Below are 55,309 nucleotides of genomic sequence, written 5' to 3' on the forward strand. Positions count from 1 at the left end.
TTTGTCTGTATAAGCGCGGTTTTAATCTGACTATAGCCAGATTTCGCTAGGATTATACTCTAAGGAATTTGATTTTAAAGGTATCAATATCCAGCAAATTGTTATTTATGTTACAAAAGTATAGAAAAAATTTATCTAAATAACTAGTAAATCAAATTTTACCCAGTAAAGCCTCATATAAGCTCTCATGATACTTCTAATAATTGGTTAAAACTGAGTTGAATTTTAATTAAAGTTTCAGGCTAAAAGTTAAATTACAGGCTCAACATCATATTAGATGTTTAGTACGAGCTAAACAATAAAAGTAAGTTGCAGAAAATAGCACAATTCTCTTCTTCTATGCAATAGATATTTTCACAAATTAATTCTGCATTCTCAGAAGTTATTTGTAGGAACTGGAGACAGATGGGTAGGTAAGGGCACGGCACCAGTAAGATAATTGGATGTACCACAAGATTGTAGATGCCGTGCCCCTACAAAGAATTTATTTTTATTTGTCTATTGCAATATCAAGCATATTTATAGCTACAAGCGCGCATAATCAATCGAGCATAGGGTATTTGTCGCTTTGCACCCTCTGCCCAATTTCTTCTAAATACGGTTCGGTTAAGAATTTTTCGTCAGGATTTTGGGTTTGTGGAGACGCGATAAATCGCGTCTCTACAGGATTTAAACGTCAATTGATTGATATTAACCGAACTGTATTGTGCTGACTCTGCTAAGAACTAGAGCAATCTTAAGTAGTTGGTTGGAATTAAATATAAGATGGACGTAGGTTGGGTTGAGGCACGTAGACGCGCAGCGGCTTCCCGTAGGGTAACCCAACACCCGCATGGGTTACGCTATCGCTAACCCATCCTACAAATAATTATGCCTCCCTACTTATAAATAATTGAAAAATTCCGTCGGTACTAGTGTTAATTCGCCTGATTTGAACCGTTCAATATTAATCCAAAGTGCCCGATGTTTATGGTTTGGGGACTCAGAAAAGAAGAGGCTCTCTAATTGATAAAATTTAGAATCGGCAAAATCACATTGATAAAGTTGAATAATTTCGTGTCCTTGCCTGCCATTAAATATAAATAGGTTCTCTATACAGCCTAAATAGCGAATATTGGTTAATTCTGCTTGAATTTCTTCTTGAAATTCCCTTTTTAGGGCTATGAGGCTGGTTTCACCAAAATCTACTCCACCGCCTAACGCTCGGTAAAATGTAGACTGCTTGGCGGGATCGTAGCCTTCGGAAACAAATATCCGTTCACCATCGCGAATTAATCCCAAGGCTAGTACCCGAATTTCTCCTGCTTTGCTCATTTTTGTAACTTAAGTCACTAATTATCGTACATAGAGTAAGAGTTGTTTTCGTTCTCCTCTATGGGCCAATCTTCGTTTTCGCCACCGATATATAATTCCTCAATAGTGACATATTCCTCACTAAGCTGAGTGAGAGCGTTAATTAAGATATCTAAGGCGATCGCATCACTGGTTCCCAAATCAAACCAACAGCGTCCCCACTCCCCTTCATACTCAAATTCACCCATGTTATGCATCAGCGCCAGCAAGCTTTTGTCATAACCTTGCTCGTCGTAATTCATGTAACTAATATCCAGTCCTGTGTCTTGCACCTGAAGATTTTCGGCGTTAAAAGCACCCAATTTACCTAAATAAAACCAAGAATTGAAAACCTCTTCTATATATTGCCTTTCACGCGCCGAAGGAATCGTGCTAAACCTCAGCCAAATCCATACATCAAAAGGATTAAACTCACGAAACTGGATATACATTGCTGTTATATTTCTCCGTTACAGTTTTCTGAAAATAAGCATATCAGGATTGGGGATTGGGGACTGGGAAAAAGCAAGGGGGCAGGGTGCAGGGGGCAAGGGGGAAAAAGAACAAATTAAACAACATTCCTCTTACCGATTACCCATTACCGATTACCCATTACTGATTACCCATTACCGATTACCCATTACCCAATGCCCCATGCCCATTTCCTAACTAAAACTCTTCAACCGATTATTCGCATTATTGCGTTCGGATTCGATTTGTTGGACTAAGCTGGTTGGGAGTTGGGATTTTTTGCTTAAGGCGGTGTCGAAGTTAGCGATCGCTTCTTTAATTAATTCACGGTTGTTGTCTCTTTTTCCTTGGGCGTGGAGGATTTGGGCTTTGAGATAATATAACTCTGGGTTGTCAGATGTGCCTTTTAAGGCACGGTTGGCGTACTCTAGGGCTTGAGAGTAATTTTTTAAATCTCGGTAGCCAAGGGCAATCCCCCGATCGGCAAGATATTTAGGCGCAGCATTGTTTTCTAGGCGTTGAATCGCTTCGTCTGGGTTAGAAAAAGGCAGATTAACAGCGAGTAGCAAATCCATATAGCCTCTAATGAGGTTTACTTCTGGATCGTTGGCTGAAACTGCTTCTGCTTTGTCTAAATATTGGTAAACTTGCCGCAAGCGACTTAAGGCTTGTGCTGCACCACCTGCGCCTTCACGGGTGATCATCGTTGCTCCCTCTAGGAAATTCCCTACTGCTGTGTATAAATTACCGCGCAGGGGGTCTTTCTCTATCAACTTTTGTCCGGTTTCGAGGGTTTTTTTACTGTATGTGTCTAAGGAAGTTAAATCTTTGTTGGCATAGGCTAGAGATGCCTTCATAGCATAGGCTAAAGGTTCATTCGGTTCGCTGGATATTGCTTGATTTAAGTAACGTTCTGCTTCTTGATAGTTACCTTTTTGAAAAACCGCTTTAAAAGCCGCTTCTGTTTTATCCCCAATTTCATGAGGTGCATTACGACGGAAAGGATCGCCAGCCAGCGTGGGGTTCATTCCCAAATTGAATGCGATCGCAGCAGCAAAAGTTGTCTGAGCAAGCTTAGTGACTCTCGCAAACACAATTGCTTGAGGAGCAGAAAACCATTTTGTCATTGTAACCCTCAGAATAATTGCGGTTGAAATAGTTGTTTATGTTACCTAAAATGCAAAAAAATGATTAATCTGTACTTAGGTTGATTTTTGCCAGCATTGTCTACATAGTTCGACCTCTCTAATTTTTGCAGGTTCCCATCAAGCTTGTAGCCATTCTTCAGGGGGAAGTTTGCCACAATAGAGAAAAGTAGAAGGTTGGCTTTTGTTTTAGTGTTAAAACTTGAGCTAGATAGGCTTGTGACTCCTAGTTATAAGTACATGACTCTAGCCGTGAGATTAGGTTTTTAGGCAGGTTATGCGTTATGAATGTTTTGGGAAATTTTTAATTGCTCTGCGTGTAGTTAAGCGTCATCGATTCAGTTATTCGCCAACTTTTTGGTAATCTTAACAAATGCTCTATCTTAGAAATCTGGTTTATCATCCAACAGCCAGCCCCACAGCGATTCTCAAAGGAATAAACTTGGAATTAGCACCGCAACAGCTGGGTTTGATTATTGGCCCTAGCGGTTCTGGTAAAAGTACCTTATTAGAAATTTTATCTGGACTAGCTGAACCTACATCCGGCGCAGTGTTCTGGCGCGAACAAGAACTGATTTCCGAACAGCTACAACAATTAGCTGGGTTAGTATTTCAGTTCCCAGAACGGCACTTTTGCGGCGGTACAATATTAGAAGAATTACGCTTAGGGCATCCAGAACTAGGGTCAGAGCGAGTTAGGCAAGCATTAAGCGAAGTCGGATTAGAGCATTTATCACTGTCAGCATCACCCCATGCATTAAGTGGTGGACAACAGCGACGTTTAGCTTTGGCGGTACAGTTAATTCGCCAACCAAATTTATTATTATTAGACGAACCAACAGCCGGGTTAGACTGGTCAATGCGTCGGCAGTTAGTCAGTTTATTGGCAAAGCTAAAAAAAGATTGGACATTGTTTGTCGTTACACACGACGCTGGAGATATGTTAGCGATCGCAGATTCTTGTTGGACACTTAACCACGGTGAACTTAAATCTGTCGATCCAGAGGTATTGAAAGCTAAAGTTCAAGAACCCCAGCCGGCGGTGTGATTGGGGATTGGGGACTGGGGATTGGGGACTGGGGACTGGGAAAAGCAAGGGGGCAGGGAGCAGGGAGCAGGGAGCAGGGGAGAAAAAACAAACACCAAACCCCAAACACCAATTACCCATTACCAATTACCAATTACCTAATGACAAATGACAAACTTATTGCCCGAAATGGCAGAAATCTGGCAAAAAACTCTCAATTGGCAACCAAATACTCAACAGCAGTTACAATTTCAGCAGCTTTATGAATTAATTCTGGAAGGAAATAGCCAGTTCAATTTAACTCGCATTACTGAAGCTGAAGAGTTTTGGGAGAAACATCTTTGGGATTCGCTGCGGGGAATTGCGCCACAGATGCAATTTATTGATTCTCTAGCAGCAGGTGCATCTGTGATTGATATTGGTACGGGTGCGGGTTTTCCGGGGATTCCTATTGCGATCGCATCTGCTAATTCTCAAATTACGCTGCTCGATTCTACTCGCAAAAAAGTTACTTTTATTGAAAAAATCTTGACTACACTGGGTTTGAGTAATGGCAAAACTCTTGTAGGTAGAGTTGAAGAAATCGGCCAGCAACGCCAGCACCGACAAAATTATGATGTAGCGACAATCCGCGCTGTTGGGCCTGCTTCTGTCTGTGCGGAATATGCTTTACCATTGCTGAAAGTTGGGGGTTTAGCAGTTATTTACCGAGGTAATTGGACACAAGAGGAAACTACAGCTTTGCACAATGCTGTCGATCAGTTGGGTGGGGTAATTGCAGTGATAGAACAATTTACTACTCCTCTGAGTGATAGTATTCGTCACTGTTTATACCTGCGTAAGGTAGCAGCTACACCAGCCAACTTTCCCCGTGCTGTGGGTGTACCAACTCAAAAGCCACTTTAGCCAGTATGTGAGGTAGTCAGCCTTGATGAGGGTTTTAATCCCCATCACAGGCAGTTTCTTTTTCCTTTTCCTCGTTGAAAATCAAATATAATACCAATTCAAATAATGTTTGCGACAGATAAATTCTTTATAAGGGCACGGCATCCTCAATCTTTTGGCATATCAAATATCTTACTGGTGCCGTGCCCCTACTCATCTGTCGCATTCTTTTTTCAAAATGGTATAAGTCCTATATTTTCTATTTCTTGTTTTAATTAAAACAAGGGTATTTCTATGATAAATTCTGTGCCTTCTCCTACAACTGAGTGACATTTCAACTTACCACTATGGCTTTCCTCAACAATTTGTTTAGCTATAGCCAACCCTAAACCCGTACCTTTACCCACTGCTTTAGTAGTAAATAAATGGTCAAAGATTTTTTGTTGAATTTCTTCACTCATCCCTTTACCGTTATCTGCAATGATAATTTTAACTAAATTATTTTCGACTAAAGTTGTCACAATAATGCGGTTAGGATGAGCTTTGATTTCCTCAAGATTACGTCCGTGATTCGATTCATCTAGTGCATCAATTGCATTAGCTAAAATATTCATAAATACCTGATTTAATTGCCCCGGAAAACATTCAACTTGGGGTAAATTAGCGTAGTTAGTGATTACTTCAATCGCGGGACGTTGTTCGTGAGCTTTCAGACGGTGTTTGAGAATTAAAATTGTGCTATCAATGCCTTCATGAATATTAAATGGTACTTTGTAATCTTTGTCAGCACGGGAGAAAGTGCGTAGGGAAGTACTGATATTTTTTAGCCTATCGCAAGCCATTGTCATAGAATCGAGCATTTGGGGTAGGTCTTCTATGCTATATTCCAAGTCAATTTCTACCTCATGGTCGAGGATTTCTTCAGTCTTATCACTTAAAGTTTCTTGATAGAGTTTCAAGTGTTCAATAATATCGGCAAAGGTGGGTTTAGCTTGTTTAAGACTGGCAGAAATAAAACCTAAAGGATTATTCATTTCGTGGGCGACACCAGCGACTAAGTTACCCAAGGCGGACATTTTTTCACTTTGGACGATTTGTAATTGGGCTTGTTGTAAGTCTTGTAATGCTTGTTCTAATTCTTGGGATTTTTGCTGTATGGCAAGTTCTGCTTGTTTGCGATCGCTAATATCTCGCATCACAACAACCGCACCAACTTTGTTACCCCAAGAATCAAAGATTGCTTGTCCGCTGGCTAACAAACTCCTGCGATCACCCTGCTTTGGTGCAATCACCATTTCGGCATTTTCGACGATTTCCCCTTGTAAGGCTCGCAACAATGGTATTTTTGTTGTTGATAAAAGTGTCTGTCCATCCCCTTGATAGAGTGAGAAATGTTCTGCCCATTGTTCTGGTGGTAATGATTTCACTGGTAAGCCATGAAATTCTTCAGTTGCTTTGTTGAATAAAATCAGTTTGCCACTCGCATCACAAACAACAATCCCATCGGTAATATTTTCAATAATCGCCTTCAAAAACTCTCGTTCTTTGGCTAGAGAGGCTTCGGTGTGTTGTAATTGTTCTAGTGATGCTTGTAATGACTGAGATTTCTCCTGTTCTCGTTCATAAAGTTGGGCATTTTCTAAGGAAATGGCGGCTTGGGTGCAAAGTAAATTGAATAGTTCTACGCGATCGCTCGTAAACGCCCCTGTCACTAAATTATTTTCTAGATATAAAATCCCTAACAACTTACCTTGATGTAAAATCGGGCTACACAAAATACTCTTAGGTTGCTGACGGATAATATAAGGGTCATTGGCTAAGGTGGTATCTGCGGTTGCATCCAATAAGACAACAGTCTGTTGACTATGCTTGACTTTATAAATCAGCTTGTGGGGGATATCTTGGCTATCTGCAATGGAAAGACTTTGCAGCACAACGGGTTTTGTCCCCTGGGTAATTGCACCTTGAATGAGTAAATGATTGTCTTGTTGCAGCATTAACACGCATTTATCAGCCCCAGCATTTTCAATCACGATTCTCAGTAACGATGAAAGTAGTTTGGACAGTTCGATTTCACCAGAAATAGTTTGAGATGCTGTGAGAATTGTTTTTAAATCTAGAGTATCTGAGACACTGCTGCTAGAACTGGAAGATGTGACAGTCCCCAAGGCGAAGATAGTTTCATTAGTTGAAACAACAGAACGGCTTTGCTGTAATATCGGGGTGAGTAATTGGGGATAGCGTTTTTCTAAGTGGGCGACTTTGGCTTTTGCTCCCCAGCGCGCATAGGCATAGTAAGCTTCAATCATATATTCTTGAGCTAAACGCTGTTTGCCCCAAGCTAGGTAGAATTTAGCGGCGAGTTCGTTAGCTAGTGCTTCTTCTTGGATGTATTCATTGGCTTTAGCTAGAGATATTGCTTGGTCATAGAGTTCACTAGCTTCGGCTTTATGTCCGAAAAAGCGACTTTTTTCTGCCTCTACCAAATCAAACTTATGCTGGTGATTCATGGGTGCATAGTGCGCCCATAGCTGTAATTGAGTTTGATTTTTTTCCACCCTCTCTAATAGGCTTGATTCTTCACCGGAGAATTGATTTAATTGTGCTAAAGCAATCAATGAATCATAAAAATAAAAAGCAGGTTCACTAATTTTCCCCGCGCCTCCCATGAAATAGTTTCTACACTCAAGGGCATAATTGTTAGCTTGCTCAATTTCCTCAAACAAAAAGCAAAGGGTCAATTTAGATGAATGGAAAACAAATAATCCATAGAAATCATTTGCAGACAGCAGCAAGGGGAGTAATTCTGTTTCTTGGAGAGCGGAACCAGATAAAATAGTAGGATGCTCTACAAAGCCTAGTAAGTTTAAAATTACTTGCCAATAAATCAAACAATAATTAGCTGTTCCCAACTGCTTCAATTGCACTAAAGCATTGTAGTAAGTCTGGGTTTCTCGTTCTAAGGTGGCGAGGGGTTGACCACACCAAAAAGAATATCTGCAGAAAGTATGACCACTATATCCAGCGTATTCGAGGTTGCCAACGTCTAACCCCAGTGTGTAACTTTCACTCAACAGGGGTAATGTTTCTTTGAGGTGAGATTTACGATGGAAAATATAACTGCTCAACAGAAATAATACTTCAGGTTTGGTGGTTTTATCATCAAAATTTGATGTTAAATTCAATGATAATTGCCCAAATTGTACCGCCAAATCTATATTTTGCTGTATATTACAAACAACCAAACTATAGCAAGCATAGTTAGTTGCAGAAATAGATATATTGCCATACTGGAGGAATAATTTGACTAATAAGGTAGCTAGTAATGGATACAAAGGAGATCCACAGGTGTAAGCTGCTGACATGATGCTGCTAGCAATCTGGGCAATGGCAATTTTGTTTGCATCTGTCATCACCGGGAGGTTAACAAAATCTGTAACTTTCCGATCGCCAATCAGGTCACTAATTTCTTGAATTGACTGTTGAATATCTTCTGGTGTGGGTGATTCGTTGATTGTTTCGCCCAACTTGTGCAGCAGATCAATACCAATTTCTAGCACTTCAAGGAGTTGACGGTGGGAAATTTTGGCTTGAATTCTAAAACGATAAACATTGACCTTCTCTAGTAAAGAATGTGTCTGTTGGATGACAGTATCAATCAACTGTTCCATCACCTCAAAATCACCACTCAGCATGGCGACTTCCGCCGCTAATTCATGCAAAGCGAGACTCATTTCATACTGCTGTTGCCAAGCATTTTCTCCTAACAAAGACAATCCCACTGTGGCATATTCACGGGCTGCTTTATAGGCGGTGGAATTTTTGGCTTTGCGACAGGCCGTGAGGTTAAGTTGGGCTAGTTCTATGAGTTGTGTTTGTTCACGAATTAAAGAAGTTCCATAATTTAATTGATTGACGATTTCAAAAATCCGTTCAACTCTTGCGTCTGGAGAAATTTGTTGCAGAAGTAGTTGACCAATTTGATAGTGAGTTGCTTGTTTCTGGTCATTAGGAATTAGAGAATAAGCCGCTTGCTGTACTCTGTCATGTATAAATTTATAGGCAACAGTTTGTTGATTGACTGATATGTCTACAAGATTTTCTTGACCAACATAAAACTTATAAACATCACCAATTGGGACAATTAACCCTTCTTGTAATGCTTTCCATAAACAACCGGCTGTTTCAATTTGCGATTCTTCTACAACAACTGCTAAAGTCGCTAAATCAAAAGAGTTACCAATACAAGCTGCTAACTGCAATACTTCTTGTGTGGATGACGACAGTTTACGTAATTGCAGACTCATAAAATCTACAACATCATCTGTAACCGCTTGCATTGTCACTTGGGAGATATCACATTGCCAACAGCCCAATCCAAAATCAAATTGAATTAGTCCATCTTGATATAACGTTTTAATAAATTGGGTAGCAAAAAATGGATTACCTTCTGTTTTCTGATAGATTAATACAGAAAAATTCCATGCTAATTCTTCTGGACATTTAAGTGTGTCAGCCACTAATTTATTTACTTGTACATTACTTAATGGTTCTAAAGTAATGGTGTTAATTGTGGCTGGTGTCTTTTGGATTTCACTCAAAGTCATCAATAATGGATGTCCGGAATTGACCTCATTATCACGATATGCACCAATGATAAAAAGATGACCAGTATCAGCCATTAATAGCTGCATTAACTTGAGTGATGCAGAATCAGCCCATTGCAAATCGTCTAAAAACATCACTAAGGGATGTTCTTTGCTGGTAAAGACTTGAGTAAATTTTTGAAATAATAAATTAAAGCGATTTTGTGCGGCTGTTCCTGATAGTTCTGTAGCTGGTGGTTGTGTACCAATAATGTTTTCTAATTCGGGAATAACTTCAATAATTACTTGTCCATTGTCCCCAACAGCATCTAATATTTTATTTCTCCATTGCTGAATTTGCACATCACTTTCGGTCAATAATTGCCCCATTAAATCGCGGAATGCTTGTACAAAAGCACTGAAGGGAATATTCCGTTGAAATTGGTCATATTTACCTTTAATAAAATAACCGCGTTGTCTGACAATTGGTTTATGCACTTCGTTGACAACGGCAGTTTTCCCAATTCCAGAGAAACCAGCTACTAGCATCATTTCTGTTGCACCCTGACTGACTCTTTCAAATGCTTCTAGTAGAGCTTGAACTTCCTTGTCTCGTCCATAGAGTTTATCGGGAATAATGAAGCGATCGCACAAATCCTTAGTAGCAATTTCAAAGTCTCTAATCTCACCAGTTGCTCTTAGCTGAATTAAACATTTTTCTAAATCAAATTTCAAGCCTAATGCACTTTGATATCTATCTTCAGCGTTTTTCGCCATCAACTTGCTGACGATTTTTGAGAGAACAGTGGGGATTAGTGAATTAATTTCATGTATTAATGGCGGAATTTTCGCCAGATGAGAATGTACCAATTCCATTGGATCGTTTGATGCAAATGGTAATTCTCCTGCCAGCAATTCGTAGAAAGTTACTCCCAGGGAATAAAAATCTGTGCGATAATCAATCCCCCGATTCATTCTCCCGGTTTGTTCGGGAGATATATAAGCTAGTGTTCCCTCTAATACATTGGGGTTAACGAGGGTTTGGGTTTCTCTGGGTAATAATGATGCAATACTAAAGTCGATTAATTTAACTTGTTTAGTTTCGGGATTAATTAAGATATTGCCGGGTTTAATATCTTTATGAATAATTCTCTCATGGTAGAGTAAGTCTAGGATGTCACAGAGTGCGATCGCTAAAACTAAAAACTCTTCTAAAGATGTGACACGCTGATTTTTCGTAAAATAATCCTTGAGGGAAATTCCCCCAAAGTCTTCCATGACTAACATATAGCCATTTTGCAAGGTTTCAAGGCTATAGGTTTGGATAATTAGAGGTGAGTTGAGATTTTTCCCGATGGTGTACTGATTGCGAAATAACAACAGTTCGCTAAAACTGGGATAAGGATTTCTCAGTAGTTTTATAACTACTGGTACTGAGTCACTTTCTCGAACTGCGCGATAAACTATTGTTCTCGAACCATTGTAGATTTCTTCACTAATGCGATATCCGGGAATACTGATAAGAGTGCTAACCATATTGCGCTCATCTGATATTTTCTCAATCTAGTATTCCCAGATAGATAAGTAGAGTTACAATTAATACGGTATTTCAATTATAAATTCAGTACCTTTACTTAAAATAGATTGGCAAGATAATTTTCCACCGTGGCTTTCTTCAACAATTTGTTTGGCTATAGCCAAACCTAAACCTGTGCCTTTACCGACAGCTTTAGTAGTAAATAAATGGTCAAATATTTTGTGTTTTACTTCTTCGCTCATACCCTTACCATTATCAGCAATGGAGACTTTCACATATTTATCTGTTATTGATGTAGTAATTGTAATAGAGTTAAGATGAGCTTGAATTGCCTCAAGATTACGTCCGTGATTTGATTCTTCTAATGCGTCAATGGCATTCGCCAAAATATTCATAAATACCTGATTTAATTGCCCAGGAAAACATTCCACTTGAGGTAAATCACCGTATTTAGTGACTACTTCAATCGCGGGACGTTGTTCGTTGGCTTTGAGACGATGTTTGAGAATTAAGATGGTGCTATCAATGCCTTCATGAAGATTAAATGGCACTTTGTAATCTCTATCAGCACGGGAGAAAGTGCGTAAAGAAGTACTGATGTTTTTTAACCTATCGCAGGCCATGACCATTGCATTCATCATCTTCGGCAAGTCTTCTAAGCTATAATCTAATTCAATTTCTGACTCGTGGTCTTGAATTTTATCACTCTTGTCTGGGAAAGTTTCCTGATACAATTTGATGTGTTCACTCAAATCGGCGATTGTTGGTTGAGCTTGTTTGAGAGTTGCTGCAATAAACCCAAGAGGATTATTCATTTCGTGAGCGACACCAGCGACTAAGTTACCCAAGGCGGACATCTTTTCACTTTGGACTATTTGTAATTGAGCGTTTTGTAAGTTGTCTAATGCTTGTTCTAGCTGTTGGCTGTACTCCTGAGAAGATTCATAAAGTCGGGAATTTTCTAGAGAAATGGCGGCTTGTGTGCAGATAAGGTTGAGTAATTCGATGCGATCGCTTGTAAACGCCCCCTTTGTTAAGTTATTTTCTAGGTATAAAATCCCCAGTAATTTACCTTGATGTAAGATTGGGTTGCACAAAATACTCTTTGGCTGTTGACGGATAATATAAGGATCATTAGCTAAAGTGATATCTGCGGTTGCATCCAGTAGCACTAGAGTCTGTTGATTGTTTTTGACTTTGTAAATCAGCTTGTGGGCGATATCTTGGCTGTCTGCAATGGGAAGACTTTGCAGCACTATGGGTTGTGTTCCTTGGGTAATTGCGCCTTGAATTAATAGATGATTGTCTTGCAACAGCATTAACACACATTTATCAGCCCCAGCATTTTCAATCACAATGGAAAGTAATGATGAAAGTAGTTTTTCTAGTTCAATTTCACCAGAGATAGTTTGAGATGCTTTGAGAATTGCTGTTAAATCTAGGGTATTTGAAAGACTGGTGCTGTTGGATGTGGCAGCACTGGTAGATGTCACAGTTCCCAAGGCAAAGATAGTTTCGTTAGTGGAAACCACAGAACGGCTTTGCTGTAATATGGGGGTGAGTAATTGGGAATAGCGGGTTTCTAAGTCGGCGACTTTGGCTTTTGCTCCCCAACGGGCATAACAATAATATGCTTCCTGCATATACAAAATGGCAAATTTTTCTCTACCCCAATCGAGATAAAATTTAGCAGCCAGTTCGTTAGCTAAAGCTTCATCTTGAATGAATTTGTTTTCTTTGGCTAGGGAAATGGCGTTGTCATAACATTCAATCGCTTCAACTTTGTTACCCAATACTCGATGATGTTCGGCTGCGACTAATTCCCAGCGATGAAGATGATTACAAGGTGCAAAAGTCGCCCAATGCTGTAATTTATCTTGATGCTGTTGTACTGTGAGCAAGATTTTCTGACGCTCTTGTGTGGATGCTGCTGCATACTGGGTTAATTGAATTAGGGCATCATAAAAACGGTAAAGGGGAACCATAAATTGCCCCACGCAACCATCCAGATATTGTCCAGTTTGAGCAGATGCTTGAAATGCTTCACTATTTTGTCCAAAGAGATAATAGAGAAAGGCTTGGTTGAGATGCCACATACACAACGCCGACCTTTGATTGGCAGCTTGTAGTTTAGGGAGAGACAATTCTTGGTTAAAAATATTTCCACTCAGGCGATGTGGTACTTCTGTTTTACCCAATAAATTCAATACAGTTTGTTGATAAACTTCTTGACAATCTAGAACGATTTCTTGTTTGTATCGATGAATAATTTGACGATAAACATCCATTGTCTGTGCAAGTTCTGTTAGTTCTATACCTGTATGGTAAGCGTAATAACAGTATGAAGAAGCACCTCGGCAGCCCATTTCAATATCTCCGGTTTCTAGCCCACTGTGGTAGGTTTCTTCTAATCCAGAAAGCACTTGAGAAAGAGGAATTTTCCAATGTTTAATGCAGAGATAAACTATATACAAGTTACGGGTTTTTAATGATGTAAATTGGAATTTTTCTCGCAGATTTAATGCTAATTCTCCAAACTGATAACCGGTTTCTATATCGCCAATAACGCCACATAAAATCAATCCATAATCACCGTAAGCAAATACAGAAACAGGACAGTTACCAAATTTGATAGATAATTCTACCTGCTTGAAAATTAGCAATGGCATGAGATTGGGAGCAGCCATATAGGCAGGAGGTATCAAGGCCGTCAAGATTTCCATTGCTGCTACCAGATGGGGATCTGTCATAGTTGGTAGAGATAAGAAACTGCTGGGATCTTTGTCTGCCCAGAGTAACCGCGTTATGCCAAATGCCTGTCCAATATCTGCTTCGGTCGGTTGTTCGGGAAATTCAATTCCCAAGGAATTTAAACAATTTAACCCAATTTGCAACGAATTTAGGAGTTTTCCTTGGGCGTTAGCTCCTAAAATTCGAGTTTGTTGAATTTTGATAGTATCAAGTAAGGTTTTTGCTTGTTGCAATACCACACTTGCCCAGCATTCCATCTGCTCAAAATTGGTGTTGAGATAGCTGGCTTCGGCGATTTCTTCATGGAGTGCTAAAGTCAGGGGATAATGACTTTCCCAAGCAGTTACAGGCAACAATTCTATACCTGTGCCTAAATAGTTAATGGCTGCACTATAAGCGGTGGAAAGTTTCGCTTTACGTCCAGCAGCAAGATTTAATTCAGCTAAATGTTCTCGCTCTTGGGGTGTTGTAATTAGGGCAAGACCAACATTGTAATGATTGACGATATCAAATAATCTTTCTTCCCTTTCACTGGGGTGAGAATTGTCTAATAATAGCCGACCGATTTGCAAGTGAGTGCTTTGTTTTTGCTCTTCAGGAATCAGCGAATAAGCTGCTTGTTGTACTCGGTCGTGTAAAAATTTGTAGGTAACAGTTTCTTGATTTTCTAATGTCTGTAATTGAATTTCTTGTCCGACATAAAACTTATAAACTTCATTAATTGGTAAAATCAAACCTTCTTGTAATGCTTTCCACAAAGCGGTAGCTGTTTCTGTTTGAGATTGTTGGGAAACAATGGACAAAGTATTTAAATCAAAGGAGTTGCCAATACAAGCCGCTAACTGCAATACATCTTGAGTTGATTGTGATAGTTTTTGCAGTTGCAAACTCATAAAAGCGACAACATCATCTGTAACTGCTTGAGTTTTTATTTGAGCGATGTCACATTGCCAACAGCCTAAATCAAAGTTAAATTGAATTAACCCATCTTCATGTAATGCCTTAATAAACTGTGTGGCAAAAAATGGATTTCCTTGAGTTTTTTGATAGATTAATGTTGAAAGATTCCATGCTACTTCTTCTGAAGATTTTAGGGTATCAGTTATTAACTGATTGACTGTATTTTGAGTTAGTGGTTTTAAAGTAATTGTATTAATCTTGGCTTGTTTTTTTTGGAGATCGCCCAAGGTCAATATTAATGGATGTCCTGGTAGGACTTCGTTATCACGATACGCACCAATTAATAACAGATGACTGGTATTAACCATTAACAACTGCATTAACTTTAATGATGCCGAATCTGCCCATTGCAAATCATCTAAAAACATCACTAGGGGATGTTCTGCACTAGTAAAGACTTGGGTAAATTTTTGAAATAATAAGTTAAAGCGATTTTCTGCGGCTGTTCCTGATAATTCTACGGCTGGAGGTTGTTCGCCAATAATTTTGGCTAGTTCGGGGATGACTTCAATGATTACTTGACCATTGTCACCCACAGCTTCTAAGATTTTTTGTTTCCATTGCTGAATTTGGACATCATTTTCGGTTAATAATTGCCCCATTAAATCTCGGAAGGCTTGGACAAATGCACTCAAAGGTATGTTGCGATTAAATTGGTCGTATTTACCTTTGATGAAATAGCCGCGTTGTCTAACAATTGGTTTATGTACTTCGTTAACAACAGCAGTTTTCCCAATTCCAGAGAAGCCAGCTACTAGCATCATTTCTGTAGCACCCTGACTGACACGTTCAAAGGCTTGTAATAGTGTTGATACTTCGGTTTCTCTGCCATAGAGTTTATCAGGGATAATGAAGCGATCGCACAAATCCCTACTCGCAATTTTAAAGTCTCTAATCTCACAAGTTTCTTTTAGCTGATTTAGACATTTTTCTAAATCAAATTTCAATCCTAATGCACTTTGATACCTATCTTCAGCATTTTTCGCCATCAATTTGCTGACGATTTCTGAGATAACATTGGGGATATCTGGATTAATTTCATGTACTAGTGGCGGAACTTTCGCAATATGAGAATGTACCAATTCCATCGCCTCATTAGATGCAAATGGTAATTCTCCTGTCAGCAATTCATAGAATGTCGCACCCAGAGAATAAAAATCTGTGCGATAATCTATCCCCCGATTCATTCTCCCTGTTTGTTCGGGAGATATATAAGCGAGTGTTCCTTCTAATACGTTGGGATTGACTAGGGTTTGGGTTTCTCTGGGTAATAAAGATGCAATACTAAAGTCGATTAATTTAACTTGCTTAGTTTCGGGATTAATTAAGATATTGCTGGGTTTGATATCTTTATGAATGATGCGCTCATGGTAGAGTAAGTCTAGGATGGCGCACAGTGCGATCGCTAAAACTAAAAACTCTTCTAAAGATGCGACACGCTGATTTTTCGTAAAATAATCCTTGAGAGAAATTCCCCCAAAGTCTTCCATAACTAACATATAGCCATTTTGCAGAGGTTCAAGGCTATAGGTTTGGATAATCAGGGGTGATGTGAGATTTTTGCCGATGGTGTACTGGTTGCGAAATAACAACATTTCGCTAAAGCTGGGATAAGGATTTTTCAGTAGTTTGATCACTACTGATAGTGAATCACTGTCTCTGACTGCGCGATAAACTATTGTTCTCGAACCATTATATAGCTCTTCACGAATGCGATATCCGGGAATACTGACAAGATTGCTTACCATATTGTGATTCTGATATTTTCTCAATCTAGTATTCCCAGATAGATAAGTAGAGCTACAATTTACAAGGGAACCTCAATGATAAATTCAGTACCTTCACCCAGAATAGATTGGCAATCCAACTTACCACCGTGAGTTTCTTCGACAATTTGTTTAGCTATAGCCAAACCTAAACCTGTACCTTTCCCGACAGCTTTAGTAGTAAATAAATGGTCAAATATTTTGTGTTTTACTTCTTCGCTCATCCCTTTACCATTATCAGCAATAGAGATTTTCACGTATTTATCTGCTATTGATGTGGTAATTGTAATGGAGTGAGGATGAGCTTGAATTTCTGCAAAAGTCCGTCCGTGATTCGATTCATCTAATGCATCAATGGCATTAGCTAAAATATTCATAAATACCTGATTTAATTGCCCAGGAAAACATTCAACTTGGGGTAAATCACAGTATTTAGTTGTTACTTCAATCGCGGGACGTTGTTCGTTAGCTTTGAGACGATGTTTGAGAATTAAAATTGTGCTATCAATGCCTTCATGAAGATTAAATGGCACTTTGTAATCTCTATCAGCACGGGAGAATGTGCGTAGGGAAGTGCTGATATTTTTTAACCTATCACAAGCCATTGTCATAGAATCGAGCATTTTAGGCAAGTCTTCTATGCTATATTCCAAATCAATTTCTGACTCGTGGTCGAGGATTTCTTCAGTTTTATCGGGTAAAGTTTCTTGATAGATTTTCAAATGTTCAATAATATCAGCAAAGGTGGGTTTAGTTTGTTCGAGAGTAGCATAAATAAAACCAAGAGGATTATTCATTTCATGAGCCACACCAGCGACTAAGTTACCCAAGGCGGACATTTTTTCACTTTGGACGATTTGTAGTTGAGCATTTTGCAAGTTGTCTAAAGCTTGTTCTAATTCTTGGGCATATTCCTGAGAACGTTCATACAATCGCGCATTTTCTAGAGAAATGGCGGCTTGGGTGCAGAGTAGGTTGAGTAGTTCGATGCGATCGCTGGTAAACGCCCCCTTTGTTAAATTATTTTCCAGATATAAAATCCCCAGCAATTTACCTTGATTCAAAATTGGGCTACACAAAATACTCTTGGGCTGTTGACGGGTAATATAGGGATCGTTAGCAAAGGTGATATCTGCGGTTGCATCCAATAAGACAACAGTCTGTTGATTGTTTTTGACTTTGTAAATCAGCTTGTGGGGAATTTCTTGACTGTCTTCAACGGGAAGACTTTGCAGGACAATGGGTTGTGTTCCTTGGGTAATTGCGCCTTGAATTAATAGATGATTTTCTTGCAGGAGGATTAACACAGATTTATCAGCACCAGCATTTTCGATGATGATGCTAAGTAACGATGCAAGCAGTTTTTCTAGTTCGATTTCCCCAGAGATAGTTTGAGATGCTGTGAGAATTGCTTTTAAATCTAGAGTATCGGAAATACTGCTGCTAGAAGCCGAAGAACTGCTTTTTGTGACAGTCCCCAAGGTAAAGATAGTTTCGTTAGTGGAAACAACAGAACGACTTTGCTGTAATATGGGGGCGAGTAATTGGGGATAGCGGTTTTCTAAGTCGGCGACTTTGGCTTTGGCTCCCCATCGAGCATAACAATAATATGCTTCCTGCATATAACCTGCGGCGACTTTCTCTTTTTCCCAATCGAGATAAAATTTAGCGGCGAGTTCGTTAGCAAGGGCTTCTTCTTGGATATAGCTGTTGGCTTTGGCTTCTTTAATGGCGCGATCGTAAAATTCTATGGCTGCTGTTTTATCATCTAAAACTCGATGCTTTTCCGCTTCCACTAAATAGAAGCGATGCAACTGATTCATGGGTGCATAATTTGCCCACTGTTCCATTATCTGTTGATTTTCTGCTACCTGCTGTAAAATCTGCTGTTGTTCTGTGGATGATGCAGCAGGATATAAAGCAAGTTGCACTAAAGAATCATACCAGTTGAGCAATGGGATGTTAGTCATTGCATATCCTAAGCCGGAAGCTTGACATTTTTTAGCTTTAATTGCATATTCCACTGCCAAATCTAGGACTTGAAACAGATAACAAAGCATCAGTTTGTTGACACAAAAATGCCATAAACTATTAGGATCGCTAGCTTGTTCATTTAATAACAGCATTGACTTTTCATCGTAGGCTGTACCAACTAATTCCCAAGGTGTAGCTGTTGGCTCGATTAAATTCAAGACAATTTGGTGGTAAATATTGTGATAATTTAGTGTCGCTTGTTTGTGAATTTTGGCTAAAGCTGCACCATAAATCGTCAACTCACTCGCTAGTGTAGTTAATTCTTGACCAGCAACATAAGCGTGGTAGCAATAAACAGATGCACCGTGACAGGCAAAAGCTAAGTCCCCAATGTCTAAACCTCTGGCATAGGCTTGCAGTAAGGGCTTGAGGGTAGCGGTGAGCGGTTCTTTCCAGTGGGTGATAAAACCATGAACAACTACCAGGACTCTGGCTTCATATTCACGATCGCAAAATTTGGAAAGCATTTGCAAAGCTAACTGACCAAATTCATAACCAGGGAGGATACTGTTTGATTGACCACTCAGCATCAGTCCATACCCTGAGTAAAAGAAGGCACTGGCTGAGGAATTGCCGTATTTGATGGATAGAGACAGTTCCTTCGGCACTAGCAAGCGGTGGAGTTCTGGTTTTCCGAGATAAGCAGGAGTGTCTACTTTAACTAAGACACGCAGGGCGGCGCGTAATTCCGGCTGCTGCATTTCTGGTAAATCGGCTAACTGCGCTATTGTTTTATCACTGAGGAGAGCTTGAGTTTCCTGTAAACCCAGAAAGAAATCTTGATCTGTGGGTTCTGAGGGAAACTCAATGCCAATCGGTCGCAAAAATTGCATGGCTGTATCAATAGCCTTCAAAAACTTACTTTGAATCGCGTAGGCTTCAATTTTGACTTCGTAGACTTTGGCTGTATCAATAATTGCTTTGGCTTGTTGTAAAACTTCCTGGGCAAAGTTTTCCATTAAGTCCATTTCGCCACTGAGGTAACTGCTTTCGGTAGCTTCGTTATATAAGCTTAAGGTGAAATCATAGTCAGATTGCCAAGGGTTGGTGGGGAGTAAATCAATACTGATTTTCAGGTAAGCCAGTGCAGCATTGTAGGCGGTTGAGTCTTTGGCTTTTTTCCCAGCGATGAAATTTAAGCGGGAGAGTTGATGGCGTTCTTGTGGTTCATGAAATTGTTCTAGGCCAATATTTAACTGATTAGCGATCGCAAAAACCTGTTCCTCTATTGCTGCTTCTGGGGTATTTGACCACAATAAACGACCAATTTTGACATGGGTTGTCTGTTTTTGGTCTTCTGGGATTAATGAGTAAGCTGCTTGTTGGACGCGATCGTGCAGGAATTTATAAACAAAAATTTCCCCATTGTCTTGATTTACACCTTGGTTTTCTGTACCCACAAAAAACTTATAAATCTCTGTCTGCGGTAAAATCAAGCCTGACTGCAAAGCATTCCATAAACAAGTTGCAGTTTCTACTATAGATTCTTGACCAACTAAAGCTAATGTTTTTAAATCGAATTCATTCCCAATACAAGCTGCCAGTTTTAAAATCTCTTGGGTGGCTACTGGTAGCTTTTGCAATTGCTGCGCCATAAATTCGACCACATCATCGGTCAAAGCCGCCTCTCGCACTTGCACAATATCACACTGCCAATGCCCTGCGCCCCAGTCAAAGGTAATTAACTGGTCTTGATGTAATGCTTTCAAAAACTGGGTAGCAAAGAAGGGATTCCCCTGAGTTTTCTGTATGACCAGTTCTGTCAGTGGTTTGACTACAGATGTGGGAGCATGAAGGGTATCGGCAATCAGATGATTGAGACTGGTAAAATTCAGGGGTTGTAGGGTGATGGTGTGGATTTTTGCCCCTGTTTTCTCCATGTCATTCAGGGTTAGCATTAACGGGTGGGCGGCAAATACCTCATTATCCCGATACGCACCTAACAGTAATAAACAGCCCGTTTGCGACTCAGACATTAACACTTGAATCAAATTCAATGAAGCTGAATCCGCCCATTGCAAATCATCCACAAACATCACTAACGGATGTGCGGGGATGCTAAAGACTTGAATAAACTTTTGAAACAACAAATTAAACCGATTTTGGGCGGCGGTTCCTGATAATTGCGGTGCTGGGGGTTGTGCGCCAATAATCTGTTCGAGTTCAGGAATCAGTTCTACAATCACTTGAGCATTTTCTCCCAGTGCTGCTGAAATCTGATTTTTCCAGTGTTGCAATTGGGTATCGCTTTCGGTCAATAATTGCCCCATCAAATCGCGGAAGGCTTGCACAAAGGCAGAAAAGGGAATATTGCGATTAAATTGGTCGAATTTGCCCTTAATAAAATAACCGCGTTGTCTAACAATGGGTTTATGCACTTCGTTAACAACGGCTGTTTTCCCAATTCCGGAAAACCCAGCCACCAGCATCATCTCTGTTGTACCCTGGCTAACTCTTTCAAATGCTTCTAGGAGGGTTTGAACTTCGCCTTCCCTGCCATATAATTTATCGGGAATGATAAAGCGATCGCACAAATCCCTTTGTCCAATTTCAAACTCTCCAATCTCACCAGTTTCTCGTAACTGAATCAGACATTTTTCTAAATCAAATTTTAACCCCAACGCACTCTGATACCTATCTTCAGCATTTTTCGCCATCAGTTTACTGACGATTTTTGAGAGGATCGAGGGAATATCTGGACGAATTTCAGCTATTAATCGCGGAATTTTCGCAAGATGAGAATGCACCAATTCCATTGCATCATGATATGAAAATGGTAATTCTCCTGTGAGCAGTTCATAAAAAGTCACACCCAGGGAGTAAAAATCTGTGCGGTAGTCAATCCCCCGATTCATTCTCCCTGTCTGTTCTGGAGATATATAAGCCAGTGTTCCTTCTAAAACATTGGGATTGATTAATGTTTGAGTTTCTCTGGGTAGGAGAGAAGCAATACTAAAGTCAATTAATTTAACTTGTTTAGTCTCTGGGTTAATTAAGATATTGCTGGGTTTGATATCTTTGTGGATAATCCGCTCATGGTAGAGTATGTCTAAGGTGTCGCAGAGTGCGATCGCTAAAACTAAAAACTCTTCTAAAGATGCGACACGCTGATTTTTCGTAAAATAATCCTTGAGAGAAATTCCCCCAAAGTCTTCCATAACTAACATATAGCCATTTTGCAGAGGTTCAAGGCTATAGGTTTGGATAATCAGGGGTGATGTGAGATTTTTGCCGATGGTGTACTGGTTGCGAAATAACAACATTTCGCTAAAGCTGGGATAAGGATTTTTCAGTAGTTTGATCACTACTGATAGTGAATCACTGTCTCTGACTGCGCGATAAACTATTGTTCTCGAACCATTATATAGCTCTTCACGAATGCGATATCCAGGAATACTGACAAAATTGCTCACTATATTGCCCTAATTCTAGTAATTTCTGAATTTAGTATTCCCAGATATCTGAAGTTAGTTTTAATTTTGAAATTCAAATCTATAGAGGAATTTCAATAATAAATTTAGGAATTTCAATGATAAATTCAGTACCTTCACCCAAAACAGAGTGACAAGACAACTTCCCACAGTGGGTTTCTTCGACAATCTGACGCGCGATCGCTAATCCTAATCCGGTACCTTTACCAACTGCTTTAGTGGTAAATAAATGGTCAAAAATCTTGTCTTTTACGGATGCAGCCATCCCTTTACCGTTGTCTGCGATCGCAATTTTTACTTTTTTATCTACAACTGAGGTGGTAACTGTAATCAGGTTGGGATTAGCTTGAATTTCTGCAAATTTTCGCCCCTGATTGAACTCATCTAAGGCATCAATAGCATTGGCTAAGATATTCATAAATACCTGATTTAATTGCCCAGGAAAACATTCCACTAAGGGTAAATTTCCATAGTTTGTAATTACTTCAATAGCGGGACGTTGTTCGTTAGCTTTGAGGCGATGTTTGAGAATTAAAATCGTGCTATCTATGCCTTCATGAATGTTAAATGGCACTTTGTAATCTTTATCAGCACGGGAGAATGTTCTTAAACTAGTGCTGATATTTTTTAATCTGTCGCACGCCATCATCATCGATGCCATCATTTTTTGTAAGTCTTCTAAGCTATATTCCAAGTCGATTTCGTCGGCATGATTAAGAATTTCTTCTCCTGGCTCGTTAAATCTTTCTTGATAGAGATTTAAATGTGCAAAAATGTCAGTAAGTGTAGGTTTAGCTTGTGCCAAACTAGCAGCAATAAAGCCCAAAGGATTATTCATTTCATGCGCTACCCCAGCTACCAAATTACCCAAAGCTGACATTTTCTCACTTTGGACGATTTGTAATTGTGCCTGTTGTAAATCTCGCAATGCTTGCTGTGCTTGTTGATAAAGCCGCGCATTTTCAATTGATATTGCAGCTTGGGAGGAAAGGAGCTTAATTACTTGGAGGCGTTCGTTAGTAAATACTCCAGTTGTTAACTTATTCTCGAGATAGATAATTCCTAACAAATGCCCTTGGTTCATAATTGGTGTACATAATACACTATGTGGTTGATGTTGCAGCATATATTCCCCAAGTAACCCAGGAATATTTATTTGGCAATTATTGATCACCACAGTTTCTTGAGTATTTTTAACGTAATTGATTAGGCTGGTTGGGACATGATGACAAGTATCTAAGGGTTGTGGATCAAGAATGGTTTTTATATCTGTTTGGGTAGTTGATTTGTGATCGATAAAAGTCAACGCCTGGACTCGCCATTGATTTTCTTGGGGAAGTATGATTACAGATTTTTTTGCCCCAGAATTTTCGAGGATAATCAAAGTTAGTTTAGCAATCAATTCGTCTAATTCTAAAGTACTAGAAATTGCTTGCGCTGCTTTGAGAACTGCATTTAAGTCTAGGACATCAGAAATACTAGTTTTAACTGTGCAACTAGAAGAAGATGTGGAATTATTAATAATAGTGGCAATGGTTTCTAGGGGATCTAAACCAAATTTTTGTTGTTGCAGGATGGGTTGTAGCAGTTGCGGATAGCGTTTTTCTAAGTCATCAGTTTTGGCTTTTGCACCCCAACGAGCATAGCAGTAGTATGCTTCTTGCATATAGCCTGCGGCAACTTTTGGTTTACCCCATTCTAAATAAAATTTCGCTGCTAGTTCATTGGCTAATGCTTCTTCATAGCCATATTCATTGGCTTGCGCTTGGGTAATTGCTTGGTCATAAAGTTCAATTGCTGCAGTTTTTTCTTGATTGAGTCTGGCTTTTTCTGCTTGGATGAGTAGACATTTGTGGAGGATATTTTCTGGACAAGCTGTTGACCAAAGATTTAACTTTTCTTCTAGCGGGATGAGTGATTGCCAATGGTGTTGTTTTTCGGCATCTTCGTTAGCAGTTTCAGCTAGCGCTAAATGCATTAATGCTACGTAAAAAACACTAGAAGGAACTTTAGCATGGCTAGCAATTGTATTTTCAATGATGCTGAGTTGCGGAATTAAATGAGGATAGGCAATTCGGTCATCAAATAAATAAGCATGGCGAATTTTCACAGAATATAACCAAGCCAAGTTATAGGGAGAATTGTGATATTTTTGCAAATATTGGGCTTCACTAAAACTGCCATCATCAAAAGTAAATCGCGTTTTTGTTAATCCCAGAAGATTGCGAATTGGTTGAATTACTCCTGCTATTAAAGCATCCAAATTATCTAAGCTTTTGATATGCGCCATAAAAGCAGCGTGATTTTGCGCGATCGCATACAAATCTTCTAAGTTCTTTCCGTAAGTCAGGCGATCGGAACCACTCTGCATCATCATAAAGCCAACTGTCAGCCAGTTTCCGGCTTCCATGCCATATTTATAGGCGTTGTTATAGTATTGATCCGCCTCGCGAATTGGGCGACTCCAGCTATGAACATCAGCTGCAAACAAAAAGTTAGTCATACCGCGCACATCAGCATTATCAAACTGTTCGCACAGCTGTACCGCCATTTCGCCAAATTGATAAGCTGTAGCACAGTCTTTAAGTACGCCATTGGCGATTAAGCCATAACCGACATAACCAAAGGGAGACATATCGCTGTTACCATACTGCAAAGACAGTGTGGTCATCTTAGCGAGTGCTAATAATGCTAAGGTGCTTTGACCATCCAGCCATGCAGCATAGAAGAGAATTTGTAAAATTCGCAGGATTTCTGCAATGTTGGCATCTTGCATTTTGGGAGCTGCAAGAATGGATTCAATGGTGTGCTGCTCTAAAAATTGTTGAACTGTGGCGATTTCTGCATCTAGGCTAGCTTGGATCGTCTCCTGTTCTTGTGGCATTATCCACCCAAGCAGCTGTAAACTTTGACGTTGAATCGCGATCGCCTCAGCATTTCTTCCCTGAAGTTGGTACTGAGTCATTTGCACGCGATAAATTATCGCTTGATCCAGGGGAGTTTGAGCATAGGTAAGTGCTTCTCTATATAAAGCTTCGGCTTGCTCAAAGTGACTACAAAGATAAGCGGCTTCGGAACCATCGCGATGTAAACTGTACATAAGCGTATAGTTCGTATGCCAAGTATTTTCAGACAATAAAGCGATACCAAGGGTGCAATAATCCTGTGCCGCTTGATAAGCGGCTGAAAGTTTGGCTTTTTGTCCTGCTTTTAAATTGAGTGCAGCCAATTCTTGTTTCTGTTCATCTGTGGCGATCACAGCTTTTCCCATATTCAGCTGGTTCACCAGGTCAAAAATTCGCTCCTCTTGTTCTTGGGTGGATAAGCCTTGTAACAACAATTGACCAATGCGGAAATGAGTATACTGCTTTTGCTCCTCTGGAATCAATGAGTATGCTGCTTGCTGAACGCGATCATGTAGGAATTTGTAGGTAACAATTTCTGAACCTTTCACCCCATCCTGCGATTCCCGCCCGACATAGAATTTATAAACTTCACTCTGGGGTAAAATTAGCCCTTCTTGTAAAGCTTTCCATAAAGCTGTAGCGGTTTCAGTTGCCGATTTTTCCCAAATAATCGCCAATGTCACCAAATCAAAAGAGTTACCAATACAAGCCGCAAATTTGAGAATTTCCTGTGTGGTTTCTGGCAATTTTTGTAACTGCAATGCCATAAATTCGACAACGTCATCAGAAAGCGATAAGGCTTTTACTTCTGCAATGTCGCATTGCCAATTGCCTTCATACCAATTAAATTTAATCAATTTATCTTCATAGAGTGCTTTGATAAATTGGGTGCTAAAAAATGGATTTCCTTGAGTTTTTTGGTAAATTAATTGTGTTAATGGCTGGGCAATTTCGGATAAACAACTTAAGGTGTCAGCCACCAATTGATTTAAACTAGAGAGGCTCAAAGGTGCTAGGGTAATGGTATTGATAGTAGCTTGAGCTTTTCTAATTTCGTCTAAAGTAAATATTAAAGGATGGGCGGCGGAAACTTCATTATCTCGATAAGCACCAATTAATAATAAATATCCTCCATGAGATTCACCCATCAGTAATTCAATCAACTTCAGTGATGCTGAATCTGCCCATTGTAAATCATCTAAAAACATTACTAAAGGATGTTCTTTAGTAGTAAAAACCTGCACAAATTTCTGAAATAATAAATTAAAGCGGTTTTGAGCCGCAGTTCCCGATAGCTTGGTTGCTGGTGGTTGCTGTCCAATAATTCTTTCTAATTCGGGAATGACTTCAATAATTACCTGACCATTTTCTCCTAAAGCCGCTAAAATCTTAGTTTGCCAAATTTTGATTTGAGCATCGCTTTCTGTAATTAATTGCCTCATTAAATCACGGAAGGCTTGCACAAATGCCGAAAAAGGAATGTTGCGATTAAATTGGTCGTATTTACCTTTAATGAAATAACCACATTGACGAACAATCGGTTTATGTACTTCGTTGACAACTGCAGTTTTACCAATCCCAGAAAACCCTGCTACTAGCATCATTTCTGTTGTACCGTGACTAACACGCTCAAATGCTTGCAGCAAGTTTTCTACTTCGCTGTCTCTGCCATATAATTTATCAGGAATAATAAAGCGATCGCACACATCCCGTTGTGCAATTGGGAAACTATCAATCTTGCCAGTTTCCTGCAGTTGAATCAAACATTTTTCTAAATCAAATTTCAGTCCTAATGCACTCTGATAGCGATTTTCAGCATTTTTCGCCATCAATTTGTTCACAATTTCTGAGAGTACAGGAGGAATTTTTGGGTTAATTGTATTTGCTAAAGGTGCAGTTTTCGCAATATGACAATGTACTAACTCCATTGCATCTGGCGTTGTAAATGGTAATTCTCCAGTGAGTAATTCATAAAAACTAACACCTAAGGAATAAAAATCAGTGCGATAATCAATCCCCCGATTCATCCGTCCAGTTTGTTCTGGAGAAATATAACCTAATGTCCCTTCCAACACATTGGGACTAATTAAAGTTTGCGTTTCTCTTGGTAGTAAAGATGCAATACTAAAGTCAATTAATTTTACCTGTTGCGTTTCCGGGTTAATCAGGATATTGGCAGGTTTAATATCTTTATGAATAATCCGCTCGTGATATAGAATATCTAAGGTGTCGCAGAGTGCGATCGCAATCTTTAAAAATTCCTCTAGAGAGATACCACCCAAAGTTTCTATCCTAGCAAAATCCTTGAGGGAAATCCCCCCAAAGTCTTCCATTACCAACGCATAGCCATTTTGGTAAGGTTCCAAGCTATAGGTTTGGATGATACTGGGGTAGTTGAGATTTTTGGCGATTGTATATTGATTGCGAAACTGCACTATTTCGCCAAAGCCGGGATAAGCATTCTTGAGCAGCTTGATGACTACACCTAAAGAGTCAGCCTCTCTAACTGCGCGATAAACTATAGTTCTGGAACCGTTGTAGAGTTCTGCACCAATCTGATATCCAGGAATACTAACTACTGTGTTAAGCATACTGTCGCATTTTTTAGACCTCAGGAGTTAGTATTCCCAGTTAGTGATACTAAATAATTGATTGTTAACTAAAGAGTTATTATAAAACGCTTCGTTAATGCAAAGCTAAAAATGCTTTAGCGTTCTTCTATTTTCGTAAATAAACTAATGATGAGACTACTGGTTTGCAAAATTTTTTTAATAACTTCTATGTACATAGTGGAAGCTAGAAAAAGTTAACCGCTGCTCTAGGTGAAAGTAATTATAACTGGTTGCATAATTGGTAAAATCGGGGAGATATTCAGTAATTCTTATTTCTCCCCGTTGCCTTTATCTAAGCGAACTTACTAGCAGTAGCAAATCGCTGATTAATTTCATCCCAATTTACCACATTCCACCAAGCTTCTAAATAATCAGCACGGCGGTTTTGGTAGTTGAGATAATAGGCGTGTTCCCAAACATCATTACCTAAAATTGGGTATTTTCCTTGGCTGAAAGGAGTGTCTTGATTGGCTGTAGTAGTTACTTCCAACTTGCCATTTTTATTGCGAACCAGCCAAACCCAACCACTACCAAATTGGCCTGCACCTGCTTCATTAAATTGTTTTTTGAAAGCTGCAAAATTACCGAAATTCTGATTTATAGCAGTTGCGATCGCCCCTGTAGGTTCACCACCACCTTTAGGCTTCATAATTTGCCAAAACATCGAGTGATTGATATGACCGCCGCCATTATTGCGTACAGTTTTGCGAATATCAGCGGGTACTTTGTCAAGTTGACGTAACAGTTCTTCAACAGTTCTGCCTTTAAGTTGTGGATGTTTCTCCAACGCTGCATTCAAGTTTTTCACATAAGCTGCATGATGCTTATCGTGATGAAACTGCATAGTTTTAGCATCAATATGTGGTTCCAGCGCATCATAGGCATAAGGCAGAGGCGGTAATTGAATTGCCCCTTTAGTATCTGATTTTGGTTCTGGACTTGTTGGGTTTTCGCTAGGAGAATTCTCCGCCAAAGCGCAAGCCTCCAGTGCAAAAGTACCTACACCCGCACCAACTAAAAACAAGAAATGGCGACGATTGATACTCATAAAAAATTTTGCAGCCAATGAATAAAATTACTAGACAGCTTTTATTGTCGTAGATTCAGGCTGCAAAAGAATGAGAATTGGGTATGGGGCATTGGGTATGGGGCATTGGGTATGGGGCATTGGGCATGGGGCATTGGGCATTGCTGATTTACCAATTACCAATTACCAATTACCAATTACCCATTACCCATTACCAATTACCCAAAATGCTGAATAATTGCATCGGCAAATTCAGAACACTTTAACGGCTGTACTTGTGGTTCGAGTAAACGTGCTAAATCGTAGGTGACTTGACGATTGGCGATCGCACTTCCTAGGCCTTTCTTGATCAGGTCTGCGGCTTCTTGCCAACCCATAAACTCTAGCATCATCACCCCAGACAAGATGACCGAACCGGGATTGATCCGATCTAAGCCCGCGTGTTTGGGTGCGGTACCGTGGGTAGCTTCAAAGACGGCGCAGGAATCGCCAATATTTGCCCCTGGCCCCATTCCTAAGCCGCCCACAATGGCAGCAGCGGCATCAGATAGGTAATCGCCGTTTAAATTCATGGTCGCCAGAATCGAATATTCATCGGGTCTGGTTTGGATTTGTTGAAAAATACTGTCAGCAATCCGGTCATTGACCATGATTTTATCTTTCCACTTGCCGTTGCCGTGGCTGTCCCAAATTGTGTTAAGAACAGTTTCAACTTCCTTGACAATTTGCGCTTGTTTCTCTGGAGTTAGGGCATCAAATCCAGGGTCAACTTGACGGGCGTTGTCTTCTAAGGAAAGATTGGGGTTTTTCTCCTTATTACTTAAAATCCAAGATTCCCGTTCGGTGACCGTTTCTTGGCGAAATTCGGTGGTTGCTAGTTCATAACCCCAATCACGGAAAGCGCCTTCGGTGTATTTCATGATGTTGCCCTTATGCACCAAAGTCACCTGTTGCTTGTTTTTAGGCAATAACAAGGCGTGTTTGATGGCACGGCGGACTAAACGCTGGGAACCCTTTTTACTAATGGGTTTGATACCAATACCAGCATCGAGGGGGATCTGCTTTTTCCCATGTTCTGGGGTGGCGGGGATCAATTCTTCATTGAGAATTTTAATTAAGCGATCGCCAATTTCGCTGCCTTGTCGCCACTCAATCCCCAAATAAATATCTTCTGTGTTTTCCCGATAAACGATCACATCTAGCTTTTCGGGATTTTTGTGGGGTGAGGGTGTACCTGCATAGTAGCGGCAAGGACGCACGCAAGCATACAAGTCAAAAATTTGTCTCAGAGCCACATTTAAAGACCGAATACCGCCCCCAACAGGAGTGGTCAAAGGGCCTTTAATAGCAACACCATATTCTTGAATAGCTGTGAGAGTATCCTGTGGCAAATACTGGTATGTTCCGTATAAATCACAGGCTTCATCCCCAGCGTAAACCTTAAACCAACTAATTTGTCGCTTACCGTTATATGCCTTTGCTACCGCCGCATCCAGTACTTTTTGGGTAGCAGGCCAGATATCTATACCCGTTCCATCACCCCGGATAAAGGGGATAATTGGGTTATCAGGAACAACAGGCTCACCATTCTTAAAGGTAATTTTTTGACCCTTTGTCGGGGGGGTAATCTTGTCGTACATACATACACTCCTAATTGATAAATACTTTGGGTATGGGGCATGGGGCATGGGGCATTGGGAATGGGGCATGGGGCATAGGGCATGGGGCATTGCTAATTCTTTCTCTTCCCTAGTCCCCAATCTCCAATCCCCAATCCCCAGTCCCAGCCTTTGCAGCACAGATTTCCCCCTACTTTCCTTGTACAGTATTTAGGGCTAAGGTGTGGGATTGAGTGAAATCAGCGCTATTTTGTACGATCAAAAATAGTAAACTACTTTTCGCTATCAGTGTTTAATCTTTAAGAACACCCGATAGCCGATCGCATTTTCAAACTCCCACTACAACGAGTAATTGGCATGACAGACCCAATGATTGTATCAGGCACTGCTAATGACATCGACTCCCTCCGAAGAACGCTAATCGCTGGGTCTCTTCAAGTCCAACAGCAAACAATCCCAAAGTTAGCTGAGTTGGGTGATGCGGGATTAGATGTATTGATGGAATTTTTACAGAAACGTAGTGATACCCCAGCGACTTGGATTGATGGCAAGGCCTATCAAGTACTCTACAACTCTGATGCACCTAAAGCCAAAGAATTTTTGCTTTCCCATTTTCCTGAGGGAATTGTACCTCTAAAATCAGATTGTGGGATTAATTACAATTCTTTGCAACAATTACTTGCCGCCCAAGACTTCCAAGCAGCCGATCGCGTAACTATCGAAAAAATGTGTGAACTAGCAGGGCCAACGGCATTACAAAGAAAATGGTTGTATTTTACCGAAGTAGAAAATTTTCCCTCGGTTGACTTACATACTATTAATAATCTGTGGTTAGTTCATTCGGAAGGCAAGTTTGGGTTTTCCGTTCAGCGAGAAATCTGGTTAGGTTTAGGTAAAAATTGGGACAATTTCTGGTCAAAAATTCATTGGAAAAATGGTAATAATTGGACTAGATACCCTAATGAATTTACCTGGGATTTAAGCGCACCTAGAGGTCACTTACCCCTTTCTAATCAACTACGCGGCGTGCGAGTCATTGCTTCGTTATTTGCTCATCCTGCTTGGAAGTAGTCATCAGACCAATTTTGGATTTTGAATTTTAGATTTTGGATTTTGGATTAACATTTTAATAATCTCAAAATTCTCGAAATCTCAAAGACAATCACTAATCCAATTTGGTATCAGTCATCAGTCCTGAACAATCAAAATCAAGGACAAATGACCAATGACAAACTACAAATGACAAACTACAAACAATGGCAAACGTCCGTTTAGAAGACATCAAACGTAGATTTAACAACGTAACTGCTATCGAGGATATTTCTTTTGAAATTCCCGATGGCGAGTTTTGGGTTTTAGTAGGGCCTTCTGGTTGTGGGAAATCTACGATTTTGCGAACGATCGCTGGTTTAGAAACAGCCACATCCGGTAAACTCTTTATTGGCGATCGCTTGATGAACAATATCCCAGCTAGACAGAGGGATGTAGCGATGGTTTTCCAAAACTATGCCCTATATCCCCACATGACGGTGGCGGAAAACATCGCTTTTGGGATGCAGATGCGGAAGGTTGACCGCAAGGTAATTCAAGATAGAGTGTTAAATGTAGCGCGATCGCTTTCCCTAGAACATTTGCTAGATCGCAAACCCAAACAACTTTCTGGGGGACAACAACAACGGGTAGCATTAGGAAGAGCGATCGCGCGTCAACCGCAAGTCTTTTTACTCGATGAACCTTTGTCTAATTTAGATGCCCAATTACGAGATGATACAAGAGCAGAGTTAAAGCAGCTGCATCAAAATGTGGGAATTACCACAGTATATGTGACTCACGATCAAGTTGAAGCAATGACTTTAGCAGATCAAATTGTCGTACTGAATCGTGGACGCATTCAACAAATTGGCGATCCACAAAGCATTTATGCCAATCCCGCTAATCAAATGGTGGCATCTTTTTTAGGCAATCCACCCATGAATATTTTGCCTGCGATCGCTCAGTATGAAGGTTTTAATGTTAGCGGACAGTTATTAGAAATTCCCACAACTTTACAAGCTAAATTACAACTGCATCAAGGAAAAAGTGTGGATTTGGGCATTCGTCCCGAACATATTACCATCAACACAGATTCAGCAGCTATTACCGAAAACTCTGCACTATTATCTGTGGAAGTCAAGGTGGTAGAACCCTTGGGGAGAGAAACTTTAATTCGCGCCAGTGTACCTGATTCATCAGTACTGCTGAACGTCCAGGTAGGTGGTGCGGTGCGTTTACATCCAGGCGATCGCCTTTCCCTACAACTCGATTTGAATCACTTATTTGTCTTTGACTCTACTACTGGCGACAGAATATTTCCTGGAAAATAACTATGATTTTACCGAAAATACCAGGTGTAAAATCAAATTCATTTCTTGGCTATGGCTAAGAAAAATTAGTAAAAGCAATACATATATTTTTGGCTAATTGTCAGTAATATTCCTAACTTTAAATAACCGTAGTAGTATTGCATAATACTAAAGATAATGAGGTAAATATTATTCCAGGTACAACTGTGTAGTTTAGTTGAGTCTAATCAAAATAAACTAACAAAATTAGTATAATTTTGTTAGTATACATATTCTTGAAACATCCATGCCTGCTAAAGATATTTACCATGATACTGTGAAGTTATCTTTAATTAAAGATGGATGGACAATTACTCATGATCCACTTCTACTGCAATATGGGACGAAAGATTTATTTGTCGATTTGGGAGCAGAAAAAATTCTAGCTGCGGAGAGAAGTGGAGATAAAATCGCAGTTGAAATTAAAAGCTTTATTAGTCCTTCTCCCATGAATGATTTAGAGAAGGCTATTGGACAGTATATCCTTTATAAAAACATTCTTGAAGAAATTGAAAAAGATAGATTATTATATTTAGCTGTTACAAACATAGTCTATAAAGATATTTTTGCTGAACCTATTGGAAAATTAGTTATGCAAAAAAACCATTTAAGGTTAATGATATTTAATTCTCACCGACAGGAAATAGAAGAATGGATAAATTAGAAAGATATCGAGCAATTATTATCAAATTACTACAAGAATACGCTAGTATACCTTATTCTTATGGTGATTTGGAAAGAAGATTTATCATTAGTGAAGACAACAATAATTATTTATTAATAACATTAGGCTGGCAAAATGACCAGAGAGTTCATGGCTGCCTAATTCATCTAGAAATCATCAATGATAAAGTTTGGATTCATCGAGATGGTATAGAAGACGGTATCGCTAATGATTTAGTAACCGCTGGTATTCCTAAAGCCGATATTGTTTTAGCATTTCATCACCCAGAAGTTAGACAATATACAGAATACGCCATTAACTAAGTATTATGTAGGATGTGTTAAGACTGAAGCCTTAACACATCAAATCTTTGGGTAAATGTGCGTTATACTAGGGCTACGTGCATTGCAAAAATAAAATATGAATCATATAAATTATTTTTGAATCTCCATCTGAGAAATTAGAGATTCTTTTTTGCTTTTGCCGCAAGGTTCAGCACTTTGGCAATCACTGACTGACTCAATTTTATAAGTTAAACTGACTTTTTTATTTAAAAATGTTTCGGGTTTTTCGCATACTTCAAAGGTAGCACCCAAATTATGTTCAGTTCCCTTTTCATCAACTAAGGTAACGTAGCATTTTAAATCGCCATTTACCATTTCTTTAATCGTGCCAATTTGCGGTTGTGCTGTTTCAGATGTCTCAGCTTCATCACTTTTGGCTTGATTATTAGATTTTTTATTCGTAGCTTCTATTTTATTTTCTGTAGTTGTGGAAGTTGCTTTTACAGTTTCCGTTTTTGTGGGTGCTTTTTCTGGAGTTTCCTTGGCACTTTCACTGGCTGCATTACTGCAACTAGTAATCCAGATAGAACAAAGAACTACCGCAATTGTTGTGGCTAGCTTTTTCATGAGTGTAAATTGAAAGTAATGCAGTTAGGCTGATTTCACACCCATAAAAAATTACAGGTAAAATTTTTAATAGTGTGAAATCTTACATCTAGATTAACTAAAGCTTTTTAGCAAAACTTCCGTGCTAACACAGCTATAGTACATAAAGATTTAATGTTTAAAAATTTACACTGCTTGCTTGACTTGAGATTTTGCTAAGTCACTAGGAGCAAAGGCACCATTTTCTGTAATGATGGCTGTAATTAACTCTGCTGGGGTAACGTCAAAAGCTGGATTATAAAAGTCCACCCCTGAAGGCGTGAGGATAGTATCACCTACTTGATAAATTTCTGCAGGATTTCTTTCCTCAATCGGAATTTGGCTACCATCAGATAATGCAAAATCAACAGTAGATAAAGGCGCAGCGACAAAGAAGGGAATATTATGTGCCTTAGCTGCGATCGCTACACTATATGTACCTATTTTATTGGCGGTATCACCGTTAGCCGCAATTCTATCGGCACCGACGACAACAGCATGAATTAAACCCTGTTTCATGCAATGGGCTGCCATATTATCAGTAATTACCGTCACGGGAATTCCTTCTTGCACGCATTCCCAAGCTGTGAGTTTAGCACCTTGCAAGCGGGGACGGGTTTCATCAGCAAACACTCGTGCTAAACGCCCTTCTCGCCAAGCGGAACGCACCACACCCAAAGCTGTACCGTAACCAGCTGTAGCCAACGCCCCAGCATTACAGTGAGTCAAAATTGTCAACTTTTCGGGATTTTTAGGCAATACTGCTAACCCATTGTCACCAATCGCCTGGCAAGTTTGTAAATCTTCAGCATGAATAGCTTGAGCCGTTTCCAAGAGATTTTGTTTAAGTTCTGCTACGCTTCCCAAGTTTTCATAAGCAGTTTTCATCATGCGGCTAATTGCCCAAAATAAATTTACTGCTGTGGGGCGAGTAGAACGCAACAATTGAGCAACCTGTTCTAAACGCTGCAAAAATTCCTGATGGTTGCTGGTTTCAATTTCCCTCGCACCTAGATAGATACCGTATGCAGCCGCAACCCCAATTGCTGGCGCACCGCGAACAATCATAGTTTTAATTGCCCACGCCATATCTTCGCTGCGGTGAATTTCTACAAAAGCATACTCATTAGGCAGGCGGGTTTGATCAATTAATGATACTGTGTCGTCATGCCAAATAATTGGATAAACCTGATTTTGAGAATTTGTCACGTTGCTTTGCTCCGAATTTAAAATTAAAAATCAAAATTAACAATTCCCTGATGCACAAAATTTTGCTGTTAATGAAGCAACAAAATTAGGCAGCAATTTTTGGAGGGTGGACATTGGTAGATATTTCGTTGCAACCTGGATGCTAACTGTTGCTTAACCAGGTGAATGGAAAAAGGAAAGACAATACCTTTAACCCTTCCCCTTTACCCAAGCCAAATTATGAGTGCAAAATACTCAACAAGTTGTATTGCTACTCACTCTACTATGCATATTTGAAAAATTAGCTACTCATTTTATCTCAATTCAGTCACTCAATACCCTCCTTGCTGAAGAGAAACCACCCTCAGCAATCTAGGGAATAGCCCAATTACCCATGACCCATTCCCCATTCCATTACCAATTTTCATCTAAGTTAATTTTTCTAACACTCTGCCCCGATCATGTATCCGGTGTAAATAAAAACTGCTGTAATAATGCTGAAATCCTAGCGCTGAATTCTCAAAATTAAGTGCAGGAAATTGGTTTGCATCTGAATTAGTAGATCAAGGACATTCGGACTCTATTTATGCAGTTATTCAAAATTTTCTGGAAAAGAACTAGCAAGAGATATTATTACCCTCTACTATCTCTAGTCCTAGCTTGCATCTTAATATTTACTTCAATCAGCTTTAGCCAAGCGCAAGAAGATAGTAGTAATAGCCAGCCACCTAATACCAACTCTACACCAATAGAGAATACATATACTCCTCAGCAAGCTAGCAATGAAATGTGGAATGCACCGCGTGTGACTACAATTAGGAGTGTTAGCCCCAAGGAATTGTATATCAGCATTCCGCAATCACTTGTACCGGAAAATATTAATAACTACAAACAAGAAAGAGTGAATTTAGTTATTACAGGTGATAATTTTCCCAAAATAGATAATTCACCCAATAATAAAATTGCCGTCAAAATTGGTAATCCACCGGATATTGCTACGACAAATAATATTAGAGTTGCGGATGATAGAAGGGCAATTTATGCAACTTTTAATAGCGAGCAATTAAAAAAATTAAGCAGAGGATTACGCCCTGTAATTGTAGAGGTAGAAGGAAATGCCACTAATATAGACCCTTCCCTAGGTGCAGAACAACTTCAGGTCACAGTCAAGCGTCCTGTGAGTGAGTTAACTACTTTCATTGTGTTTGCGATCGCAGCTCTGTTCACGTTCCTAATTATAGTCATCATCTATGTGCTGGCTACAGAGTCGAAAAAAACCGACTTACCGCAACCAGTCAAAGAAAGCAATACAAGAAAGTTTAATTCTTTAGAGTGGTTGATTCTTGATCGCCAAACCAATACCTTTAGTTTGGCACGTGCTCAGTTTGTTTGGTGGCTGACTATTATTGTGTTTGGCTATTTATTTCTCTTCATCGGCCGCGGACTGATTCAAGACATTTGGGAGTTCATTCCCCTATCAGGATTTGCCTATACCTTTTTAATTAGTTTAGTAACATTAGTCACAGCCCAAGCCACTTCCGCTGTGCGTGGTAGTAAAGGTTCCGGGCAAGTAAATCCTGCATGGTCAGATTTAGTGGTACATGGTGGTGTAGTAGCCTTAGAACGGGTACAGCAGGTAGTTTGGAACCTAATTATTGGTGTTGCTTTTATCGTGATTCTTTTAGTCACCTATACCACTGCATCTTCCTTACCAAGCATCCCCTCGGAAATTTTAGTACTGATGGGTATCAGTGCTGGTGGTTACATCGGTGGTAAAGCAGTCCGTAAACCAGGGCCTAATATTAGCCAAGTAGTTTTGTGGGGCGAACCAATTGACTGGAATACAAATCCTCAGCTTACCGTCGCCGGAGAGCATTTTTCCCAAGCTGGCGGCGTAATTGTGCAAATGGTTTACTTAGATGATTCTTTGAATGAAAAACCAGAAACACGGATTGAAATTAAACAAGACAATGTTTATACCCTAGAGCCAGATCCTACGAATCCTGGTGAGTTCTGTAAAAAGCTGCAAATCAATTTTAATGGCTTGAATGCCCTACCAGATTCTGAATGGTCAATATGGCTACAAGAATTTGCTAGTAATTTTACAGATAAAAAAGTCAAAATTACTTTAATTAACGCTGATGGGCAACGGGCTGTCTGGGATGGTTCCAATCCTGTACCTGAAAGAAGAGATGCTCCCGCACTCCAAGCACCATAGGCATTGGGTTTAGGGAAAAGGTAAAAGGGTAAGGGTTAAGGGATTTCCAGGAATTCAATTATCCAATTTCTGAGAGAAAATATTTTCTTTATCCCTCCTGCTCCCTGCTCCCTTGCCAAAAAAGCGATAGTATATTTTTTTAGTTAGGAGTCCCTAAGGGTATTTTCTTGCCCCTTTCCCCCTTCGCCTTTTCCCCCTTAACCCATCAGTAACAATAAATCCCAAATAGTATTTGATACCCTTACAATACGCGCAATAAGCTAGGAATGCTATCGATCGCGGACAATTCCCGTATTTCTGCCAAAGCTTGGCGAAAGTCCCCTTCTTTCACATCATGGGTAACAACCACAATCTCAGCTAGTTCTCCCTGAAACCCAGTTTGGACAACAGATTCTAAACTAACGCCGTAATTGCCAAAGCAGGTACCTAATTTACCAATCACTCCGGATTGATCTCTAGTTAAAAACCTGGTATAAAAACGAGTTACTAATTCGGAAATTGGGGCAATTTCACAGTAGTCTTGATGCCGACAAGCTAAGAGAGGATTGGGGTTAGCTGTACTAGTTTTCAGCGTTGCTACTAAATGTAAGATATCTGATGTGACAGCACTGGCGGTTGCGCCAGCACCAGCACCCGGCCCAAACAACATGACTTGCCCAATGGGTTCGCCTTCTACAAGAATGGCATTATACACACCGTTAATGCTGGCTAAGGGGTGTGCTTTGGGCACTAAAGTCGGATGAACTCTTACAGATAACTTTGAGCGATCGCTAGCATGAAGCTTGGCGATCGCTAATAATTTAATTACAAATCCTAATTTCTCAGCATAGGCGATATCGGTCTTACTGACTTGCCGAATCCCTTCTGCATAAACATCTTCCAGGTGAATGCGTCCACCAAAGGCTAAGGATGCCAAAATCGCAATTTTATCGCCTGCATCTAAACCATCCACATCAGCGGTAGGATCGGCTTCCGCATAACCTAATCTTTGAGCATCAACCAATACATCCTCAAAGTTGCTACCTTCTTGCTGCATCCTGGTGAGGATGTAGTTGGTAGTACCGTTAACAATACCTGTGACGGCGTGAATGCGGTTCACACTTAAAGATTGTTTGAGTGGTTGAATCACAGGGATACCACCACCAACTGCAGCTTCTAGCAAGACATAGACTCCAGCTTCATTAGCAGTGGTAAAGATTTCATCACCAAAACGCGCGATCGCAGCTTTATTGGCGGTAACTACGTGTTTACCATTTTTTAAAGCTTGGAGAATTAGCGATCGCGCCGGTTCCAATCCACCTATGACTTCTACAACAATATCTACCTCTGGATCGTTGACGATAGATTCTAAATCTGTGGTCACTACTCCCTCTGGTAGTTGTACCTCACGCGGTTTATCAAGCGATCGTACTCCCACTCGGTAGATTTCTACCTCCTGCAACAAGGGGTTACGGTCAGTTGTATCTTGTAACAACTGTACTGTACCCGTCCCAACAGTTCCTAATCCCAGTATTCCTAGCTTCACACCCACAAATTTTGTACCAAATTCAGTTTTGAGTGCTGAGTACTGAGTTCTGAGTTCTGAGTAATAAATTACTACTCAAAACTAACAACTCTTTCTCAGGTATCTATATAAAACAATTGTAGGGTGGGCACAGCCCACCCTACACACTTAGAATTCTATACTCAGAAACGCCACTTGCTTCTCCCAAGGGGAGACGCTACGCGAACAAGTCGGCACAGCCGCCCAACGCAGTGGCTCCTCAAGACTCAGAACTCAGCACTTAGTAGGTTTCTACGTGCCAGCGACCAGCTTTCTTGATTTCCTTCTGATAAGTACTCCAGGTTACGCCTTCTTTTGCAGCCGCCGCAGTTAACGCTGCATCAATACCATCTTCCATACCGCGTAAACCGCAGATGTAGGTGTGGGTTTTTTCATCTTTAATCAATTGCCACAGTTCATCTGCATGTTCTGCAACTCGGTCTTGGATGTACATTCTGCCACCTTGGGGATTCTTTTGTTCCCGGCTGATAGCATAGGTGAGACGGAAGTTATCTGGATACTTTTGCTGCATTTCTTCCAGTTCTTCCTTGTACAGGATGTTAGGAGTTGTGGGTACACCAAAGATTAACCAAGAAAATCCCTTGAACTGGTATTCAGGATTAGCGGCTCTTTCTGCATCTTTAAACTGTCGCCACAGGTAAGCACGCATGGGCGCAATACCAGTTCCAGTTGCCATCATGATGACTTTGGCATCGGGGTCACTGGGTAATAACATTTCCTTACCCACAGGCCCAGTAATTTTTACTTCTGCCCCTGGTTCTAAGAAACACAGGTGAGTTGAGCAAACACCGTAGACTGTTTCGCCACTTTCTGGGTGTTTATACTCTAACTGACGTACACACAGCGATACTGTTTTGTCATCGACATCATCTCCATGACGAGTTGAGGCGATGGAATACAGTCTTAGCTTTTCTGGCTTACCGTTTTTGTCTACTCCGGGTGGGATAATCCCAATACTTTGACCTTCGATGTATTTCAAATTGCTACCAGAAAGGTCAAATTTAAGATGCTGAACAATACCAATGCCACCTTCTTTGACTAAAGGCTCGTTAGATATACACTTGCCAATAAAAGGTGAATTGGGGCGGTAAGTGTTTACAGGAACATCAGCATGAGAGTCTTTTTTAGCTTTCGCTTGAGTCATGGTGTTGCCTTTTTGATCCTTATTCTGAAGCTGTGTTTCAGCTGGTGGTTTTGCATTCGCAGGTGTGGCTTGACCATTCCCCTCACTGTTAGCAACCCCTAATGAGGCTTTACCATTTAATTGTTGTAGAGCGCTTGCGGGTTGAATGCTCACAATTTTTCCGCCTAGGCGAGTGATACGTCGCATTTCTTGATTCATGCGGTTGTAAGGCACTCTGATGAACACACTGCCACTTGAACGAATTGGGTAGTTTGTGTTATCAGTCTCTTCGTTCTGATGCAGACCAACCACTTCGTAAACGAAGACGCGGCTACCTGATTCTGTGTTGGCAGCACCCTCAACAGCACCTTGGTTATACATTCCTTCTACCACTCCGATGTTTACTTAACCGTTTTTCAAAAAAAAACTTTTCCTATCACAAGCCAGCTTTAGTTTACCGGATTTTCGCTTCACTAAACTGGCGTTCTAGGAAAGACGGCATCATCAATGTAATGCCTTGCTAAGTACACTCACCAAAGACATCCAGGCAGCGCAAAAACACACCTGTTCACCTTCTAAGTTAAAGGATTAGTCTTGTGGAGAATGTTAATAATGAATCAATTTAATGTTTTCTTCCTGAACCAAAACACCCTAATAGGGAGATAGTGAGCTATTACCCAAAGGGCACGTCGCCATAGCAAACTCAGTATAAAGACAGTTTTGATAGGTAGAAGCCACCACTCATTTTGCCCTTAAAAGCCGCTACTACGCTTGCCTGTTTGCGGCAGATATCTCCAGTAACACCAATCGCGGAAGCTTTGTTCCTTGTAGTTGGATTTCCCGGATTGCACCTTTTTTCTTCCATTCGACAGAAAACTTTTGTGCAACTTGCGTAGAAAATCTCTTTAGTTGCATTGCTCACCCGATCAGGAATAATTTCCCAATTAGGTTAAGTTTATCTGTAAAATCGAATGATACACGAAGAAATGAGTTAAGCATCTATATTAAGTTTTACGTGATGCGATCCATCTGTCAACCTCTATCAATAGAGTTTCAGAGGCTCTGATTTGCATTTGATGATGTTCACAAAGCTACAACAATAATTTTTTGATGTAATTTAATTAACTCGTTCTTGAGATAGATATTAGCTATGAATATCTAGAGTCTTGCTCGCTCGCCAATAAAAATTACCACAGAGCAAAAATTTTGCGGCCGCAGAAAATTATACCTTATACACTTGAATAGTAAAGTTAAAAACTTCTAGCAGCCTTTGCTAGATAGCTTGATGGTGATGAATAGGTGGCTTTTAAAATTAGTTACTAAATCATCAACATGATTGATGAACCACTAGATTCTTCTTGACAGTAAACTTGTATAGAATAACCCCTTCTGTTAAAATCAAATATACCACTAGGATTAAATACTTACCAGCAACGAATTCATTTTAGACAGACGAGTAACAACTATGACTGTGTTGAATACCCGTCTGACTTCGTTATGGCGCTGTGGGTAGCAAGAACGCGGGATGAACCAATGGGGTAAACTCCTAGCTTCAAAATCTGCTGTGTGAAAAAATTTATTGAATTGACACATCTTTAGTATCTAGAGGAGATTTATGACAAGTAAGCCGGAACGCGTGGTACTAATTGGAGTAGCTGGAGACTCTGGTTGCGGTAAATCTACGTTTTTGCGTCGTTTGATAGATTTGTTTGGTGAAGAATTAATGACAGTTATCTGTTTGGATGACTATCATTCCCTAGATCGCAAACAGCGCAAAGAAACAGGAATCACCGCTCTTGATCCTAGGGCAAACAACTTTGATCTGATGTATGAGCAAATTAAAGCGCTCAAAAATGGTCAAGCAATTGATAAGCCGATTTATAACCACGAAACCGGCATGATCGATCCGCCAGAACGGATTGAGCCGAATCACATTGTAGTGGTGGAAGGGCTGCATCCTTTATACGACGAACGGGTGCGCGAGCTAATTGACTTCAGCGTTTATTTTGATATCAGCGACGAAGTCAAAATTGCTTGGAAAATTCAGCGCGATATGGCAGAAAGGGGCCATCGCTATGAAGATGTCTTAGCGCAAATCAATTCCCGTAAGCCTGACTTTGAAAAGTTCATTGAGCCACAAAGAGAATTTGCTGATGTGGTTCTGCAAGTATTACCAACTAACTTAATCAAAAACGACACAGAGCGCAAAGTTCTGCGAGTACGGATGCTTCAGCGCGAAGGTAAGGATGGTTTTGAGCCAACTTACCTGTTTGATGAAGGATCTACAATTCAATGGACTCCTTGCGGACGCAAGCTTACTTGTTCCTACCCCGGTATGCAACTGTACTACGGTTCAGATGTTTACTATGGTCGTTACGTCTCAGTATTAGAAGTAGACGGTCAATTCGACAATTTAGAAGAAGTTATTTACATCGAAACCCATTTGAGTAACACATCCACCAAATACCAAGGTGAGATGACTCACTTGTTACTCCAGCACCGTGAGTATCCAGGTTCCAACAATGGAACTGGTTTATTCCAAGTGCTAACAGGCTTGAAAATGCGTGACGAGTATGAGCGTTTAACAGCAAAGGAAGCCAAATTAGCAGTTCAAGTTTAAAACAGCAGTGTTTGTGTCAAAGCTTTGGGGGATGCTGAAGGGTATCCCCCTTTTTTTGTGTTGCTCAAAACATTTTAGCCACAAGAAATTATATTTTTTCTTCGCCCAACATTTAATACCAGTATAGTTTTTTATAACTTCAGAAGACACTAACTATTTCATGTGTAAATATTGTTATGATTTCAGAAATTAGAGTAACTGAACTGAATCACTTGATTTAGTCAGCGAAGCACTCTTAAAAGGAGGAATGCCTTTGTCTCGTCGATATTTATTTACCTCCGAGTCAGTTACTGAAGGACATCCAGATAAAATCTGCGATCAGATTTCTGATACGATTCTGGATGCTTTACTGACACAAGACCCCACTAGTCGTGTGGCGGCTGAGGTAGTTGTTAATACTGGCTTAGTGCTGATTACTGGAGAAATCACCACTCAAGCCAATGTCAATTATGTCAATCTGGCTCGCCAAAAAATTGCGGAAATTGGTTATACCAATGCCGATAATGGCTTTTCGGCAAATAGTACCAGTGTATTGGTAGCATTAGACGAGCAATCACCTGACATTGCCCAAGGTGTGAACACTGCTCACGAAACCCGCGAACAGGATAGTGAAGAACTATTCGACAGCATCGGTGCAGGCGACCAAGGGATTATGTTTGGTTTTGCTTGTAACGAAACACCAGAACTGGTGCCTTTACCTATTTGTCTTGCTCATCGTATTGCTCGCCGCCTAGCAGCAGTTCGCAAAACAGGTGATTTATCTTACCTACGTCCCGACGGTAAAACCCAAGTTACTGTAATTTATGAAGATGGGCGACCAGTAGGTATAGATACTATCCTGATTTCTACCCAACATACAGCTTCTATTGGGGAAATCACTGATGAAGAGGCAGTCCAAGCCAAGATTAAACAAGACCTCTGGACAGCGGTAGTGGAACCTGTGTTTGGTGACATTGACATCAAGCCAGACGAACAAACCAGATTTTTAGTCAACCCCACAGGCAAATTTGTCATTGGTGGCCCGCAAGGCGACTCTGGTTTGACAGGACGGAAAATCATCGTTGATACCTACGGTGGTTATTCCCGACATGGCGGCGGTGCTTTCTCTGGTAAAGACCCCACCAAAGTAGACCGTTCCGCAGCTTATGCAGCTCGCTATGTAGCGAAAAACATTGTTGCTGCTGAGTTAGCAGAAAAATGTGAAGTACAGCTCAGTTATGCCATTGGCGTAGCGCGTCCTGTGAGCATTTTTCTAGACACCTTTGGGACTGGCAAAGTCGATGACAATATCTTGTTGGAATTAGTCAAAAAGCATTTTGAACTACGTCCTGCAGGAATTATCCACGCTTTCAATTTACGTAACCTACCAAATGAAAGAGGCGGACGTTTTTATCAGGACGTCGCGGCTTACGGTCATTTTGGGCGGAATGATTTAGACCTACCTTGGGAACGTACCGACAAGGCCGACTTGTTAAAGCAAGCAGTTAACGAGTCACTGACAGCCGCGATCGCCCAAGCACTGAAGTAAACTGGTGTAATATTCCAGAAAATTACTGAATAGAGGGGTATGAGTAAATTTTATGGGTTTACTCATACCCCTTTGTTGTTTGGGGGATTGGGGACTGGGGAGTGGGGACTGGGGAGGTGAGGAGGATGAGGAAGACAAGGGGACATAACAAACACCAATTACCATTACCCATTACCCATTCCCCCATCTTGGAGAATCCATAAAATTGATGATAAGATTGGAAAACAGTTGGCCTGCGAAAAAAAGCAGTGGTTTTGATACTTTTTGGTGTAGGAAGCTGGTTTAAAATGCTTTATCCATGTTGATGGAAGCTAATTGAAAGCACAAGCAGGGTAAATTAGTTGCTGATATGCCAAGATAGCTGTAATCAACTCTTGTCGAAGTCAATCAATAGCAAAAATACGCTTAGAGGAGTGCATTTTCTTGAGGGAAACGCTTTTGCTAGTAAAAGCGATTTTTGATGACGTTAGTGTTGATATCTATAAGTCATAGAAAAATAACTTAAATATAATAAAGGTCATGCCGATTATCTAATGAGCTATAATTTGCTCTTGTCATAAAAAAAGATAATTAAAGTGTTAATCACTAGTCAAATTGCTAGAAAAAATAGAGCTAATGTGATGATTTTTACAGGAGGGTAAGGAGATTTGAGTGATGCAAACTCAAAAGCCAGCCCCTGTTGAGAGCAGTAAAGAAAGCAAAACAGTGCCAGGTGAAGAGCCATATACAGACGAACTCCCAACTATTGAATTTCCCTCCAGAGGGAAACTCAAGGCTAGTTCCTGGCGCATACATCAAAAAATTGGCTACGGATATTTTGTAGCGATTGGAATTGGCTTTTTTGGCTCACTCACAGGTTTAGTAATCGCTAATCATTATCGGGGAAGGGAAATTAGGCAACTTAACCAAGCTCATGAGCAAGGACAACTACTGACCAATTATAAAGATGCAGTCATCGGCGCACAATTATATAGTTCTAACTTAGTTGCAGTTTTGGAAGATAGCCACAGGCTGCAAACGAAAAAAGCTGAATTTCTCAGAAGTGTGGAGAAAGCCAAGCACTTAGAGCCACAAATTACTGGTTTTATTGAGAAAAAGCCGAAAACATTAGCAGCAACAAGTTCTACTTTAGAGACTTTATTGCAGAATTACGCCATTAATTTAGAGTCTTATGTTAATCAGATAGAGCCTGTATTGAGGGAAATTGACAGGAAAAACGTGCAGAAGCAGGAACTGGACTCAGTCCGGGAGCGATTGCTAGCAATTATGCGCGGTGACACTGCAATGCAGCTAGAACAGCTGTCGCAAACACTGACTAACATTTTAGAAAATGCTGAAGTCAAAGAAGATGAAAGGACACTAGCTGTAGAACAAGCGAAAGGAGTTGAGAGACTGATCGTGATTGTGAGTATGCTGGTTTCAGTGGCGATCGCAGCTATTGTAGCTTGGCGGACTAGCCGTGCGATCGCAGAACCAGTCATCACCGTCACTCAAGTTGCTGAACAGGTGGCGAGAAAATCGAATTTCGATTTACGAGCGCCAGTCACTACAGAAGATGAAATTGGCTTATTAGCTAAATCTTTGAATCGTCTAATTGAACGGGTATCTGAGCGGACGAAAGAACTGCAACAAGCCAAAGAATTAGCTGAAGCGGCTAGTAAGGCAAAAAGCATTTTTCTGGCTAATGTGAGTCATGAATTGCGTACACCATTAAATGCGGTAATTGGCTTAAGTCAACTCCTACAAGATGATGCAACAGATTTAAGTTTATCGGGAGATTTTATTACCGACCTAGAAACAATTAATGCTGCTGGCAGACATTTATTAGAACTAATAAATGACATCCTCGATTTATCTAAAATTGAAGCAGGGAAAATGACTCTTTACCCAGAGACATTTGAAATTGCCACACTCATTAATAATGTCGTGCTTACAGTTAGACCTGCTGTTGAGAAAAACGGCAATATTCTAGAAATAGATTATGACGAAAAACTGGGTACCATGTATGCCGATCAAACCAGGATGCGGCAAGTATTGTTAAATTTGTTGAGTAATGCTGCCAAATTTACCACCAATGGTAAGGTCACATTAACAGTTAAAAGTGAAAAGGATGACTTTGTCCCCGAAGCTCCTTTTGGTTTCATTACTTTTACTGTAAGCGACACAGGAATTGGGATGTCTCAAACTCAACAAAAGCAGTTATTTCAACCCTTTATTCAAGGTGATACATCAACTACGAAAAAGTATGGTGGTACTGGTTTAGGGTTAGCAATTAGCCGCCATTTTTGCCAAATGATGGGCGGAGAAATTACTGTTAAAAGTCAGTTAGGGATGGGTTCTACTTTTACTGTACGCTTACCTTTAACTGTGCAAGACTAAGTTAGATTGAGATGGGTAAATGCATAGTGGCTTATCGTAGAAATCGCCTCATTCATCATTAGATTCCGAAAACAGCGATTTCAAATTGCGATATCCGCTTACTACACGCACGATTTCTATTCCGTCAATAATCACGCGGTAAAGAATAATCTAACTATCAAGGAGAATGCCTCGTAATGATGGTTCTATATCAGCATAACTGCGTCCCATATTGGGATATTTGGCTAAATTTTTGCACTTTTCTGCAAAAGAATTGACAAAGCGATCGCCTGCATCTAAATTATGACTAGCAAAATAATCAGCAATCTCATCTAAATCTTGAATAGCTGCTGGAGAAATTATATAGTTACTCATGCTTGGCGATCGCGAGCTTGACGAAGTTTCTCTTGCAATCTATCAATCACAATTTCTCCGTCTACTCCTTCTCCTTGCTCAAGCTGTGCTATGCCAATTGCGACTTTTTCACGGGTTTCTTCTACCCATTTTTCATAATGCTTGTCTCTTGCTTCTAGCAGTTGTAACGCTTCTACAATTACTTCATATGCAGTTGCATATTTACCAGTTTCCAACTTACCTTGAATAAATTTTTCTTCTTCTGGTTTTAGGTTGATATTCATAAGTGGAAATTTTACTTTTTCTGTTATTATAGCTATCTCTCTACTTTCCTGTGACACCATAAATGTAAACTGGATTCTGGCAGTTGAACCCCAGTATTAAAATTTCCCACAGCTTTAGAGCCAGTTACGAGCAGTTTCAAGCACTTGCAAGTGTAAATCGTGGCTTAAGGCGGGAAATAATAGCAGAGTAAGATTTTTGTACGGAAATTCAGCAAAGTCAAATTGAGATATTTGAATAGCCTAGAATAATAGGCGTTGAGTACGATACTCTCAAAATAAGCAATTCTCTGCCCAGTCATCCATGACCACAACTATTGACTTTCTCAGCCATCTTAACCCCAGCCAACGTCAAGCCGTAGAACATTACTGCGGCCCGCTGCTAGTTGTGGCTGGTGCAGGTTCCGGTAAAACACGCGCGTTGACTTATCGGATTGCTAACCTGATTCTTAAACATCGTGTAGCGCCCGAAAATATTTTAGCGGTGACTTTCACAAATAAAGCCGCTAGGGAGATGAAAGAACGGATTCAAAAGCTGTTTGCGGAAGAAGAAGCAATCAAACAACACGGAACTAGGTTTGATTTGTTGACGGAATATCAACAGACGCAACTGCGATCGCAAGTTTACCGCGAAACTATCAAAGATTTATGGTGCGGTACTTTTCACAGTCTGTTTTCTCGCATCCTCCGATTTGATATTGAGAAGTACCAAGACGAAAAAGGTCGGCGGTGGAATAAAAATTTCTCAATTTTTGATGAATCTGACGCTCAAAGCTTGATTAAGGATATTGTTACAAAACAGCTAAATTTAGACGATAAGAAATTTGACCATCGTTCGGTGCGTTATGCAATTAGTAACGCTAAAAACCAAGGTTTATCACCACAACAATTTGAACAGGAGCAACCAAATTATCGCGGAAGGGTAATTGCTCAAGTTTATAATTCCTATCAAGATAGGTTGGCACAAAATAACGCCCTTGATTTTGATGATTTAATTCTCATTCCTACTCGACTGTTTCAGCAAAACGAACAGGTATTAGGTTATTGGCATCGCAAATTTTGCCATATTTTAGTTGATGAATATCAAGATACTAACCGCACTCAGTATGACCTAATACGCTTGTTGGTCACTAATGGCGAAGATAGAAAGACTGAATGGAATTGGCAAAATCGTTCGGTGTTTGTTGTCGGTGATGCTGACCAGTCAATTTACTCTTTTAGAATGGCTGACTTCACAATCTTGCTAGAGTTTCAGAATGATTTTGGTGATGGTTTACCAGATGCAGACACCAGAACAATGGTGAAGTTAGAAGAAAACTATCGCTCTTGTGAAAATATTCTGCAAGCGGCTAATGAACTGATTGAAAATAATACTCAACGGATTGATAAAGTTCTGAAACCGACGCGGGGCGCAGGTGAGCAAATTTATTGTCACAAAGCGGATAATGAATTAGATGAAGCCGCGTTTATCATCGATCAAATTCGCTCTTTAGAATATCAAAATCCCGAAATAAACTGGGGCAGTTTTGCCATACTTTATCGGACAAACGCCCAATCACGCCCCTTTGAAGAACTGCTGGTGAAATATCAAATTCCTTACACAGTTGTGGGGGGAATGAGATTTTACGATCGCAAAGAAATCAAAGATGTGATTGCTTACTTAAGAGCGATCACCAATCCTGCGGATACTGTGAGTTTGTTACGAGTTATTAATACTCCCCGACGTGGTATTGGCAAAACAACTATTGATGCTTTGATTAACGCTTCCCAGCAATTAGGGACAACTCTCTGGGAAATACTGTCAGACGATACTTCAGTTAATACCTTAGCGGGACGAGGTGCGAAATCGGTTAAAGCCTTTGCCGAAATGATTAGCCGTTGGCAAGGCGAAATCGGTACCATGCCAGCCGCAGAAATTGTGCAAGGTATATTAGAAGACTCTGGTTATGTGCAAGACTTGCTCAGTCAAGGTACAGACGAATCCCAAGATAGAATCCAAAACGTCCAAGAACTTTACAACGCTGTACTGCAATTCCAAGAAGAAAATGAAGATGCTACCCTACAAGGATTTTTGCAAAGTACTGCCCTGAGTTCCGATTTAGATAATTTAAAAGAAGGAAAAACAGCAGTTTCTTTGATGACTTTGCACGCTTCTAAAGGGTTGGAATTTCCTGTAGTCTTTTTGGTGGGATTAGAGCAGGGACTATTCCCCGGCTACCGTTCCCTCAGCGATCCTGCATCTTTAGAAGAAGAACGCCGCCTGTGTTATGTGGGAATTACCCGCGCCCAAGAGAGGTTATATTTATCACACGCTCGTGAACGCAGGCTTTACGGTTCGCGTGAACCTGCAGTGCGATCGCAATTTTTAGACGAATTACCAGAAGAATTATTAGCTAATGGTCGCAGAGGTCGTCAAACCTATACTAAACCTGCTACCACTACCAATGGTAATGGTAAGCAGAATTGGCAAGTAGGCGATCGCGTTTTACATAAATCTTTTGGGGTAGGTGAAATCACTCATGTATTTGGGGATGGACAGAAGCTTTCTGTAGCAATTAAATTTGCGAATTTGGGACAAAAAATTATTGATCCCAGAGTAGCGCAGTTACAAAAAGTAGATTATTGATCCTCTCTGGACTAAAACCTACAGAGATTCTTGGTTTCGCAAATCTAATTAAGATTTATTTGATGAATAGTCTCTAAAGTAATGTGACGAATGAGTCCAAGACAGTGCACAGATATGCTTATAGCGGGCATATCTGGCGTAAGTTCATCCCAAATCAAATAATGTTTGCGACACATCAATATGTTCTAGAGGGCAAGGCAGTACCATGCCCCTACAACCTGTCGCATTTTTTTCAAATTGGTATTATGTTTTGAATTACTAATTAGTTAAATAGTAATAATTTTAACTTTAATATAAGTAAAACTGATTACTTATATTAGTTTTACAAAACTATTAGTACTTGATGAACTTTTGTAAATGAGTGTAAAGTAAGTTTACAGGCAAAACAAACCTTGTCTGATTCATAAATCACTAATCGCATTCATAAAACAATGACAGCAACCTTACAACAGCGCTCTAGCGCTAACGTATGGGATCGCTTCTGCGAATGGATTACCAGCACCAATAACCGTTTATACATCGGTTGGTTCGGTGTCCTCATGATCCCAACCCTACTAGCTGCAACCGCTTGCTTCGTAATCGCATTCATCGCAGCACCTCCAGTAGACATCGATGGTATCCGTGAACCCGTTGCAGGTTCCTTAATCTACGGAAACAACATCGTCTCTGGTGCAGTTGTTCCTTCTTCTAACGCTATCGGTTTACACTTCTACCCAATTTGGGAAGCAGCTTCCTTAGATGAGTGGTTGTACAACGGTGGCCCTTACCAATTGGTAATATTCCACTTCTTACTAGGAGTATTCTGCTACCTAGGTCGTGAGTGGGAATTGTCTTACCGCTTGGGAATGCGTCCTTGGATCTGCCTAGCATTCTCTGCACCAGTAGCAGCAGCAACAGCAGTATTCTTGATCTACCCCATTGGTCAAGGTTCCTTCTCAGATGGTATGCCCTTGGGTATCTCCGGTACCTTCAACTTCATGATCGTGTTCCAAGCAGAACACAACATCCTCATGCACCCCTTCCACATGTTAGGTGTGGCTGGTGTATTCGGTGGTAGCTTGTTCTCTGCAATGCACGGTTCTCTAGTAACAAGCTCCTTGGTTCGTGAAACCACCGAGAACGAATCTCAAAACTACGGTTACAAGTTCGGTCAAGAGGAAGAAACCTACAACATCGTAGCTGCACACGGTTACTTTGGTCGTCTAATCTTCCAATACGCTTCTTTCAACAACAGCCGTTCTTTACACTTCTTCTTGGCTGCATGGCCAGTAGTCGGTATCTGGTTCACCGCGTTGGGCGTAAGCACAATGGCGTTCAACTTGAACGGTTTCAACTTCAACCAATCAGTGATTGACTCTCAAGGTCGTGTAGTTAACACCTGGGCTGATATCATCAACCGCGCTAACTTGGGTATGGAAGTAATGCACGAGCGTAACGCTCACAACTTCCCCTTAGACTTGGCTGCTGGCGAGCAAGCACCTGTTGCTTTAACTGCTCCTGCTATCAACGGCTAATTTCTGAGACAAAAGTAATAGCTTCTCTGTGAATTAAAAGCGCCCTCCCAATTGGGAGGGTGCTTTTTTTGTGTATTTATGTTGCGATCGCAAAACTCATACCATTTTGGATTTTAGATTTGATACCAATTCAAATAATGTTTGCGACAGATAAATTTTTTGTAAGGGCACGGCATCCTCAATCTTTTGGCATATTAAATATCTTACTGGTGTCGTGCCCCTACCTATCTGTCGCGTTCTTTTTTCAAAATGTTATCAAATGATAAATTGCCAGCGTTATAGACCAAAAAACCCCTGGTAAGCAGGGGAGAAATCAACTCTAGGAGGTCTTTACTTATTTACCCATCAGCCCATGTTGGCAAGTTTATGCAAAATTGGAAAAAATTTTGGGGATTGGGGATTGGGTAATTTCTTCTTGTCACCTTTCCCCTTATCCCCCTACCTACACAGTGATGGTATATTTATTTTTTGTTGCAAGTCCCTAAGCCTGTTTTTTGGCGACGATGGTTCGATGGCGAGGATCGCTGGCTACGGTAATTGGTTGAGCAAAGCCGACTGACTGCAATGTGGCTTCAATATTAAAGGTGTAGTAGTCATCGCTCCAGGGTTCGGTGCTTTTCATTAATGTAAATAGCACTGGTGGCAGGTTTTGGATGACGCTGGATTTTGGGTTATTATCTACCAGTGCGATCGCACCACCAGGTCGCAGTAGTCGCAAAGCTTCTGCGAAAATTGCTTTACTAGCATACCCAGGAAGTTCATGAGTCACAAACTGGAGTGTGACTAAGTCAAAAGAGTTATCTGGTAGCCCTGTATTTTCAGCTTGGGCGTGTATCCACTCGGATATCTCATGATTGACATCGCGTTTGCGGGCGACGGTGAGCATATAAGGTGATAAATCCAGCCCCACTGTCCGCACTGGATGACTCTGCTTTTGTTGGTAGTAGTGGTGTAAGGCTTGAGTGGAAATACCCACTGAACAACCTATATCGAGAATATCTCGTACTTCTTGCGGCCCATATTTGGCGAGAACTTCGTGAAAACTACTTCTAAGCCTTGTATGAGCTACTTCCCATGTTAAGTTTTCTTTCGGCCAAACCCGTAACGCCATTGCATAAGTAGCTGGTTCTGTTTCAAAAGCAGCATCCCAGCAAAGGTTACCTTCAGTGTAGGCGTGGAAAGGTACTTGATAGTAGTCAGGATAAACAACATTGGGGTTAGTCACCTCCGCCATTTGCTGTGTTACTCCCGATGATTTGAGCGCCTCGTAGTTTTTGCGCCAGGGAACACCATTTTTCTCAGCAGTTTTGATGAGTACTTTCCTGGCTTGCTGCTTCATCAATTTATAGATGGGTTTTGTTTGGATCAAGAGATTGACAAACTTGGAGAGTGTATCTTCTCCCGCCCAGTCTGGTTTTAGCTTGTTGTTCATCGGCTTGCAAAAATAGAGGCAAGATAACTAAGTAGACAGGTGGAAACCAAGATAATTATCAGGTTTATCAGTTGCCTATGGTCATTAAATAAAACTGAGCAGCCTGAAAACTGCGATCGCCTGAGTTTATATTGGTTTATCGCTATATGCTTATGTATTTTATTTTTTGGGAGTACCAAATTTCGTGAATATTAGTAACGCACAAAAAGCTTTGGCTGATATCTAAAAATTGCTGTACAAATTATGTCTTTGACTTATATCAAAAAATATTAAGAATCAGAATCAGAGAATAAAGCTGATAAATTTCGATAACCACTGATAACACGAAAAATCTCAACATCTTCTCCTATAGGCATGTATAGAATTAGCTAGTTATCTATTGGGAAGCTACGGAGACCGGGTAAAATCTCATCACGCTTTCGTCCCAAGTTGGGAAACTGAGCAATTTTAGTAAATTTCGCATCGAGCTGACTTAAGAAAAGCTCAGATTGAACCAAACCAGATTCTCTAGCAATGTAATCTGCAATCTGTTCGATATCTTGAATTGCTGGTTGAGTTAGGCGAAATTTTTGGCTCATACTTCGTCGGAAACACCGTAACGCGATTCCTTCGGAAAGCTTTGCTAACGCAAATTGGCACGAATTTGAGCCATTGCAGTTGAGCCTTCAACAACTTCACCCCGTTGAGATGCTTCTAAACCAATCTGTGCTGCTTGTTGCAGTTCTTGTAGTCGTCCTTGATAGATATCTTCTTGTTGTTCTAGCAGTTTGATCCCTGCAAGAATCACTTCGATGGCGTTTTGATACTTCCCGCTAGTAATTTGGCGTTGTACCAAGGCTTCTACTTCAGGTGGCAAAAAAATTTGCATGGATTTTTTAGGAGTAGGAGTAATTTTAATTTTAAGCGATCGCTCCGCCAACGCCTGCGGCAAAAGCACTTCTTTCCTAAAACCAAACCAGCTTTGTGAACTTTCATAACAAGGAGCGATGAGAATTTAGCGCAAAATAGAGATGTAATTTGTTCTCAATCTCACCTTGACTGAAGCCAATCCAGTGCGTAATTTGCAAGAAACTCATTTAAACCGTGCGCGTGCTAGTCTCCGACAAGCGTTGTCTTGGTATGGATATCTTCGCAAGTCAGGACAGCTTGCATCTAATCCAGAATTGGCGGGTTTGGTAAAGCCAGAATTGGAGGCTTTGAGTATCACACTCAACAAACTAGACTCGAATGTAATTAAAATTGCGGCTTTTGGTTTGGTGAGTCGGGGTAAGTCGGCGGTGTTGAATGCTTTATTAGGGGAGAAGGTTCTGCAAACTGGCCCTTTAAATGGCGTGACGCAATGGCCCCGTTCTGTACGCTGGCAACCTGGAGGTAAAGTACAGGTAGAATTAATTGATACACCGGGATTAGATGAAATTGAAGGCGAATCACGGGCGCAAATGGCCAGAGAAGTAGCGCGCCAAGCCGATTTAATTTTATTTGTGGTCTCTGGTGATATTACGCGCACAGAGTATGAAGCGCTACTAGATTTACGCCAAGCCCAAAAACCCCTAATTTTAGTATTTAACAAAATCGACCTGTACCCAGATACAGATAGAGCCAAGATTTACGAGAATTTGCAGCAGTTAGGTGCAGGACATCCCGAAGCAGAACCTTTGTTACCCGATGAGATTGTTATGGTAGCGGCGGAACCTGCACCAATGGAAGTGCGGGTTGAGTGGCCTGATGGGAATGTGACTTATGAATGGGAGACACCACCCACCCAAGTAGACGAACTCAAACAGACAATATTAAATATTCTCAACCGTGAAGGGCGATCGCTGTTAGCGTTAAATGCACTTATCCAAGCAAGGGAAGCAGAAGCCGCGATCGCTCAGAAAACTATCGACTTACGCCAACAAGAAGCCGAAGAAATTATTTGGCAATTTACCAAATATAAAGCCTTGGTAGTCGGACTCAACCCCATCGCCGTGTTAGATATTTTAGGCGGTGCTATTGCCGATTTACTATTAATTCGTTCCCTAGCGCGGTTGTATGGCTTACCCATCACCAGCTATGAAGCCGGGAAAATCCTCAAAACGATTTTATTAAGTTCCGGTGGCTTATTGCTCAGTGAATTAGGCAGTAGCTTTTTATTCGGTTTAGGCAAAAGTACCGCAGCCATAGCTAGCGGTGACAATCCTATCAATATTACCGCCTCCGCTGGCAGTGCGATCGCCCAAGCCGGAATCGCCGGTTATGGAGCCTATGCTGTTGGAAAAGCCGCACAAGTATACCTAGAAAACGGTTGCACCTGGGGACAATTAGGCGCTAACACCGTCATTCAAGAAATTCTCTCCCAAGTCGAGCCGAACACGATTGTCTATCGGTTACGCCAGGAGTTAGGGGGATTGGGGACTGGGGATTAGGGATTGGGGACTGGGGATTGGGGACTGGGGAT

General features: G+C 40.5%; 32 protein-coding genes. 14 read left to right on the plus strand and 18 right to left on the minus strand.

The genetic code is table 11. The annotated features are described in order from the left end of the window. Positions 1-882: 882 nt before the first annotated feature. The 3 genes from AACU25_RS32305 to AACU25_RS32315 form a co-directional block, all read right to left on the minus strand. Complete coding sequence (locus AACU25_RS32305; protein WP_096582712.1) at positions 883-1,314, minus strand: NUDIX hydrolase; 432 nt, start codon at positions 1,312-1,314, stop codon at positions 883-885. 17 nt (positions 1,315-1,331) lie between these two features. Next, a complete protein-coding gene (locus AACU25_RS32310) occupies positions 1,332-1,784 on the minus strand; it encodes a DUF3531 family protein (RefSeq protein ID WP_096582714.1) in 453 nt (150 codons plus the stop codon). Positions 1,785-1,997: 213 nt separating this feature from the next. Then, positions 1,998-2,930 (minus strand): Sll0314/Alr1548 family TPR repeat-containing protein, encoded by a 933-nt coding sequence (locus AACU25_RS32315; protein ID WP_096582716.1) that lies wholly within the window; start codon positions 2,928-2,930, stop codon positions 1,998-2,000. A 391-nt stretch (positions 2,931-3,321) separates the two neighbouring features. Between AACU25_RS32315 and AACU25_RS32320 the strand changes: the two genes are divergently transcribed. Continuing rightward, a complete protein-coding gene (locus AACU25_RS32320; RefSeq protein WP_045869965.1) occupies positions 3,322-3,996 on the plus strand; it encodes an ABC transporter ATP-binding protein in 675 nt (224 codons plus the stop codon). A 147-nt stretch (positions 3,997-4,143) separates the two neighbouring features. Continuing rightward, positions 4,144-4,881 (plus strand): 16S rRNA (guanine(527)-N(7))-methyltransferase RsmG, encoded by a 738-nt coding sequence (gene rsmG / locus AACU25_RS32325; RefSeq protein ID WP_096582718.1) that lies wholly within the window; start codon positions 4,144-4,146, stop codon positions 4,879-4,881. Positions 4,882-5,135: 254 nt separating this feature from the next. Here the strand turns inward: rsmG and AACU25_RS32330 are convergent, their stop codons facing one another. From AACU25_RS32330 to AACU25_RS32350, 5 genes are all read right to left on the minus strand, one after another. Then, on the minus strand, positions 5,136-10,982 hold the full coding sequence (locus AACU25_RS32330) for an ATP-binding sensor histidine kinase (protein ID WP_096582720.1): 5,847 nt from the start codon (positions 10,980-10,982) through the stop codon (positions 5,136-5,138). A 60-nt stretch (positions 10,983-11,042) separates the two neighbouring features. Next, positions 11,043-16,442 (minus strand): trifunctional serine/threonine-protein kinase/ATP-binding protein/sensor histidine kinase, encoded by a 5,400-nt coding sequence (locus AACU25_RS32335; protein WP_096582722.1) that lies wholly within the window; start codon positions 16,440-16,442, stop codon positions 11,043-11,045. A gap of 59 nt (positions 16,443-16,501) precedes the next feature. Next, entirely contained in the window at positions 16,502-21,910 is a 5,409-nt protein-coding gene (locus AACU25_RS32340) for an AAA family ATPase (RefSeq protein WP_096582724.1), read from the minus strand. A 76-nt stretch (positions 21,911-21,986) separates the two neighbouring features. Further along, positions 21,987-27,422 (minus strand): ATP-binding sensor histidine kinase, encoded by a 5,436-nt coding sequence (locus tag AACU25_RS32345; protein WP_096582726.1) that lies wholly within the window; start codon positions 27,420-27,422, stop codon positions 21,987-21,989. A gap of 313 nt (positions 27,423-27,735) precedes the next feature. Continuing rightward, positions 27,736-28,491, minus strand: a complete 756-nt coding sequence (locus AACU25_RS32350; RefSeq protein WP_096582728.1) for a superoxide dismutase — start codon at positions 28,489-28,491, stop codon at positions 27,736-27,738. Between the two features lie 70 nt (positions 28,492-28,561). On the opposite strand from AACU25_RS32350, the gene AACU25_RS32355 reads away from it, so the two are divergent. Then, positions 28,562-28,708 carry a hypothetical protein gene (locus tag AACU25_RS32355; protein WP_339382092.1) on the plus strand — a complete coding sequence of 49 codons (147 nt, stop codon included), beginning with the start codon at positions 28,562-28,564 and terminating at the stop codon, positions 28,706-28,708. Here the strand turns inward: AACU25_RS32355 and AACU25_RS32360 are convergent. Beyond that, a complete protein-coding gene (locus tag AACU25_RS32360; protein WP_096582730.1) occupies positions 28,689-30,110 on the minus strand; it encodes an NADP-dependent isocitrate dehydrogenase in 1,422 nt (473 codons plus the stop codon). The genes AACU25_RS32355 and AACU25_RS32360 overlap by 20 nt on opposite strands. Before the next feature lie 336 nt (positions 30,111-30,446). On the opposite strand from AACU25_RS32360, the gene AACU25_RS32365 reads away from it, so the two are divergent. The 4 genes from AACU25_RS32365 (at position 30,447) to AACU25_RS32380 (ending at position 33,457) form a co-directional block, all read left to right on the plus strand. Continuing rightward, positions 30,447-31,160, plus strand: coding sequence for a GUN4 domain-containing protein (locus tag AACU25_RS32365; protein ID WP_096582732.1), 714 nt, complete (start codon positions 30,447-30,449; stop codon positions 31,158-31,160). A gap of 185 nt (positions 31,161-31,345) precedes the next feature. Continuing rightward, positions 31,346-32,452, plus strand: coding sequence for an ABC transporter ATP-binding protein (locus tag AACU25_RS32370; RefSeq protein WP_096582734.1), 1,107 nt, complete (start codon positions 31,346-31,348; stop codon positions 32,450-32,452). Positions 32,453-32,717: 265 nt separating this feature from the next. Beyond that, entirely contained in the window at positions 32,718-33,134 is a 417-nt protein-coding gene (locus AACU25_RS32375) for a XisH family protein (RefSeq protein WP_096582736.1), read from the plus strand. Then, positions 33,122-33,457 carry a XisI protein gene (locus tag AACU25_RS32380; RefSeq protein ID WP_096582738.1) on the plus strand — a complete coding sequence of 112 codons (336 nt, stop codon included), beginning with the start codon at positions 33,122-33,124 and terminating at the stop codon, positions 33,455-33,457. The genes AACU25_RS32375 and AACU25_RS32380 overlap by 13 nt, the downstream gene beginning before the upstream one ends. A gap of 111 nt (positions 33,458-33,568) precedes the next feature. Here AACU25_RS32380 and AACU25_RS32385 read toward each other — a convergent pair whose 3' ends face one another. Further along, a complete protein-coding gene (locus AACU25_RS32385; protein WP_096582740.1) occupies positions 33,569-34,045 on the minus strand; it encodes a hypothetical protein in 477 nt (158 codons plus the stop codon). A gap of 165 nt (positions 34,046-34,210) precedes the next feature. Further along, positions 34,211-35,272 (minus strand): S-methyl-5-thioribose-1-phosphate isomerase, encoded by a 1,062-nt coding sequence (gene mtnA, locus AACU25_RS32390; RefSeq protein WP_096582742.1) that lies wholly within the window; start codon positions 35,270-35,272, stop codon positions 34,211-34,213. Positions 35,273-35,837: 565 nt separating this feature from the next. Here mtnA and AACU25_RS32395 point away from each other — a divergent pair. Further along, positions 35,838-37,469, plus strand: coding sequence for a hypothetical protein (locus tag AACU25_RS32395; RefSeq protein WP_096582744.1), 1,632 nt, complete (start codon positions 35,838-35,840; stop codon positions 37,467-37,469). Positions 37,470-37,710: 241 nt separating this feature from the next. Here the strand turns inward: AACU25_RS32395 and AACU25_RS32400 are convergent, their stop codons facing one another. Together AACU25_RS32400 and petH are read right to left on the minus strand one after the other, a co-directional pair. Then, entirely contained in the window at positions 37,711-39,000 is a 1,290-nt protein-coding gene (locus AACU25_RS32400) for a homoserine dehydrogenase (RefSeq protein ID WP_096582746.1), read from the minus strand. A 253-nt stretch (positions 39,001-39,253) separates the two neighbouring features. Next, positions 39,254-40,537 (minus strand): ferredoxin--NADP reductase, encoded by a 1,284-nt coding sequence (gene petH / locus AACU25_RS32405; RefSeq protein ID WP_096582748.1) that lies wholly within the window; start codon positions 40,535-40,537, stop codon positions 39,254-39,256. 1,234 nt (positions 40,538-41,771) lie between these two features. Here petH and AACU25_RS32410 point away from each other — a divergent pair. The 3 genes from AACU25_RS32410 to AACU25_RS32420 all read left to right on the plus strand — a co-directional run bounded on the left by AACU25_RS32410 (position 41,772) and on the right by AACU25_RS32420 (position 46,683). Further along, positions 41,772-42,776, plus strand: a complete 1,005-nt coding sequence (locus tag AACU25_RS32410; protein ID WP_045869986.1) for a phosphoribulokinase — start codon at positions 41,772-41,774, stop codon at positions 42,774-42,776. Between the two features lie 253 nt (positions 42,777-43,029). Further along, the gene (metK, locus tag AACU25_RS32415) at positions 43,030-44,304 is read left to right on the plus strand and encodes a methionine adenosyltransferase (protein WP_096584350.1); all 1,275 of its coding nucleotides are present in this window, start codon (positions 43,030-43,032) and stop codon (positions 44,302-44,304) included. A gap of 654 nt (positions 44,305-44,958) precedes the next feature. Further along, on the plus strand, positions 44,959-46,683 hold the full coding sequence (locus tag AACU25_RS32420) for a sensor histidine kinase (protein WP_096582750.1): 1,725 nt from the start codon (positions 44,959-44,961) through the stop codon (positions 46,681-46,683). 150 nt (positions 46,684-46,833) lie between these two features. Here the strand turns inward: AACU25_RS32420 and AACU25_RS32425 are convergent, their stop codons facing one another. Beyond that, positions 46,834-47,037 (minus strand): type II toxin-antitoxin system RelE/ParE family toxin, encoded by a 204-nt coding sequence (locus AACU25_RS32425; RefSeq protein ID WP_321206827.1) that lies wholly within the window; start codon positions 47,035-47,037, stop codon positions 46,834-46,836. Beyond that, positions 47,034-47,300, minus strand: coding sequence for a ribbon-helix-helix domain-containing protein (locus AACU25_RS32430; RefSeq protein ID WP_096582752.1), 267 nt, complete (start codon positions 47,298-47,300; stop codon positions 47,034-47,036). The genes AACU25_RS32425 and AACU25_RS32430 overlap by 4 nt, the downstream gene beginning before the upstream one ends. A 301-nt stretch (positions 47,301-47,601) precedes the next feature. On the opposite strand from AACU25_RS32430, the gene pcrA reads away from it, so the two are divergent. Continuing rightward, entirely contained in the window at positions 47,602-49,923 is a 2,322-nt protein-coding gene (gene pcrA, locus AACU25_RS32435; RefSeq protein WP_096582754.1) for a DNA helicase PcrA, read from the plus strand. 431 nt (positions 49,924-50,354) lie between these two features. Continuing rightward, entirely contained in the window at positions 50,355-51,437 is a 1,083-nt protein-coding gene (gene psbA, locus AACU25_RS32440; RefSeq protein ID WP_096580461.1) for a photosystem II q(b) protein, read from the plus strand. Between the two features lie 481 nt (positions 51,438-51,918). Here the strand turns inward: psbA and AACU25_RS32445 are convergent, their stop codons facing one another. From AACU25_RS32445 to AACU25_RS32455, 3 genes are all read right to left on the minus strand, one after another. Beyond that, on the minus strand, positions 51,919-52,869 hold the full coding sequence (locus AACU25_RS32445) for a class I SAM-dependent methyltransferase (protein WP_096582756.1): 951 nt from the start codon (positions 52,867-52,869) through the stop codon (positions 51,919-51,921). Positions 52,870-53,237: 368 nt separating this feature from the next. After that, positions 53,238-53,447 (minus strand): type II toxin-antitoxin system RelE/ParE family toxin, encoded by a 210-nt coding sequence (locus tag AACU25_RS32450; RefSeq protein WP_321206916.1) that lies wholly within the window; start codon positions 53,445-53,447, stop codon positions 53,238-53,240. Between the two features lie 44 nt (positions 53,448-53,491). Then, on the minus strand, positions 53,492-53,800 hold the full coding sequence (locus AACU25_RS32455) for a ribbon-helix-helix domain-containing protein (protein ID WP_321206917.1): 309 nt from the start codon (positions 53,798-53,800) through the stop codon (positions 53,492-53,494). Positions 53,801-53,921: 121 nt separating this feature from the next. On the opposite strand from AACU25_RS32455, the gene AACU25_RS32460 reads away from it, so the two are divergent. Beyond that, on the plus strand, positions 53,922-55,277 hold the full coding sequence (locus AACU25_RS32460) for a GTP-binding protein (protein ID WP_190446119.1): 1,356 nt from the start codon (positions 53,922-53,924) through the stop codon (positions 55,275-55,277). Positions 55,278-55,309 lie beyond the last annotated feature (32 nt).

This window comes from Tolypothrix tenuis PCC 7101, from assembly GCF_963874875.1.
GTDB classification, from domain to species: domain Bacteria; phylum Cyanobacteriota; class Cyanobacteriia; order Cyanobacteriales; family Nostocaceae; genus Aulosira; species Aulosira tenue.

Bases quoted from the DNA above. Each gene is read 5' to 3' on its own strand.
- AACU25_RS32450 (WP_321206916.1), bottom strand. From the start codon at position 53,447: ATGAGCCAAAAATTTCGCCTAACTCAACCAGCAATTCAAGATATCGAA.
- AACU25_RS32425 (WP_321206827.1), bottom strand. From the start codon at position 47,037: ATGAGTAACTATATAATTTCTCCAGCAGCTATTCAAGATTTAGATGAG.
- AACU25_RS32320 (WP_045869965.1), top strand. From the start codon at position 3,322: ATGCTCTATCTTAGAAATCTGGTTTATCATCCAACAGCCAGCCCCACA.
- psbA (WP_096580461.1), top strand. From the start codon at position 50,355: ATGACAGCAACCTTACAACAGCGCTCTAGCGCTAACGTATGGGATCGC.
- AACU25_RS32350 (WP_096582728.1), bottom strand. From the start codon at position 28,491: ATGAGTATCAATCGTCGCCATTTCTTGTTTTTAGTTGGTGCGGGTGTA.
- AACU25_RS32375 (WP_096582736.1), top strand. From the start codon at position 32,718: ATGCCTGCTAAAGATATTTACCATGATACTGTGAAGTTATCTTTAATT.
- pcrA (WP_096582754.1), top strand. From the start codon at position 47,602: ATGACCACAACTATTGACTTTCTCAGCCATCTTAACCCCAGCCAACGT.
- AACU25_RS32330 (WP_096582720.1), bottom strand. From the start codon at position 10,982: ATGGTTAGCACTCTTATCAGTATTCCCGGATATCGCATTAGTGAAGAA.
- AACU25_RS32355 (WP_339382092.1), top strand. From the start codon at position 28,562: ATGAGAATTGGGTATGGGGCATTGGGTATGGGGCATTGGGTATGGGGC.
- AACU25_RS32345 (WP_096582726.1), bottom strand. From the start codon at position 27,422: ATGCTTAACACAGTAGTTAGTATTCCTGGATATCAGATTGGTGCAGAA.
- AACU25_RS32410 (WP_045869986.1), top strand. From the start codon at position 41,772: ATGACAAGTAAGCCGGAACGCGTGGTACTAATTGGAGTAGCTGGAGAC.
- AACU25_RS32365 (WP_096582732.1), top strand. From the start codon at position 30,447: ATGACAGACCCAATGATTGTATCAGGCACTGCTAATGACATCGACTCC.
- AACU25_RS32380 (WP_096582738.1), top strand. From the start codon at position 33,122: ATGGATAAATTAGAAAGATATCGAGCAATTATTATCAAATTACTACAA.
- AACU25_RS32445 (WP_096582756.1), bottom strand. From the start codon at position 52,869: ATGAACAACAAGCTAAAACCAGACTGGGCGGGAGAAGATACACTCTCC.
- AACU25_RS32385 (WP_096582740.1), bottom strand. From the start codon at position 34,045: ATGAAAAAGCTAGCCACAACAATTGCGGTAGTTCTTTGTTCTATCTGG.
- AACU25_RS32370 (WP_096582734.1), top strand. From the start codon at position 31,346: ATGGCAAACGTCCGTTTAGAAGACATCAAACGTAGATTTAACAACGTA.
- rsmG (WP_096582718.1), top strand. From the start codon at position 4,144: ATGACAAACTTATTGCCCGAAATGGCAGAAATCTGGCAAAAAACTCTC.
- AACU25_RS32430 (WP_096582752.1), bottom strand. From the start codon at position 47,300: ATGAATATCAACCTAAAACCAGAAGAAGAAAAATTTATTCAAGGTAAG.
- AACU25_RS32305 (WP_096582712.1), bottom strand. From the start codon at position 1,314: ATGAGCAAAGCAGGAGAAATTCGGGTACTAGCCTTGGGATTAATTCGC.
- AACU25_RS32310 (WP_096582714.1), bottom strand. From the start codon at position 1,784: ATGTATATCCAGTTTCGTGAGTTTAATCCTTTTGATGTATGGATTTGG.
- AACU25_RS32360 (WP_096582730.1), bottom strand. From the start codon at position 30,110: ATGTACGACAAGATTACCCCCCCGACAAAGGGTCAAAAAATTACCTTT.
- petH (WP_096582748.1), bottom strand. From the start codon at position 40,537: ATGTATAACCAAGGTGCTGTTGAGGGTGCTGCCAACACAGAATCAGGT.
- AACU25_RS32420 (WP_096582750.1), top strand. From the start codon at position 44,959: ATGCAAACTCAAAAGCCAGCCCCTGTTGAGAGCAGTAAAGAAAGCAAA.
- AACU25_RS32335 (WP_096582722.1), bottom strand. From the start codon at position 16,442: ATGGTAAGCAATCTTGTCAGTATTCCCGGATATCGCATTCGTGAAGAG.
- AACU25_RS32395 (WP_096582744.1), top strand. From the start codon at position 35,838: ATGCAGTTATTCAAAATTTTCTGGAAAAGAACTAGCAAGAGATATTAT.
- AACU25_RS32315 (WP_096582716.1), bottom strand. From the start codon at position 2,930: ATGACAAAATGGTTTTCTGCTCCTCAAGCAATTGTGTTTGCGAGAGTC.